General features: G+C 65.4%; 51 protein-coding genes and 1 tRNA gene (2 of these 52 only partly in view). 18 read left to right on the top strand and 34 right to left on the bottom strand.

The features are described from left to right. From LFT49_RS10725 to LFT49_RS10645, 17 genes are all read right to left on the bottom strand, one after another. Window positions 1–1,505 carry the 5' portion of an amidohydrolase gene (locus LFT49_RS10725; RefSeq protein ID WP_237428188.1) on the bottom strand. Its footprint begins 145 nt before the window's first position, so only the first 1,505 of its 1,650 coding nucleotides appear in the window; the start codon lies at window positions 1,503–1,505; its stop codon lies beyond the left edge, outside the window. A gap of 60 nt (window positions 1,506–1,565) precedes the next feature. Then, window positions 1,566–4,493, bottom strand: coding sequence for a DEAD/DEAH box helicase (locus LFT49_RS10720; RefSeq protein ID WP_237428187.1), 2,928 nt, complete (start codon window positions 4,491–4,493; stop codon window positions 1,566–1,568). A 20-nt stretch (window positions 4,494–4,513) separates the two neighbouring features. Beyond that, window positions 4,514–5,308: a twin-arginine translocase subunit TatC gene (gene tatC / locus LFT49_RS10715; RefSeq protein WP_236819487.1), complete on the bottom strand. Its 795-nt coding sequence runs from the start codon at window positions 5,306–5,308 to the stop codon at window positions 4,514–4,516. Between the two features lie 48 nt (window positions 5,309–5,356). Beyond that, window positions 5,357–5,632, bottom strand: coding sequence for a Sec-independent protein translocase subunit TatA (tatA, locus tag LFT49_RS10710; RefSeq protein WP_142133819.1), 276 nt, complete (start codon window positions 5,630–5,632; stop codon window positions 5,357–5,359). A gap of 32 nt (window positions 5,633–5,664) precedes the next feature. Continuing rightward, on the bottom strand, window positions 5,665–6,012 hold the full coding sequence (locus LFT49_RS10705) for a hypothetical protein (protein ID WP_237428186.1): 348 nt from the start codon (window positions 6,010–6,012) through the stop codon (window positions 5,665–5,667). A gap of 10 nt (window positions 6,013–6,022) precedes the next feature. Then, window positions 6,023–8,008 carry a helix-turn-helix transcriptional regulator gene (locus LFT49_RS10700; protein ID WP_237428185.1) on the bottom strand — a complete coding sequence of 662 codons (1,986 nt, stop codon included), beginning with the start codon at window positions 8,006–8,008 and terminating at the stop codon, window positions 6,023–6,025. 102 nt (window positions 8,009–8,110) lie between these two features. Further along, window positions 8,111–8,506 carry an FKBP-type peptidyl-prolyl cis-trans isomerase gene (locus tag LFT49_RS10695; protein WP_066275847.1) on the bottom strand — a complete coding sequence of 132 codons (396 nt, stop codon included), beginning with the start codon at window positions 8,504–8,506 and terminating at the stop codon, window positions 8,111–8,113. Between the two features lie 63 nt (window positions 8,507–8,569). After that, on the bottom strand, window positions 8,570–9,544 hold the full coding sequence (locus tag LFT49_RS10690; RefSeq protein ID WP_237428184.1) for an FKBP-type peptidyl-prolyl cis-trans isomerase: 975 nt from the start codon (window positions 9,542–9,544) through the stop codon (window positions 8,570–8,572). A 128-nt stretch (window positions 9,545–9,672) separates the two neighbouring features. Continuing rightward, window positions 9,673–11,037 carry a Pup--protein ligase gene (pafA, locus tag LFT49_RS10685; protein WP_236819478.1) on the bottom strand — a complete coding sequence of 455 codons (1,365 nt, stop codon included), beginning with the start codon at window positions 11,035–11,037 and terminating at the stop codon, window positions 9,673–9,675. A 9-nt stretch (window positions 11,038–11,046) separates the two neighbouring features. Continuing rightward, complete coding sequence (prcA, locus tag LFT49_RS10680; RefSeq protein ID WP_236798384.1) at window positions 11,047–11,757, bottom strand: proteasome subunit alpha; 711 nt, start codon at window positions 11,755–11,757, stop codon at window positions 11,047–11,049. Window position 11,758: 1 nt separating this feature from the next. After that, window positions 11,759–12,580 (bottom strand): proteasome subunit beta, encoded by an 822-nt coding sequence (gene prcB / locus LFT49_RS10675; RefSeq protein WP_237428183.1) that lies wholly within the window; start codon window positions 12,578–12,580, stop codon window positions 11,759–11,761. An 80-nt stretch (window positions 12,581–12,660) separates the two neighbouring features. Further along, on the bottom strand, window positions 12,661–12,864 hold the full coding sequence (locus tag LFT49_RS10670) for a ubiquitin-like protein Pup (RefSeq protein ID WP_015937113.1): 204 nt from the start codon (window positions 12,862–12,864) through the stop codon (window positions 12,661–12,663). A gap of 84 nt (window positions 12,865–12,948) precedes the next feature. Continuing rightward, on the bottom strand, window positions 12,949–14,622 hold the full coding sequence (gene dop / locus LFT49_RS10665; RefSeq protein WP_237428182.1) for a depupylase/deamidase Dop: 1,674 nt from the start codon (window positions 14,620–14,622) through the stop codon (window positions 12,949–12,951). After that, window positions 14,619–16,370 (bottom strand): proteasome ATPase, encoded by a 1,752-nt coding sequence (gene arc, locus LFT49_RS10660; protein WP_142133828.1) that lies wholly within the window; start codon window positions 16,368–16,370, stop codon window positions 14,619–14,621. The genes dop and arc overlap by 4 nt, the downstream gene beginning before the upstream one ends. A gap of 82 nt (window positions 16,371–16,452) precedes the next feature. Beyond that, window positions 16,453–17,517, bottom strand: coding sequence for a tRNA (adenine-N1)-methyltransferase (locus tag LFT49_RS10655; RefSeq protein ID WP_236798379.1), 1,065 nt, complete (start codon window positions 17,515–17,517; stop codon window positions 16,453–16,455). 97 nt (window positions 17,518–17,614) lie between these two features. Next, on the bottom strand, window positions 17,615–18,805 hold the full coding sequence (locus LFT49_RS10650) for a site-2 protease family protein (RefSeq protein WP_236802860.1): 1,191 nt from the start codon (window positions 18,803–18,805) through the stop codon (window positions 17,615–17,617). Further along, window positions 18,792–19,514, bottom strand: coding sequence for an HAD family hydrolase (locus LFT49_RS10645; protein ID WP_236798378.1), 723 nt, complete (start codon window positions 19,512–19,514; stop codon window positions 18,792–18,794). The genes LFT49_RS10650 and LFT49_RS10645 overlap by 14 nt, the downstream gene beginning before the upstream one ends. A gap of 151 nt (window positions 19,515–19,665) precedes the next feature. Between LFT49_RS10645 and LFT49_RS10640 the strand changes: the two genes are divergently transcribed. Continuing rightward, on the top strand, window positions 19,666–20,571 hold the full coding sequence (locus tag LFT49_RS10640) for a PAC2 family protein (RefSeq protein ID WP_236798377.1): 906 nt from the start codon (window positions 19,666–19,668) through the stop codon (window positions 20,569–20,571). 74 nt (window positions 20,572–20,645) lie between these two features. Here the strand turns inward: LFT49_RS10640 and mshC are convergent, their stop codons facing one another. Together mshC and LFT49_RS10630 are read right to left on the bottom strand one after the other, a co-directional pair. Continuing rightward, window positions 20,646–21,923, bottom strand: coding sequence for a cysteine--1-D-myo-inosityl 2-amino-2-deoxy-alpha-D-glucopyranoside ligase (gene mshC, locus LFT49_RS10635; RefSeq protein ID WP_237428181.1), 1,278 nt, complete (start codon window positions 21,921–21,923; stop codon window positions 20,646–20,648). A gap of 16 nt (window positions 21,924–21,939) precedes the next feature. Then, entirely contained in the window at window positions 21,940–22,773 is an 834-nt protein-coding gene (locus tag LFT49_RS10630) for an undecaprenyl-diphosphate phosphatase (RefSeq protein WP_236802753.1), read from the bottom strand. 51 nt (window positions 22,774–22,824) lie between these two features. Here LFT49_RS10630 and LFT49_RS10625 point away from each other — a divergent pair, with 51 nt between their 5' ends. Further along, complete coding sequence (locus tag LFT49_RS10625) at window positions 22,825–23,760, top strand: aldo/keto reductase (RefSeq protein WP_236819471.1); 936 nt, start codon at window positions 22,825–22,827, stop codon at window positions 23,758–23,760. Window positions 23,761–23,782: 22 nt separating this feature from the next. On the opposite strand, the gene LFT49_RS10620 is transcribed toward LFT49_RS10625, so the two are convergent. Then, a complete protein-coding gene (locus LFT49_RS10620; RefSeq protein WP_141941360.1) occupies window positions 23,783–24,049 on the bottom strand; it encodes a hypothetical protein in 267 nt (88 codons plus the stop codon). A gap of 40 nt (window positions 24,050–24,089) precedes the next feature. On the opposite strand from LFT49_RS10620, the gene LFT49_RS10615 reads away from it, so the two are divergent. Next, entirely contained in the window at window positions 24,090–24,323 is a 234-nt protein-coding gene (locus tag LFT49_RS10615) for a DUF5703 family protein (protein WP_018771130.1), read from the top strand. 40 nt (window positions 24,324–24,363) lie between these two features. On the opposite strand, the gene LFT49_RS10610 is transcribed toward LFT49_RS10615, so the two are convergent. Continuing rightward, complete coding sequence (locus tag LFT49_RS10610; RefSeq protein ID WP_237428180.1) at window positions 24,364–25,524, bottom strand: acyl-CoA dehydrogenase family protein; 1,161 nt, start codon at window positions 25,522–25,524, stop codon at window positions 24,364–24,366. Window positions 25,525–25,536: 12 nt separating this feature from the next. Then, entirely contained in the window at window positions 25,537–26,841 is a 1,305-nt protein-coding gene (locus tag LFT49_RS10605; protein WP_236802747.1) for a M20/M25/M40 family metallo-hydrolase, read from the bottom strand. A gap of 172 nt (window positions 26,842–27,013) precedes the next feature. Between LFT49_RS10605 and LFT49_RS10600 the strand changes: the two genes are divergently transcribed. Then, window positions 27,014–27,096, top strand: a tRNA-Leu gene (locus LFT49_RS10600). Between the two features lie 1,996 nt (window positions 27,097–29,092). Here LFT49_RS10600 and LFT49_RS10595 read toward each other — a convergent pair. Next, window positions 29,093–31,003 (bottom strand): S8 family serine peptidase, encoded by a 1,911-nt coding sequence (locus LFT49_RS10595; protein WP_237428179.1) that lies wholly within the window; start codon window positions 31,001–31,003, stop codon window positions 29,093–29,095. Between the two features lie 122 nt (window positions 31,004–31,125). Beyond that, a complete protein-coding gene (locus LFT49_RS10590) occupies window positions 31,126–31,587 on the bottom strand; it encodes a GatB/YqeY domain-containing protein (RefSeq protein ID WP_236819465.1) in 462 nt (153 codons plus the stop codon). Between the two features lie 193 nt (window positions 31,588–31,780). Between LFT49_RS10590 and LFT49_RS10585 the strand changes: the two genes are divergently transcribed. The 4 genes from LFT49_RS10585 to LFT49_RS10570 all read left to right on the top strand — a co-directional run bounded on the left by LFT49_RS10585 (window position 31,781) and on the right by LFT49_RS10570 (window position 35,712). After that, a complete protein-coding gene (locus LFT49_RS10585; RefSeq protein WP_237430506.1) occupies window positions 31,781–33,376 on the top strand; it encodes a phospholipase D family protein in 1,596 nt (531 codons plus the stop codon). Between the two features lie 95 nt (window positions 33,377–33,471). Then, window positions 33,472–33,645: a CsbD family protein gene (locus tag LFT49_RS10580; protein WP_142133841.1), complete on the top strand. Its 174-nt coding sequence runs from the start codon at window positions 33,472–33,474 to the stop codon at window positions 33,643–33,645. Between the two features lie 148 nt (window positions 33,646–33,793). Then, a complete protein-coding gene (locus LFT49_RS10575; RefSeq protein ID WP_237428178.1) occupies window positions 33,794–34,630 on the top strand; it encodes a formate/nitrite transporter family protein in 837 nt (278 codons plus the stop codon). Window positions 34,631–34,686: 56 nt separating this feature from the next. After that, window positions 34,687–35,712, top strand: a complete 1,026-nt coding sequence (locus LFT49_RS10570) for an NADPH:quinone reductase (RefSeq protein ID WP_237428177.1) — start codon at window positions 34,687–34,689, stop codon at window positions 35,710–35,712. A gap of 15 nt (window positions 35,713–35,727) precedes the next feature. On the opposite strand, the gene LFT49_RS10565 is transcribed toward LFT49_RS10570, so the two are convergent. The 4 genes from LFT49_RS10565 to LFT49_RS10550 form a co-directional block, all read right to left on the bottom strand. After that, window positions 35,728–35,919 carry a three-helix bundle dimerization domain-containing protein gene (locus LFT49_RS10565; protein ID WP_236802735.1) on the bottom strand — a complete coding sequence of 64 codons (192 nt, stop codon included), beginning with the start codon at window positions 35,917–35,919 and terminating at the stop codon, window positions 35,728–35,730. A 198-nt stretch (window positions 35,920–36,117) separates the two neighbouring features. Next, on the bottom strand, window positions 36,118–36,348 hold the full coding sequence (locus LFT49_RS10560; protein ID WP_237428176.1) for a hypothetical protein: 231 nt from the start codon (window positions 36,346–36,348) through the stop codon (window positions 36,118–36,120). A 74-nt stretch (window positions 36,349–36,422) separates the two neighbouring features. After that, a complete protein-coding gene (locus LFT49_RS10555) occupies window positions 36,423–37,394 on the bottom strand; it encodes a glycosyltransferase family 9 protein (protein WP_237428175.1) in 972 nt (323 codons plus the stop codon). Continuing rightward, window positions 37,391–38,533 carry a glycosyltransferase family 9 protein gene (locus LFT49_RS10550; RefSeq protein ID WP_237428174.1) on the bottom strand — a complete coding sequence of 381 codons (1,143 nt, stop codon included), beginning with the start codon at window positions 38,531–38,533 and terminating at the stop codon, window positions 37,391–37,393. The genes LFT49_RS10555 and LFT49_RS10550 overlap by 4 nt, the downstream gene beginning before the upstream one ends. A 206-nt stretch (window positions 38,534–38,739) precedes the next feature. On the opposite strand from LFT49_RS10550, the gene LFT49_RS10545 reads away from it, so the two are divergent. From LFT49_RS10545 to LFT49_RS10525, 5 genes are all read left to right on the top strand, one after another. Then, entirely contained in the window at window positions 38,740–39,042 is a 303-nt protein-coding gene (locus tag LFT49_RS10545; protein WP_018761323.1) for a DUF4193 domain-containing protein, read from the top strand. A gap of 183 nt (window positions 39,043–39,225) precedes the next feature. Then, the gene (locus LFT49_RS10540) at window positions 39,226–39,966 is read left to right on the top strand and encodes a M50 family metallopeptidase (RefSeq protein ID WP_237428173.1); all 741 of its coding nucleotides are present in this window, start codon (window positions 39,226–39,228) and stop codon (window positions 39,964–39,966) included. Between the two features lie 29 nt (window positions 39,967–39,995). Beyond that, entirely contained in the window at window positions 39,996–41,078 is a 1,083-nt protein-coding gene (locus LFT49_RS10535; RefSeq protein WP_236802725.1) for a glutathione S-transferase family protein, read from the top strand. Window positions 41,079–41,128: 50 nt separating this feature from the next. Beyond that, window positions 41,129–42,238: a serine hydrolase domain-containing protein gene (locus LFT49_RS10530; protein WP_237428172.1), complete on the top strand. Its 1,110-nt coding sequence runs from the start codon at window positions 41,129–41,131 to the stop codon at window positions 42,236–42,238. A gap of 93 nt (window positions 42,239–42,331) precedes the next feature. Further along, window positions 42,332–43,384 (top strand): FUSC family protein, encoded by a 1,053-nt coding sequence (locus LFT49_RS10525; RefSeq protein WP_237430505.1) that lies wholly within the window; start codon window positions 42,332–42,334, stop codon window positions 43,382–43,384. Window positions 43,385–43,406: 22 nt separating this feature from the next. Here LFT49_RS10525 and LFT49_RS10520 read toward each other — a convergent pair whose 3' ends face one another. Genes LFT49_RS10520 through LFT49_RS10510 form a run of 3 tightly spaced genes read right to left on the bottom strand, consistent with a single transcriptional unit; the run spans window position 43,407 to window position 47,019 of the window. Then, on the bottom strand, window positions 43,407–44,318 hold the full coding sequence (locus LFT49_RS10520; protein ID WP_237428171.1) for a MaoC family dehydratase: 912 nt from the start codon (window positions 44,316–44,318) through the stop codon (window positions 43,407–43,409). After that, window positions 44,315–45,655, bottom strand: coding sequence for a 3-oxoacyl-ACP reductase (locus tag LFT49_RS10515; RefSeq protein ID WP_237428170.1), 1,341 nt, complete (start codon window positions 45,653–45,655; stop codon window positions 44,315–44,317). The genes LFT49_RS10520 and LFT49_RS10515 overlap by 4 nt, the downstream gene beginning before the upstream one ends. Before the next feature lie 8 nt (window positions 45,656–45,663). Next, entirely contained in the window at window positions 45,664–47,019 is a 1,356-nt protein-coding gene (locus tag LFT49_RS10510) for an acetyl-CoA C-acetyltransferase (RefSeq protein WP_236802717.1), read from the bottom strand. A gap of 19 nt (window positions 47,020–47,038) precedes the next feature. On the opposite strand from LFT49_RS10510, the gene LFT49_RS10505 reads away from it, so the two are divergent. Together LFT49_RS10505 and LFT49_RS10500 are read left to right on the top strand one after the other, a co-directional pair. Beyond that, window positions 47,039–47,809, top strand: coding sequence for a TetR/AcrR family transcriptional regulator (locus LFT49_RS10505; protein ID WP_442863706.1), 771 nt, complete (start codon window positions 47,039–47,041; stop codon window positions 47,807–47,809). A gap of 1 nt (window position 47,810) precedes the next feature. Then, the gene (locus LFT49_RS10500) at window positions 47,811–49,925 is read left to right on the top strand and encodes an acyl-CoA dehydrogenase family protein (protein WP_237428168.1); all 2,115 of its coding nucleotides are present in this window, start codon (window positions 47,811–47,813) and stop codon (window positions 49,923–49,925) included. Window positions 49,926–50,028: 103 nt separating this feature from the next. On the opposite strand, the gene glgA is transcribed toward LFT49_RS10500, so the two are convergent. Next, window positions 50,029–51,234: a glycogen synthase gene (gene glgA, locus LFT49_RS10495; protein WP_236802712.1), complete on the bottom strand. Its 1,206-nt coding sequence runs from the start codon at window positions 51,232–51,234 to the stop codon at window positions 50,029–50,031. Between the two features lie 102 nt (window positions 51,235–51,336). Here glgA and glgC point away from each other — a divergent pair, with 102 nt between their 5' ends. From glgC to LFT49_RS10480, 3 genes are all read left to right on the top strand, one after another. Next, window positions 51,337–52,746 carry a glucose-1-phosphate adenylyltransferase gene (gene glgC, locus LFT49_RS10490; RefSeq protein WP_237428167.1) on the top strand — a complete coding sequence of 470 codons (1,410 nt, stop codon included), beginning with the start codon at window positions 51,337–51,339 and terminating at the stop codon, window positions 52,744–52,746. Window positions 52,747–52,842: 96 nt separating this feature from the next. Next, the gene (locus LFT49_RS10485) at window positions 52,843–54,294 is read left to right on the top strand and encodes an SDR family NAD(P)-dependent oxidoreductase (RefSeq protein ID WP_237428166.1); all 1,452 of its coding nucleotides are present in this window, start codon (window positions 52,843–52,845) and stop codon (window positions 54,292–54,294) included. A 19-nt stretch (window positions 54,295–54,313) separates the two neighbouring features. Then, window positions 54,314–54,784 (top strand): pyridoxamine 5'-phosphate oxidase family protein, encoded by a 471-nt coding sequence (locus LFT49_RS10480; RefSeq protein WP_236821963.1) that lies wholly within the window; start codon window positions 54,314–54,316, stop codon window positions 54,782–54,784. Window positions 54,785–54,854: 70 nt separating this feature from the next. On the opposite strand, the gene LFT49_RS10475 is transcribed toward LFT49_RS10480, so the two are convergent. Both LFT49_RS10475 and LFT49_RS10470 read right to left on the bottom strand, forming a co-directional pair. Continuing rightward, window positions 54,855–55,706 (bottom strand): transglutaminase family protein, encoded by an 852-nt coding sequence (locus LFT49_RS10475; protein ID WP_236802706.1) that lies wholly within the window; start codon window positions 55,704–55,706, stop codon window positions 54,855–54,857. Then, a protein-coding gene (locus LFT49_RS10470; protein WP_142133862.1) for an alpha-E domain-containing protein crosses the window boundary here: on the bottom strand, window positions 55,703–56,513 show its 3' portion. It continues 116 nt past the right edge of the window; the window shows 811 of its 927 coding nt (coding positions 117–927); its start codon lies off the right edge, out of view; its stop codon occupies window positions 55,703–55,705. The genes LFT49_RS10475 and LFT49_RS10470 overlap by 4 nt, the downstream gene beginning before the upstream one ends.

The raw sequence follows: 56,513 nt of genomic DNA, 5'->3' as shown, positions 1-56,513 counted from the left end.
GCCACCTGGACCATCAGTTCCTCCACCTCCCAGACGGCAAAACTGGCAGGAGCTCCGGGAACCAGCTGCCCAGCCATGGGGTTTGCGTGCCGGGCAGCCCTCCAGCCGGCGCGGGTATGACCCAGGAACGCTGCCCGTGCGGAAATTCGCTCTGCGCTGTTGTGATGTTCCACGCAAGCGCGCACGCTGACCCACGGACGGAGGGGGGTGACGGGACTGTCACTGCCAAAGCAAACGGGGACCCCTGCGGAGTAGAAGGCGGCGAACGGATTCATGGACCGGCTGCGCTCCCCCACCCGCCTCTCGTAAAGTCCGCCTGGGCCGCCCCAGGCTGCATCGAAGGCCGGCTGGGCGCTGACCGTCACGGAGTAGTGGGCCAGCTTGGCCACGGCAGCCGCATCAGCCATCTCCACATGCTCAAACCGGTGGCTAGCTGCACGCACCCGCTGCTCCCCCACTTCCCTGGCCGCCAGGTCCAGCGCTTCCAGGGCAGCGTCAAGCCCGGCATCCCCGATCACGTGGAACCCGCCCTGGATCCCGGCGAGGGAACACGCGGCAAGGTGGGCTGCCGCCTGGTCCACGCTGAGGTACAGCGCGCCGCGCTCCTGGGCAGCATCGCTGTAGCCCGCCCGCAGCGCGGCAGTGCGGGAACCCAGTGAACCGTCAATGTTGAGGTCGCCGGCAAGGCCGCGGATGCGTCCTTCGAACTGCCCAACGAGAACGCGGGCCTGCTCCTCGGACGAAACCAGCTCGCCCCAATACGGCAATACTTCGGGAAACTGCGCGCCGCCGTCCGCACCACCGTTCCAAGCGGCAGCAAGCTTGAGATCATCGGCGCCGCCAATATGCGGCGCCCCCATCTCTGCCACGGCAACGTAACCGTTGGCCGCCGCCTCCATCAGGGCACGCTCCTGGTGCCGCTTCAATGACTCCTGTGGCAGCTGGCGCGTTGCCAGTCGTGCCGCTTCGTGTGCCACCCGCGTTACCCGGGCTCCGCCGTCGTACCCGTCCTTGCCGCGCAGGTCCGCTGACCGTGCCAGCGACGTCGAAACCAACGCCGAATGCACGTCCACCCGCGAGAGGTACACCGGACGACCGTCCGCTGCGCGGTCCAGTTCCTCGGCGCTGGGCAGGGTGGAGTCCGCCCAGGTGGTCTCGTCCCAACCGTGGCCGAGCACGGGCCCGTCACCGCCGGCGGCGGCAACTGCGTCCAGCAGAGCGCGGGCAGAGGCTACGGACCCCAGCTGCAGTGACTCCAGGGCAATGCCGGTTTCGGTCAGGTGCATGTGGGAATCGACGAATCCGGGGGCCACCAGGGCGCCGCGGAGGTCGATGACCTCCATGGAACTGTCGGCAATGGATGATGCCGCCTGCTCTGAACCGACCCAGGCAACGGTGTCGCCGTCCACCAGCATGGCCGTAGCGAAGGGGTCCGCCGCGGTGTAGACGGACCCGTTCCGGTACAGCACCGGGGTGGGACGGGACGTGGCTTCAGGGTTGGGCATGGCGGAAAGGACTCCTGGGTATGGGCAGGCCGGCAGCGGCCGGCAGGGGTGAAAGCGGGACTAGAGAACGGACGAGTACGCCACGACGCCGCGGCGGATGAGGTTGATGGCTTCGGCGCAAAGCCGTGCCAGCCGCGGATCAAGGCCGGGAATTTTTGCCAGCTGGTCCAGGAGGTCCACCACCTGTTTGACCCAGCGGACAAAGTCGCCGGCCGCAAGGTCCGTGCCGCTCAGGACATCCTGCAGGTGGCGGCCGCGGGCCCACTTGTAGAGAGGCCAGACCAGGCCCAGTTCAGGCTCGCCCGTCAGCGGAAGCTTGTTCTCCTCTTCCACGTCTTCAAGGACGGACCATTCCCTGACCACGATGTCCACAGAGGTTTCCAGGGAGACACTGGGCATGCGCGGCCGCAGGCCCCGGTCTTCGCGTTTGGCCTGGTAGACCAACACGCTGGCCAGGGCAGCAACTTCTGCGGCGTCCAGGTCATCGAACGCGCCCAGCCGCAGCGACTGTGAGATCAGCAGGTCCTTCTCGCCGTAGATTCGGCGCAGCCGCTGGCCGTCCGCGCTGATGTTCAAGCGGCCATCGCCGGCGTCCTCCAGATATCCATAGGCGGACAGGACGTCGCACACCCGGTCAAAGGTTTTAGCGATGGTGTTGGTGCGGCCCTGGATCTGGCGGACCAGGCCGTCCGTTTCGCGCCGTAGCTTCCACCAGCGCTCCGACCACCGCGCGTGGTCTTCCCGTTCGCTGCATCCATGGCAGGGGTGTGCCTTCAAGGCCCGGCGCAGGGCCGCGATGCGCTTCTCCTGGTTGGGAAAGGCGGCGCCACGGCCGAAATCGTGGTTGCGGTTCTGGCCGGGAGCGGGCGGCCGGTTTTCCCGCAGCGCGTTCCGGACGGAGGACGCAAGATCGCGCCGTGACTTGGGCACCTTTGCATTGAAGGACTTCGGGATCCGGATGCGGGTCACCGGGGCGATGGGACCTTCCAGGTCGTCCGTACCGATCCGTCGCAGCTGGTTGTCCAGTGTGAGCACGGCAGGCCGCGGTTCGCGGCTTCCGTGGTCGGAGCTGAGTACGACGGCGGGCCCAGGGGCGCGTCCGCCGGGAACATTGACCACGTCCCCCGGCAGGAGACGGGCAAGGGAGTCGCCACTGAGTGACTTCTGGACCCGTGACTTGGTTCGGGAGGTGGCACTCTCGGCGTCGGATAGTTCCCTGCGCAGCCGGGCATACTCCGTGAAGTCGCCCAGGTGGCAGGTCATGGACTTGGCGTAGCCTGCTAGGGATTCCTCGCGGCTGCGTACCTGCCTGGCCAGGCCCACCACGGAGCGGTCGGCCTGGAACTGGGCAAAGGAGGATTCCAGGATTTCACGGGCACGGGACCGGCCAAACTGTGCCAGGAGATTGATGCTCATGTTGTAGGTGGGCCGGAAACTGGAGTTCAGCGGATAGGTGCGCCGGGACGCCAGGCCCGCCACTGCCGTCGGGTCCGTTCCTGGCTGCCAGAGCACCACCGCGTGGCCCTCAATGTCGATCCCGCGGCGGCCCGCCCGTCCGGTCAGCTGGGTGTATTCACCTGCCGTGATGTCCACGTGGGCTTCGCCGTTGAACTTGTCCAGCTTTTCCAGCACCACGGAACGGGCGGGCATGTTGACGCCCAGGGCAAGGGTTTCCGTGGCGAAGACAGCCTTCACCAGCCCGTCGGCGAAGAGCTTCTCCACTACCTCCTTGAAGGTGGGCAGCATGCCTGCGTGGTGGGCGGCAAAACCGCGGACCAGGCCGTCCCGCCAGGTCCAGAAGCCCAGGACGTCGAGGTCGTCCGGCGGGATGTCCTGCCCGGCCTCATCGACCCGCTGGGCGATGATCCGCTGCTCCCTTTCGGTGGTGAGCCACAGTCCGGAACCGACACACTGCGCCACTGCTGCCTCGCAGCCGGCGCGGGAAAAGATGAAGGTGATGGCGGGCAGCAGGTCCATCCGGTCCAGGCTCGCGATGACCTGCGGGCGGCTGGCCGGACGCACTCCCCTGGGCTCTCCGCCCCGGCCCAAGCGGTCGTTTCCGCGCCGGCCGCGCTGCCCGCGGCCCCCGGGCCCGGGGCGGCTTCGGAAACTCTGCTGGGTTTCGCTCTGCGCCACTGTCAGCAGGTCCGGGTTGACGTCGAAGCCGCGCCCCGTGGCGTTGTCCGGAGATTTTCCGGGCTTGGCCGCTTGCCGGTCCTCATCCTCCTCAACGGGCGGGGCGATCTCGTCAAAGGTGGTTTCCCCGGCGAACAGGTCCATGATTTGCCGGCCCACCATGACGTGCTGCCACAGCGGTACCGGCCGGTGTTCGGAAACGATGATGTCGGTGTCACCGCGGACGGTGTCCAGCCAGGCGCCGAATTCCTCGGCATTCGAGACCGTGGCACTGAGCGAAGCGACCTGCACCTCGGTGGGCAGGTGGATGATGACTTCCTCCCAGACTGCACCGCGGAACCGGTCGGCAAGGTAGTGGACTTCATCCATGACCACGTAGCCAAGGTCGTCCAGCGTCGCCGACTCAGCGTAGAGCATGTTCCGCAGGACTTCTGTGGTCATGACCACCACCTGGGCATCACCGTTGATGCTGGTGTCACCGGTCAGGAGGCCCACGTTGTCGGCGCCGTACTTTTCGGTGAGTTCGCTGAACTTCTGGTTGCTGAGGGCCTTGATGGGCGTGGTGTAGAACGCCTTCAGCCCGCGCTGCAAGGCGAGGTAGATGGCGAACTCCCCCACGATGGTCTTGCCGGCACCGGTGGGGGCAGCCACCAGGACTCCCCTGCCCTCCTGCAGGGAACGGCACGCCTGCTTTTGGAAGTCATCCAGCTCAAAATCCAGGGTCCCGCTGAAGGCTCCCAGGGGTGTGGCGGCGTAGGCCCTGCGTTCGGCGCTTGCGCGGTAGCGCTCGGCGGGAGACAGTTCTTCAGGATCGACGGGGCCGGTGGAGAAGGGTCCGGTGGTGGAGGACATACCCCAAGCCTAACGGCACCCTAGAGCTTCTTGAGTTCGCTGCTTGGGGTGGCGATATCTGCGGTGGCTTCGGTCTCCTCGACCTGCCGGGCCTGGCGGCGGTCGCGTCGCTTGTCATTCATGATGCAGATGCCGATTGCTGCGAAGAACAGCGCCAGCAGCGGGACGGCGAGCATGAACATCGATATCGCATCCGCACCCGGCGCGGCGATCGCAGCCAGGACAAAGACCAGGAACACCGTGATGCGCCACGCTTTGAGGATGGTGTGGCCGGACACGATGCCCGCCATGTTGACGCCGACCAGCACCACGGGCACCAGGAAGGCCAGGCCCAGCATCAGCACCATGCGGGTGACGAATTCGATGTAGGTCCTGGCATCGATGACGCTGGAGGAACCTTCAGGGGTGAACTGGGTCAGCGCGTGGACCACCTGGGGAACCACGAGCCAGCCTACCCAGATTCCGGCGAGGAACAGCGGGATGGCCGCGGCCATGTAGCCCAGGGTGTAGCGCCGCTCCTTGGATGTCAGCCCGGGCGTGATGAACGCCCAGAGCTGGTAAATCCAGATGGGGCTGGAGATGACAGCCCCAATAAGGAGCGACATCTGCAGCTTGAAGTCAAAGGGCGACGCGATGGTTCCGAAGTTGATGGCAGCAAGGCCGCCGGTCTCATTCGAAATACGGTTTACCGGCTCCGCGAGGGCCTTCAGCAGCGGATCGTAAAGTATCCAGCCCCCAATGCCGCCAATGACGACGCCGATTGCCGACTTAATCAGCCGGTTCTTCAGCTCCTTGAGGTGTTCCCAAAGGGACATCCGCCCCTCGGGATTGGCTTTACGGGCCCGCGACAGTGCCACGGGAGGTCAGGCGCGGGTCGACGGCGGAACGTCAGTGCCGTCAGTCGGCTCACCGGGCTTCGCCTTGGGGTGGTTCACGATGGTGCCTTCCACCGGACCTGAGGCATCGGTGGTGGAGTCGGCTTTGCCGTCGTTCTTCATTTCCTTGACCTCGGACTTGATGATCCGCATGGACTGGCCCAGGCTTCGGGCCATGGCCGGAAGCTTGGGGGCGGCGAAGAGAAGCAAAGCAACAATGATGATGATTACGATTGGCCAGGGGCCATCAAAGAGTCTTCCCACGGGAAATCCTTTCCTCTAACTACATCCTACTTCTATGTGAAGTCGAGATCGCCGAGCGCCTGCGGCTGGCCCCGGTCCTTTTTGCGCTGCACTCGCCTGCGCCGGCGTTCTTCGCGCCGTGCCAGTTTGGATGCCTCGTAATCATGTCGCATGACAGCGGGTGAGGCAAAAACGGCAGAGCCCGGCACGGTGCGTGACGGATCACCGGTTTCGTCCGGGACCTCAAGGGGGCCCATATGCCCCAACTTGCCGCCTGCGGCGCTGAGGTCCTTCATGATGGCCATGAACTGCCGGAACAGACGGATGCCCAGCAGGACATAGAAAAGCAGGGCTACGGCGACGAGCGCCACCCATATAAGAATCCAGGACCACCAAGGCATGGTGAAGAGTCTATCCGGCGTAAGTGTGCAGGGCTGCCGCCAGCCAGTCCCGCGCCGCGTCGGCTACCTCAGCGGGTGCCAGGATGCGGACCGCGCCACCATGTTGGGCCACGAACATCGGCAGCCAAGCCGTGCTTCCAAACCGGATCTCTGCCACCAGGCCGCCGTCGGGAAGCTCGGCTGTCCGCTCCGCGTAATAGTCCTCGGCCAGCCCCCTCCCCTGCCGGGTGAGCTGGACCGTGACGATTGTGTCGTCGTCGTTCGGGGTGAACAGCTTGGCCGGGACGCCGCTCTCCCGTTCTCCCGCCTTGCTGGCGGGCGCCCCGTTGGGGTGCACATCCTCTACCCGGTCCAGGCGGAAGTTCCGCAGCCCGTCCACCAGGTGGCACCAGGCTTCGAGGTACCAGGTGTTGTCAAGGGAGTACAGCCGGAGCGGGTCAACGTCGCGTTCCGTCACGGCGTCCCGTTGCGGTGACAAGTACGTGAGGTGGAGCTGGGAACGGGACTCGATGGCGTGGCGGACTATGGCGTGCGTTTCGGCGTCCTCGGGAGCAACCTGCGGTCCGGCGATGGAGGCAGCGCGGAGTCCTTCCTCCCCTGCGGCTGCCAGAAGCTTCAGGGTGACCGATTCCAGGGCCCCGCCACCGGGCAGGTCCGGCAGGCCATTGAGTGTCTCCAGCCCGGTCAGCAGGGCGCAGGCCTCCTCCACGGTAAACCGGACGGGCTTTTTCAGGTCGAGGTCCTGGGTGATGAAGACGTGGTCGTCTTCCCACTGGATGTCCAGCAGGTCGTCCGGATAGCCCTCGGGCAATCCGGAGCAAATGAGGATCCGGAGATCCGCCTCGAGCTCTTCGCGGGTGACGCCGAAGTGGCGGGCGACGTCCTGGATGTGGAGGCCTTGGTTGTGGACCAGGAACGGCACCAGTTGCAGCATCCGCTTGAGCTGGTCCTCCGAGGTCCCTTTCCGGGCAGTCCGTGCACGGGTATCGGTGAAGGAGTAGGCGGGGACAGGTGCGGCACTGAAGTCTGCCGCGGCCTGCAGCCGACGGCGTACGGCCTCGACGAGCACGGCGGGTTCCACTGCCAGGGCGTCCGGCCCGTAGGACGCCAGCTCCTCGGCCAGGACTTCCGGGTCGCGGTACTCCAGGACCAGCTGGTCATAGCCCTCACGGGGCCGGCCGGACGCCTGCGGTGCAGCCTCCTGGACCGCCCGGCGGCGAAGGGCCAGCAGGTGCCCTTTCCGGACATGCACGACGGCGGTGCGGAGCGGCAGTTCAGGCAGGCGTTCCAGCTCCGCGCGGATGTTGAAGTCGGCGGGCGGTTCGTACTGCTCTCGTGGGAGGGTGGTCACGGCGCTGGTGAGGCGGGAAAGCCGGAACTGCCGCGCGGCCTTCCGGGCCCGGTCGTAACCCATGAGGTACCACTGGCCAAAGCGGCTGCCCAGGCCCCATGGCTCAACGATCCGTTCCTCCTCCTTGCCGGTACTGCCTGCCAGGTAGGTGAAGGCCACCGGATGCTTGGCGTGCATGGCTGCCACGATGTCATCGAACGCCTGGCCCGCCGGTTTGATCCGCGGCTGGACCCCCGCGGGCAGCTCCACCTCTGCCAGCTGCCCGGATGCCTGCAGCTTCCGCAGTGCACTTTGGGCTGCCGTCCCCAGCGCGGCACGCTCCCAGAGCTGGGAGGCCAGGAGGAGGACGGTCCACTCCTCGGGCCCAAGCTCGACATCAGGGAGCCGGTTGGATTCCTTGCCGATCCGGTACCGCGTGGTAGCGGGATCGTCCTCGCTCCAACCCAGGTCCGTCAGTGTCTCAACATCAAAGCCCATCGCGCGCAGGTCATTCTTGTCCCGCTCAAACATGCGCCCGAATGCGACGTCATTGCCGGAGGTGTCGTGGTAAACCTTGTCGCGCAGCTCGCTGCGGTGGAGCCCGTAGCGGGTGTTGAGGAGCGCGATCAGCAGGTTGAGGAGTCGTTCAGTGCGGGTTAGGGACACGTTCGTTACGTTACTAAACTCCCCCGGGGAAAGCAGAAAGCGCGGCTGGATGGAGGGTTGTCCTCCGTCCAGCCGCGCCCCTGGCGGCATCCCTGGGTTGGGTCAGCGGACCCCGACGAGGTCCACGACGAAGATCAGGGCTTCGTTGGGTGCGATGGCCCCACCGGCGCCACGGGAGCCGTAAGCCAGCTCTGACGGGATCTCCAGGCGACGGCGGCCGCCCACCTTCATGCCCAGCAGGCCCTGGTCCCAACCCTGGATGACCTGGCCGACGCCGACGCGGAAGTCCAGCGGTGCACCGCGCCCCCATGAGGCGTCGAATTCCTCGCCCGTGGACCAGGCAACGCCGACGTAGTGGGTGGAGACGGTATCCCCTGCCTTGGCTTCGCGGCCGTCACCCTCGATGAGGTCGGTGATGACGAGTTCCGTGGGAACATCACCTTCCGGGAAGTCGATCTCGGGCTTCTGGCGGTCGAATTCCCGCTGTCCAAACGACATGCTTGCTCCTATGCGTGAGTGCTGATCGTTGCCGCGAAGAACGCGGCGTTCCTGTAAGTCTTGCTACTTGACCCCGAGGATGTCCACTACGAACACCAGGTCACCCTTCGCCTGGCCCTGGCCGGCGTCACCGTAGGCCAGATCCTTGGGGATGACCAGCAGGACGCGGGAGCCTACGGTTTTACCGGTAAGGCCCTGGGTCCAGCCCTTGATGACGCCTGAGAGCGGGAAGGTGGCCGGCTGTCCGCGGTCGAAACTGGAATCGAACTTGGTGCCGTCGCTGAGGTTGACGCCGACGTAGTTCACGGTCAGTGTGTCGGTTTCCTTGACCGTGGCGCCGGTTCCCTTGATCAGGTCCTGCGACACAAGGGAAGTGGGGGCCGGTGCTCCGGCTACATTGATTTCCGGTACGCCGTCCTTTTCGGTCACCGTGGGCAGCCCGGCCTGGGGCGACACCGTTTCACCCTGGGGCTTGTCCAGGACAGGAGTGGGGTCTGAGGCGGAAAGAACCTTGATGATCAGCAGCTGAGTGGGATCGGAAGCTGCGCTGGGGCTTGCGCCGGGACTGGCGCTGTCGGACGGGCCGGCACTTGCCGACGGTGCACTCTGCTTGCCGGGGACGGCCAGGGCAAGGCTTGACCCCACCTTCGCGCCGACGAAAGCGTTATAGATGACGGCGCTGTTGGTCTTGAGCTCATCGTTCAGCTCCAGGTTTTCAGGCTCGTTGGGGAATGTATCCTCCAGCTGGGACCCATCCGTGCCGTTCAAGGCCAGGACGGAGATTTTGGCGATCTGGTTGGCCTTCACGGTGGCGCCGCTGCCTTCGGAAACGACTTTGATGGTGGGCTGGGTGACGGTCAGAGGCTTGTCGAACTCAACCCCCGGGGCCTTCTTGTCTCCGTTGTCGGTCAGCTTGATGGAGTCGAACTTTGCAGTCTCCCCGGCGGACTGGCTGCTTGGTTCGGGCTGGGAGGCTGTACCTCCGCAGGCGGTCAGGAGCAGCAGGCCGGGGAGGAGGATTGCTAGTAGTCGGCGCACGTAGGATAACTTTCGTCGGGGCAGGGTGGATACGACAATCCGCATGGCGGCGGACAGTGCCGTGGAGGTCCCGTTAAAAGGACCCTATCCAGAATAGACCCTGAAGCTGGGCGTCCGCCCGGAGCCGATCAACCCATGGAGTCGAGCAGCGTATCCACGCGCTCATCGACGCTGCGGAAGGGATCCTTGCACAGGATTGTCTGGTGGGCGCGGTCGTTCAGCTTCAGGTGCACCCAGTCAACCGTGTAGTCGCGCCCGAGTTCCTGTGCCCGGCGGACAAAGTCCCCCCGGAGCTTGGCCCGGGTGGTTTGCGGGGGTGCGTCCACGGCACTCTTAATCACCGTATCGTCAACGATCCGGCGCACCGCGCCACGGGACTGGAGCAGGTAGAAGAGTCCACGGCTGCGGGAGATGTCATGGTACGTCAGGTCGAGTTGGGCGATCCGGGGAGCCTCCAAACCAAGCCCGTGCCGTTCGCGGTAATTGTCCATTAGCTTCTTCTTGATGGCCCAGTCGATTTCCGTATCGATGCCCCTGGTATCACCCGATTCGATGGCGTTCAGCGTGCGTTCCCACAGATCCAGGATCACCGGAACGTGCTGGTTGTGGGCGCCGTGCTCCTTCACGAAGGCCGTGACCTTGGTCAGGTATTCCTGCTGGATCTCAAGGGCTGTGAGCTGGCGGCCGTTGGCCAGGCGGACCAGGGCGCGGCCGCTGAGGTCGTGGGAGATTTCCCGGATGCTGCGGATGGGGTTTTCCATCCGCATGTCGCGCATGATCACGCCCGCCTCGATCATCCGAAGAACCAGGTCCACGGTGCCGATCTTCATCAGTGCCGTCGCCTCGGACATGTTGGAGTCACCGACGATGACGTGCAGCCGCCGGTAGAACTCGGCATCTGCGTGCGGCTCGTCCCTGGTGTTGATAATGGGGCGGGACCGGGTGGTGGCGGAGGAGACGCCCTCCCAGATGTGGTCGGCGCGCTGGGAAAAGGCGTAGGTGGCCCCGTGGGGAGTCTTCAGGATCTTGCCGGCCCCGGCGATGAGCTGGCGGGTGACGAGGAACGGAATCAGGATCTCGGCCAGACGGGAAAACTCGCCGCGCCGCGGAATGAGGTAGTTCTCGTGGCTGCCGTAGGAGTTGCCGGCGGAGTCCGTGTTGTTCTTGAACAGGTACACGGTGCCATTGAACCCTTCAGCAGCCAGACGCGCCTGGGCCTCGTCCACCAGGTCGTCAAGGATCAGTTCACCGGCACGGTCATGGGCGATCAGCTGGGCAAGGTCGTCGCATTCTGCCGTGGCGTACTCGGGATGGGACCCCACATCGAGGTACAGCCGGGAACCGTTGGTAAGGAACACGTTCGACGAACGCCCCCAGCTGACCACCTTGCGGAAGAGGTACCGGGCCACCTCCTCGGGAGCAAGAGGCCTGGAGTCCGGGCTCGAGTAAGAGATCCCGAACTCGGTTTCGATGCCGAAGATTCTCTTGTCCATGTGGTCCTCCTAGGCCAGCAGTGCTGTGATGTCCGCGTCATTAAGCCTGCGGAAGGCGCGCCGGGTGCCGCGGGTGCTGTCGGAAAGCCTGTCCAGCACGGCCACCTCGAGGGCGCTGGGCGGCAGTGGCGCTCCCGGCTGCTCCCCCTCCTGGACAGGCGTCAGCCCCTTCAGTGCCAGCCGCACTGCGTCAGCGAAGCCCATCGAGGCCTGCCAGCCTGCATCAATTGCCGACGACACCTTCTCGGCCTGGCCGCCCATCACGACGAAGCTGTGCTCGTCGGCAATGGACCCATCAAACGTCAGCCGGTACAGGTGGTCTTCGGCCTGCGTAGGGCCCACCTCCGCGACGGCAAGTTCCACCTCGAAAGGCTTCTGTTCAGCGGTGAAGACGGCGCCCAGGCTTTGCGCATACACGCTCGCCAGGCCACGGGCGGTTACATCCTCGCGGTCGTACGAGTATCCCCGGACGTCGGCGTAGCGCACGCCGGCCTGCCTGAGGCTTTCGAATTCGTTGTATTTGCCCACCGCGGCGAACGCGATCTTGTCATAGATCTCGCCGATCTTGTGGAGGGACGGCGAGGGATTCTCGGCGACTAGTGCAATGCCGTCGGCGCAGCTGATGACCACAACGGAGCGGCCCCGGGCGATGCCTTTCCGCGCAAAATCCGCGCGGTCCTTCATCAGCTGTTCGGGCGAGACATAGAACTGCTGGGTCATCTCAGGCCTCCCGTCCGGCGATGGTGCGTGATTCAATCACGCCGCGGGAGGCAGCCGCAAGTTCAGGCTCCGGCACCCGGCGGGCGCCCGTCCTGTCCACCGTGTAGACCACGGGCCACAGCTGCCGGACTGTATCGGGTCCGCCCGTGGCGGAGTCGTCGTCGGCGGCGTCATACAGGGACTCCACGGCAACGGAAAGTGCCTCGGCTGCGGTGAGGTTGGGGCGCCAGAGCTTTTTCAGGGCGCCGCGGGCGAAGACGGAACCGGACCCGACGGTGTGGTGTTCGTGTTCCTCATACCTGCCGCCGGTGACGTCGTAGGAAAACAGCCGGCCGACACCGGCGGTGGTGTCGAAACCTGCGAAGAGGGGCACTACCGCCAATCCCTGCAGGGCGAGCGGAAGGTTGCCCCTGATCATGGCCCCCAGCCGGTTGGCCTTGCCCTCAAGGCTCAGCTGGGTTCCTTCAATTTTTTCGTAGTGTTCGAGTTCAACCTGGAAGAGCCGGGTCAGGTCAATCGCGATGCCCGCCGTTCCGGCGATGCCCAGGACCGAGAAGTGGTCTGCGGGAAAAACCTTCTCGATGTGCCTGCTGGCGATGACGTTTCCCATGGTGGCCCGCCTGTCCCCGGCCATCAGGACACCGCCGCCGTAGCTCATGGCAACGATGGTGGTGGCGTGTGGGACCTGCACCGGGACAGCCGCGGACGCACCACCTTGGAGGGACCGGCTAAAGGGCAATAGCTCGGGCCGGTCCCGTAGAAGGTGCTCCGTAAAGGACGAGGTGGCGTTTGCGGCTACCTGGTCGGCGGTTGATTCCTGCACTCATCACTCCTTGAACGTGGTACTTCAACGTTGGTACAGATCCCGGCCTTCCGCGGCTTCCGCCACCTTCCGGGTCCGGGTTACTGGCCGCCCTTTTGGACGAACGCCCGGACAAACTCCTCGGCGTTGGATTCCAGGACACCGTCGATCTCGTCGAGCAGGTCGTCAACGCCTTCGGTTGAGGCCGAGGCCTGCGCCTCAGGCGGTGCCGGGGGCGCCTCGGGGATGTCTTCGTCGACCTGGCTGTCGCGTGATTGGGGCTGTTGCTGCTCCTGGCCTGCCATTGGTTTCCCTCCTTCTTCCTTCGGTGGATCCGGCGGATCCTCCGATATGCCCATCCTGCCACGGGACGGACGTTCCGGCGCGGTTTAGCCCGCAGGAGGAGTGCTGCTGTGTCCCAGCAGCTCCCCGAGGAATGGGCCCGCTTCCCGATAGCGCTCGAATAACGCTCCAGTCAGGGCTTTGGTTCCCCTCAGGGGCTCACGGGTGGGCACCCGCTGAAGCCTTCCATAACCGGGCACGTCGAAGATGACAGAGTCCCAGCTTGCCCCCACTACGTCCTTGCCGAAGCTGCTGATGCACTTCCCCCGGAAGTAGGCCCGGGTGTCGGCCGGCGGCTCCGCTACTGCCGCGGCGATGGTGGCATCATCCACCAGCCGCTGCATCCGGTTCCTGGACAGCAGGCGGTAGTAAAGGCCTTTCTCGGGCCTGATGTCCGCCCATTGGAGATCCACCAGACCCAGCCGCGCGTCGCTCCATTCCAGTCCGTCGCGCTGGCGGTAGCCGTCCAGCAGGGAGAGTTTGGCCAGCCACTCAACAGAGGTGGCGGCAGCGGCCCTGTCGCTGTCAAGCTGGGTAAGAACGGACGCCCACCGCTCCAGGACCTCGTGGGTATGTCCGTCACCGTCCACGGCGTCACCCACACCGGTGTCCTGCGCGAGTTTGGCCGCAGCCTCGTGGTACATCCACTGGAGGTCCAGGGCCGTGACGCGCCTTCCGTCGAGTAGGCGCAGCTTTGCGGTCAGCGAAGTGTCGTGGCTGACGGTCTTGAGGGCTGCGACGGGTTCATAGACCTCGATTTTGGGCGCAAGCCCCGCTTCAATGAGGCTGAGGACCATCGCCGTGGTGCCGAACTTGAGGTAATTGGACACCTGGCTGAGGTTGGCGTCCCCGACGATCACGTGCAGGCGCCGGTACTTGTCCGCTGTGGAGTGGGGCTCGTCCCTGGTATTGATGATGGGCCTGCGGATGGTGGTTTCGAGCCCCACTTCGGCTTCGAAAAAGTCCGCCCGCTGGCTGATTTGGAAGCCGGGAATCGAGCTGTCCTGGCCGAGTCCCAGCCGGCCGGCCCCACAGACCACCTGCCGGCTCACGAAGAACGGTGTCAGCCCCCGCACGATGTCCCCGAACGGTACCGACCTTGGCATGAGGTAGTTCTCGTGCGAACCGTAGGACACGGACTTGTTGTCAGTGTTGTTCTTGTACAGATTGACCGGCGGCAGGGCCGGGTCCGCGGCCAGCCTGCGGACGGCAGTCAATCCCACCAGGTCACCTGCGGCGTCCCAGGCCACGGCGTCGCGCGGGTTGGTGACTTCGGGGCTGGAGTACTCAGGGTGCGCGTGGTCGACGTACAGCCGGGCCCCGTTGCCCAGGACCATGTTCATCAGCAGGGTGCCGGATTCGTCCTGGCCGTCCAGTTCAAGTTCCTCGCGGCCGTAGGCCAGGGCCACCGCCTCCGCGTCGAGCACCGGGGGCTGGTCGGTCAGCTGGGTGGGATGTGCGGCGCCCCTGTCCACTGTCCAGCCGCGGGCATCGTGCAGCGGCTCTTCGTCGGTGTAGTCCCAGCGCGTTTCCGCTCCGCCCGCAGCGCGTTGCCGGGTCACCTGGGCGTAGGCCTGCACCACCCTGGCACTCATCATGGTGGCGTTGGCGGATGGCGCGGATGGGGCATGGATGCCGTATTCGGTTTCCGCTCCCATGACGCGCATGGCCCCGCCGGCGGGGAGGCCTTCCCCGCCGGCGGAGCCGTGTGCACCCGTCATAGATACTGTCCTGTGGTCGGCATGGTCTCGATGGACTTGCCCGGCTCCTGGCCGGCTTTCCCTTGGACGATGGTGCGGATATAGGTGATCCGTTCGCCCTTCTTCCCGGAAATCCGGGCCCAGTCATCCGGATTGGTGGTGTTGGGCATGTCTTCGTGTTCACGGAACTCATCCACCACGGCGCGCAGCAGGTGCTCGATCCGGAGGCCCTTCTGGTGCGTGGTCAGCAGGTCCTTGATGGCGTACTTCTTGGCCCGGTCCACCACGTTCTGGACCACGGCCCCGGAGTTGAAGTCCTTGAAGTACAACATTTCGGTGTCACCATTGGCGTAGGTGACCTCCAGGAACTCGTTGGACTTGTCCGTGGAGTACATCGCCTCCACCGTTCGCTGGACCATGGCATCAACGGTGGCCTGGATGTCCCCGTTGTGTTCGGCCAGGTCGGATTCGTGGAACGGCAGGTCCGTGGTGATGTATTTGTTGAAAATGTCTGCAGCAGCTTCTGCGTCGGGCCGCTGGATCTTGACCTTGACGTCCAGACGTCCGGGCCGCAGGATTGCGGGGTCGATCATGTCCTCGCGATTGGACGCGCCAATGACGATGACATTGTCGAGGCGCTCCACGCCGTCGATCTCGCTGAGGAGCTGCGGCACGATGGTGGTCTCGACGTCGGACGAGATGCCGGTGCCGCGGGTGCGGAACAGTGAGTCCATCTCGTCAAAGAACACCACGACGGGGCTGCCGTCCGAGGCCTTCTCCCGGGCGCGGGAGAAGATGAGGCGGATGTGCCGCTCTGTTTCACCCACGTACTTGTCCAGGAGCTCAGGCCCCTTGATGTTGAGGAAATAGCTCTTCAAGTCAACGTTTCCGGAACGCTCCGCTGCGCGGGCGGCGAGCGAGTTGGCAACGGCCTTGGCGATCAGGGTCTTGCCGCAGCCCGGAGGACCGTAGAGGAGGATGCCCTTGGGAGCCTTCAGGCCATGTTCCCGGTAGAGGTCCGGGTGCAGGAACGGCAGTTCGACGGCGTCGCGGATCTGTTCGATCTGCGGGCCGAGGCCGCCGATGTCTTCGTAGGTGATGTCCGGAACTTCCTCAAGGACCAGGTTCTCCACCTCGGAGCGGGGTACTTTCTCCAAGGCGTAGCCGGTCCGGGAATCGACGGACAGGGCGTCGCCAACCCGGAGTTTCTCGGAGAGGAGGGCACCGGAAAGCCGGACGACGCGTTCCTCGTCCGCACGGCCCACCACCAGGGCCCGGTCGCGTCCCAGCATTTCCTTCAGCGTGGCAAGTTCACCGGCGCGTTCGTAGCCCAGTCCCGCCACGATCAGGAGTGCCTCGTTCAGGAGCACTTCCTGCCCTACCGCGAGCTGGTTGATGTTCACCAGCGGGCTGATGCCCACCCGCATTTTCCGCCCGGCGTTGAAGATGTCCACCGACTCTTCAGTGGCGGCCTGGCCGCTGTTGCCCGGAGCAGGCTGCCGCTTCGGATTTATTTGGAGGATGGTGCCGAAGCTGTATGGCGGCTGCCCTTCCTGGTCCAGGGCGTTTTTCAACCGCAGGATCTCTGCCTTGGCAGTCTCAAGCATGCTGACCAGCTTGGAGTTGTTCTGCGTGGCTGCTGCCAGCTGGCGGTCGATATGCCTGAGCTTGTCCCGAAGTATGTTGACCTGGCGGTCAGCAACCGAGAGGTCGTTGGCGGCAGACTGCTCTGCCGGAGTACGTCCGGAGTCCGTGTTTGGTGTCTCCATGATGTATCAGCCCCTTCCTGCGCTTCTCTTAAGACATTAGTCCCAGATTGCCGGGTAGGGATGGAGACTCCCGAAATGTGGACTAGTTCGTGACCTCTGGCCCGTCCACCACGTTGGTCCCCGCGATGGCGTCACGGGCGGCGCGCCGGAGCTTCTTGTCCGATACAGCGCGCTCCCCCACGGCCCCCGGAGTCCAGGCGTTGACGTCCTCTTCGTTGAAGTCGGTCTTGGACGGGCGGCGCTTGACTGAAATGCCGGTGACGCCGTCGGCGAGCCGCCGCGTGACCAGCAGGAATCCGGTGTGGGCCACCATTCGGTGGTCGGGACGGACGGCGAGACCTTCCAGGTGCCAGCCTCGGACCATCGACTCCCACGCGTCGGGTTCGGTGAACCGGCCGTCCGCCCGGATGGCTTCCGCGGTGCGGGAGAGCTGGGTGACGGTGGCAACGTAGTTGATCCACACGCCGCCGGGCGCGAGGACGGTGGCAACGGCGTCGAGGCATTCCCAAGGCGCGAGCATGTCCAGGACAACGCGGTCCACGGAGCCGGGTTCCTCGGCTTTGACCACTTCCTCCTGGAAATCACCCAGGGAGATCTGCCAGGCGGGGTGCGGGCCGCCAAAGATCGTCTCCACGTTTCCGCGGGCGATGTCCGCGAATTCCTGGCGCCGTTCGAAGGAGTGCAGGTAGCCGTTATCGCCCACGGCGCGGAGCAGGGAGATGGAGAGGGCGCCGGAGCCGACGCCGGCTTCCACTACACGTGCGCCCGGGAAGATGTCCGCCATGGTGACGATCTGGCCGGCGTCCTTGGGATAGACGACGGCGGCGCCGCGCGGCATGGAGAGGACGAAGTCGGAGAGCAGGGGGCGGAGGGTCTGGTACTGCTGGCCGACATTGTTGACCACCACGGAGCCGTCGACCTTGCCAATGATTTCGTCATGGTTGAGGAACCCGCGGTGGGTGTGGAATGCGCCGCCGCGTTCCAGGGTGATGGTGTTCATGCGGCCCCGCTCATCGGTGAGCTGGACACGTTCGCCTTCACGGAAGGGGCCGCGGCGACGGGCAGCTCCCACCGGCTGCGAGCCGCTGGCGGCAGCACCGGCTTGGGCTGCTCCGTTGGCGTCGTTGACGGCAGTTTCGCTGCTCATGATATTTCCTCGCTCCTGTAAACCTGTTGTGCCGCAACCGGCGGTCCGTTGGGACGTTGTGGCTCTATCGGCGGCAATGCACGACCGGCAGGTAACTCTACCGGTTCTGGCCCTGCGGGTGCCTATCGTTGCGCGGGCGCTTGCCGGTAATGGCCGCGAGGACTGCCTCCTGGGTCATTAGCCCAGTGACCATGCCGTTGTGGTCCACCACTGCATAGTGGCGTCCCTCAAGCTGCGAAAGGAACTGGATCAGCTCCTGCCCTTTGGACCATTCAGGGACGTAGGCGCCTGCAGCCAATGGAAATGAAACGGCGGTGATGGGGGTGGTATCGGCGGCAGCAGCCGGCACTGATGCCACCGCGCCGGGGTCAACTACGCCCTGGGGCCGGCCATCCGGTCCGCAGACCACGACAGACTTTGTTCCTGCTGCCCCCAGGCGGATGGCATCCCGTACGGTGCCGGTGGCAGGCATTCCGGTGGCGGGCGTCGACAATGCCGCGGCACTGACCAGCGGGAGCCGGCCGCGCAGCGTGCCTTGCTGGATGGACGCTGACGCTCCCATCCAGAGGAACCCGCCCACCAGGATAGTGATCATGAGGAGGCTGAAGTCCGGACTATCTCCGGCGAGGTACGGGCGAAGGAGGAACCAGTACGCAATGGCCAGGACGATGATGCGCCCGCCCCACCCGGCTGCAACAGTTCCTTTCGCCTGGCTGCCGGTGGCCTTCCAGACGATGGACTCGACCAGCCTGCCGCCGTCCAGTGGCAGGCCCGGCAGGACGTTGAAGACGCCAATCAGGAAGTTCGCCCACATGAAGATGTTCGTCAGAATTTCCGCGACGCTTCCAAGGCTGTCGGTGCCGAGCAGCAGCCAGGCCCCGCCCGCCAGGACGAAGTTGGCAGCCGGGCCCGCCAGCGCCACGAGCACGGACCGGCCCGGAGACGATGTGAAGCTTTCGAACTGGGTGTGGCCGCCCCAAAGGTTAAGCACGATCTTTTGCGTAGGCCAGCCGTAGATTTTTGCTGTCAGGGCATGGGCGAGTTCGTGGACGAGCACTGAGATCAGGAGCAGGACGGCGTACGCGAACGCCACGATATAGGCACTCGTGCCCAGCGTCGGGTTGTTCCTGGCCAACACAGGCCCGTAGACGATCACGGTGAAGGCCGCGATCACGAACCACGAGTAGGCAAGGACAACGGGGACGCCGGCGATCCGCCCCAGCGGGATGCCTTCGCGGCGTGCCGGGTTGGTGCCTTGGCCGGGGCCGCCCGGGTCAGCCACGTGCATCACCCGTTGAAGCCGCGGGTGCGTCCGCCCGCTGAAGCAGGGCTTCCAGCTCAGCCAGCCCCCGGCCGGCGAGGGTGTCCCAGAGTGCGTAGCTGTCGTGGTCCGGCAGCGGCACAATGTGGGGCACGGCCACAGTGGCGACTCCGGAGGCCACGGCCGCGGCCACGCCGGGCACGGAGTCCTCAAGGGCTACGCAGTGGTGGATTCCAAGATCGGGATCGCTCTCCTGCAGCCGTTCCACGGCCGTCAGATATGCCTCCGGGTGCGGCTTGCCCTGGCTCACGATATCGCCGGTGACCAGCACTTCGAAGTACGGCCGGGGAAGGCTGGCCACCACCTCGCGGGCCAACGGTCCCTCCGACATGGTGACCAGGGCGCAGCGAACGCCGGCCAGGTGCAGTTCTTCAAGGAGTTCACGGGCGCCGGGGCGCCACGGCACCTGCTGCCGCACGCTGTTGATGACCTGTCCGGTGAGGGTGTCGATGATTTCGCGGATTTCGAGCTCGACGCCGGCCTGTTGGAGCAGGCCCGCGGAAAAGGTCAGTGACTGGCCAACCAGCTGCATTGCCTGGTCATGGCTCCACGTTCCACCGTGTGCCTCCACCAGTGCATGTTCCGCCGCGATCCAGTATGGCTCGGTGTCCACGATGGTGCCGTCCATGTCCCACAGGACGGCTTTGAGCGGTGAACCGGAGGCAGGAAATCGCATGACGCCAGTCTACGGGGGATGGCTGGGCGGCGGCTGTGGGCTACGCCCTTGGCGAATATGACGCAGGGCCGGTGCTGTTTGCACTGGTTCCCGGGGATTTGCGGCGCTTCAATCCATGCGCGACCCTGCACCTTGGACGTAGGGTGAAGAAATGAATAGCTTCGAGGGAGACACCGCCGAACAGGGTGCCGGACCCGAGCGGGAACGGTTCCTGCAGCCAGTGGCTGACGGACAGCGCGTAACGGTGATGCTTGCCGCCTTTGAAGGGTGGAACGACGCCGGAGAAGCGGCCAGCGATTCGCTGCGTTACCTGAACAAGTTGTGGGGCGGCAAGAAGGTGGCATCCATCGATGCCGATGAGTATTACGACTTCCAGTTCACGCGCCCCACCGTCCGCAGGAACGCGGCCGGGGAACGCAAGATCAAGTGGCCTTCAACCCGCATCTACAAAGCCACCGCGCCCAACTCCAACGTGGACGTCATCTTCGTCCAGGGCACGGAACCGTCCTATAAGTGGCGCGCCTACACTGCAGAACTGCTGGCCCATGCGGAGGCGCTGAATGTGGACTACGTGGTGCTGGTTGGAGCGCTGCTGGCGGACGTCCCGCACAGCCGTCCTATCCCAGTGAGCACGTCCTCCGACGACGCACCGCTCAGGGAGCGGATGAACCTGGAGGCCTCCCAGTACGAAGGCCCCGTGGGCATCGTGGGCGTCCTGTCCGAGGTGGCGCTCCTGGCTGGTATCCCTGCCGTGTCGTTGTGGGCTGCCGTGCCGCACTACGTGGCCCAGGCTCCCTCCCCCAAGGCGCAGCTCGCCCTCCTGCACCGCATCGAGGAGCTGCTGCAGGTGCCCCTGGATACCCATGAGCTGGCGGAGGAAGCTGACGCCTGGGAACGCGGCGTGGACGAACTGGCTACCGAGGATCCCGAAATTGCTGCCTACGTCCGGCAGCTGGAGGAAGCCAAGGACACCGCAGACCTCCCGGAGGCCAGCGGCGAATCCATCGCCAGGGAATTCGAACGGTACCTGAAGCGGCGGGGCCAGGACCGGCCCTGAGTATTAACAGGTGAGGGGCGTGGGCGGAAGAATTCCGCCCACGCCCCTCACTTGTGTTCCTGCAAACTGGAGTACTACAGCCGGATGCCCAGCAGGGCGTCCACCGCATCTTTCACCAGGATGCTGTCAGCAGGGCTGGCGGCAGCACCGCCGTCGTTCGCGGACCGTGCCCAGCGCGAGATGGCGGCAACCGCCGCCGGGGCATTGAGGTCTCCCGCCAGCGCTTCACGTATTTCGGCGAGGAGCGCCTTTCCTGATCCTTCGGGGGCGTGGTCCAGTGCAGTCCGCCACGCCGCCAGGTCAGCCTTGGCGGCCGCGAAGCCTTCGTCCGTCCATGACCAGTCGGAGCGGTAATGGTGCGCCAGGATGGCCAGGCGAATTGCAGCCGGGTCCTCACCGGCAGCGCGGAGCTTGGAGACCAGCACCAGGTTGCCCTTGGACTTGCTCATCTTTTCGCCGTCGAGCCCCACCATGCCTGCATGGGCGTAATGCCGGGCAAGGGGCACCCACGCGAGGGAGTACGCGTGGCCGGCGCCCATCTCGTGATGCGGGAAGATCAGGTCCGAGCCACCGCCCTGCACCGTGAAGGGCGACGGCAGGTACTTCTGGGCGATGACGGTGCATTCGATGTGCCAGCCGGGCCTTCCGGCGCCCAGGCTTCCACCCGGCCAACTGGGTTCGCCCGGCCGTTCCACCCGCCAGAGCAGCGGGTCAAGCGCCTGCCGCTTCCCGGCCCTTCCGGGATCGCCGCCGCGCTCGGCAAAAAGCTCCAGCATGGCGCTCTCGCCAAGGTGGGAAATGCATCCCAGTACCCAGCCGTCAGGTGCCGTCGACTGCTTTCCGGCGGCTTCGACGTCGTAATAGACATCGCCGTCAGGTTCCCCGTTGGTGCCTGCCACCTGGTAGGCCAGTCCCATGCTGACCAGCCGCTCCACCTCGGGGACGATCAGGCCGATGGATTCCACGGCGCCAACGTAGTGGTCGGGTGCCAGGACGTTCAGCGCCTCCATGTCGGTCTGGAAGAGCTCCACCTGCTCTGCGGCGAGGTCACGCCAGTCGACGCCGGTGGCGGTAGCACGTTCAAGCAGGGGATCGTCCACATCAGTCACGTTCTGCACATAGGAAACCTCGCTGCCGGCGTCGCGCCAGGCGCGGTTGAGCAGGTCAAAGGCAACGTAGCTGGCTGCATGTCCCATGTGGGTCGCGTCGTAGGGGGTGATGCCGCAGACGTACATGGAGGGCCTGGCCTCCTGCTCAAGTGCCACTTCGCGGCCTGCCGCAGTGTCGAACAAACGAATCGCGGGCATGTTTCCGGGCAGGGCAGGAACGGGGCGGGAAGTCCAGGATTTCACAAGCCCAAGCCTAGCCCTAGGCGCTGATGACGCCGAAACCGAGCAGGAGGTAGAGCGCCAGGCCCAGGAAGATGCGGTACCAGACGAAGAGGCGGTAGCTGCGCGTCGAGACGAACTTCAGGAACCAGCCGATGATGACATATCCCACTACCAGGGCGATCACAGTGGCAAGGGCGGTCTCCGGAAGGCCAAATGGCCCGGAAAGGCCTTCCTTGGTGACCACCTTGTACAGCTGGTACAGCCCGCTGCCGAACACGGCGGGGATGGCCAGCAGGAACGAATACCGTGCCGCGGCTTCCCGCGTGTACCCCATGAGCAGGCCTGCAGTGATGGTGCCGCCGGAGCGGGAGACGCCGGGGATCAATGCCAGGGCCTGGGCAAGGCCGTAGAAAATGCCGTGCTTATAGGTCAGGTGCGTCAGGTCCCGCTTCTGGGCACCGGTGGCGTCGGCCACGGCAAGGATCAGGCCGAAGACGATCAGCATGGTGGCCACAATCCACATGCTGCGGAGCACGGACTCGATCTGGTCCTGGAAGAGCAGGCCGAGCACGATGATGGGCAGGCTGCCCAGGATCACCAGCCAGCCCATCCTGGCATCAGGATCCTGCCGCGGCACTTTGCCGGTCAGGGATCCGGCCCATGCCTTGACGATGCGGACAATGTCGCGCCAGAAAAAGATCAGCACGGCGGTCTCCGTGCCGAGCTGGGTGATGGCGGTGAAGGCGGCCCCGGGGTCTTCCGCGTTGGGGAGGAATTCACCCACAATCCGCAGGTGCGCGCTCGATGAAATCGGTAGAAATTCGGTCAGTCCCTGCACAAGGCCCAGCAGGGCCGCTTCAAACCAGTTCACGCTAAGACCCTACGGCATGGCACCTGTGCTTCTGCCCGTAAGCTTGCTGCTATGCAGCAGCGTTACGTCGGCAACAGTGGTTTGCGAGTTTCAGCCCTCTCCCTGGGCACCCGGTCCTGGGGCGGGGAAACTGACGAGCAGGACGCTTCAGAGTTGCTGCGGACCTTCCTCGACGCAGGCGGCCGGCACGTGGACACTTCGGCGTCGTATGCGGGCGGCGCCTCAGAGGCAGTCCTCGGTTCCCTGTTGGGTGATGTGGTGTCCCGCACGGAGGTTTCCATTTCCACCAAAGCAGGAATGACGACGCCGGATGGCCGGCGCGCGGTGGACACGTCACGGAACGCGATGCTCACCGGGCTGGACGCCAGCCTGGCCAGGCTGGGCACCGACTACGTGGACCTCTGGTTTGCCGAGGCGTGGGACGGCAACGTTCCCCTCGACGAGACGCTGGGGGCACTTGACTTCGCGGTCCGCTCCGGGCGGGCCAGGTATGCAGGGATCTCCAACTTCAAGGGCTGGCAAGCGGCGAAGGCGGCCGCTGTCAGCAGCGTCCCGCTGGTGGCGGTCCAGGCCGAGTATTCGTTCCTTAACCGGTCGGCTGAGGCGGAGCTGATGCCGGCTGCGGAGGACGCAGGGCTTGGGCTCATGGCGTGGGGGCCGCTGGGCCGTGGGGTGCTCACCGGGAAGTACCGGGGTACCATCCCGGCCGGTTCCCGTGGCGCGTCCGTCAGCGAAGCCGCCTACGTGGAGCCGTATCTGGCGGAGAAGCCGTCACGGATCGTCGATGCGGTGTGCATGGCCGCCAACGGGCTGGGCCGGACTCCCCAGGATGTGGCGCTTTCGTGGCTGCTCTCGCAGCAGGGAGTTGCCACGGCCATCGTCGGCGCCCGCACACCGGTGCAGTTGAAGGAAATCCTCGACGCCCAGCTCGCGCCGCTGCCGCCGCAGATTGCACGGGCCCTGGAGGACGTTTCGGCAGCTTCCTAGGCTGCCGGGTTTTCCGGGGCCGCTATTCCTCGACGATCTCCAGGTCTTCGTCGTCGTCCACGTCGGCTTCCTCGTCTTCTTCATCCTCGTCGTCGAAGACCTGAAGCGGGGTCACTTCGTTATACGCCTCGTAAAGCGCGTCCTCGTAAACTTCGAAGGCATCGGCAACTGCGAAAAATGCTGCTTCGACTGAGGGGTCGCCGTCCCCGCGCCGGTTGGATGCTGCTATAAGGTGTTCTTCCAAAGCGGTGGTCAGGGACGAAAGCGCGACACGCGGATCGATGCTCATGACTTCACGTTAGCGGGAAAAGGACGAAAATGGAGAGCAAATGAAGGAACAATTTCTCACCAGCTCGGTCCAGCGGGAACGGGATTATTTGCGGCAGTACGAGTACCTCGTACTGACCGTCAGTCCTGATGATTCCCTGCCCGAAGCGCGGCGCCGGCTGGTTGAACACTCCGAATACGGCAAGTGGGAACTGGAACGCAGCAAGCTTTATGTGGGCGGCGGCCGGCGCTTTTGGCTCCGCCGCCGGGTGATGCAGGTCCAGCGGACCGTCTAGTGCGTACGCGGTCCGGTGGACCGTCTATCCGGTGGACCCTCTAATCTTCCAGCGGTCCCAGCCAGGCGTTCGCCACAGTGTTGTGGGCTGACTCGTCGTCGGAGGGGTGGAACATCCCGGCCAGCACATCGCGGTAGAGCCGTTCGAGCTCTGAGCCCCTGAAGTAGCTTGATCCCCCGCTGACGCGGATGGCCAGGTCCACCACGCGGCGCGCCGTCTCCGTCGCGTTCACTTTCAGGCCCACCAGTTTGGGGAACCATTGGGCCCCGTGGTCGGCAAGGGCGTCGACGTCCGCCGTCACGGACCGAAGCTGCGGGTACAGGTTGTCCATGGCCATGGCGGCGTCCGCCACCTTCCAGCGGATGTCGGGGTCCTGGGCGTAGCTGCGCCCCCCGCTCCTGAAGGAGGTCCGCCGCTTCACGGTCTCCACGCCCACGGCCAGGGCACGTTCGCCCAGCCCCGTGTAGACAGCCGCCAGGAGGCTCTCGAAACAGGCGAAGATTGCGAAGATCAGCGGGTCGGCGTTGGGGCCTACGGGAAGTTTCCGAAAGATCCGGTCCGCAGGAACGGCCACACCTTCCAGGACAGTGGTGGCGGACTGGCTGGCCCGCATGCCCAGGGTGTCCCAGTCGTCCCGGATCCGGTAGCCCGGGGTCTGGCGGGTGATGAAGCCGTGCACGAGCTCGCCGGCGCCGCTCCGGGCATCCGGGTCCTTCCCGAAGATGCCCAGGCGGGTCCAGGCCGGCGAGAGGCTGGTGAAGATCTTTGTCCCGGTGAACGAGTAGCCGCCGTCCTGTTCCGGCGTGGCAGTGGTCCGGGAGTCGAACAGTACGGAGTCGTTGCCGGCTTCCGAGTTCCCGAAAGCAAAGACCTCGCCCTGGGCGGCTTCCTCGAGGACGAAGGCCAGCGAGTGGTCGCCCCGCGCAGCCAGAACGTGGGCGACGCCGGTCCAGACCAGGTGCATATTGACAGCCAGTGCGGTGGCAGGGGCAGCCGTTGCCAGCCTGCGCTGGCACTGCGCCGCCGCTTCGAGCCCAAGCCCTGCGCCGCCGTCGGACGCCGGCACGAAAAGCTTCAGGTACCCGGCCGCTGCCAACTCCTGGAGGTCCTCATGGAAGAAGGCGTTGTCACGATCATATGCGGCAGCGCGGCCGCGGATGCGCTCAAGGAGCTCATCCGGCAACAGTTCCTCAGGAGTCACGGCCTGGTCCCTTTAGTAGTTGGTGAGCAGGGTGTTCAGTACGCGGGCGCCGAACTTGAGGGAGTCCGCCGGGACGCGTTCGTCAACGCCGTGGAACATGCCGGTGAAGTCCAGATCGTCCGGAAGCATCAGGGGTGCGAACCCGTAGCCGGTGATCCCGAGGCGGCTCAGCGACTTGTTGTCCGTTCCGCCGGAGAGCGTGTACGGCAGCACCTTGGCACCCGGGTCCTCCTTGTGAAGGGCGTCGATCATCGAGTCCACCAGGTTTCCGGCGAACGGGACCTCGAGCGAGACATCGTTGTGGACGTAGCTGACGTCCACGCCGTTGCCGGCCAGTTCACGGACGATCTCGAGGACCTGCTGTTCCTGTCCCGGCAGTGTGCGGCAGTCGACCAGGGCTTCGGCAGACTCCGGGATGACGTTGTGCTTGTACCCGCCCTTGAGGAGGGTTGGGTTGGTGGTGTTCTGCAAGGTGGCGCCGACGAACCTGGCCACCGTACCAAGCTGGTTGAGCAGGAGGTCAGGATTGTCGGCGTCGAACTCCACACCGGTGAGTTCCGTTACACCGTCAAGGAACTGGCGCGTGGTGGGGGTGAGCTCGATCGGCCACTTGTATTCGCCGATCCGCGTGACCGCAGCGGCCAGGCGGGTGACTGCGTTGTCCGTGTTGATTTGGGAACCGTGGCCGGCCCTTCCATGGGCCACGAGGCGGAGCCAGGAGATGCCCTTCTCCGCCGTCTGGAGGAGATAGGTGCGCTGGCCGCCGATGGTCGCCGAGAAGCCGCCGACCTCGGAAATGGCTTCAGTGGCGCCTTCGAAAAGTTCGGGGCGGTTGTCCACGGCATAGCGGGCGCCGTACACGCCCCCGGCTTCCTCGTCCGCGAAGAAAGCGAAGATGATATCCCGCTTGGGCTTCCTGCCTTCCCTGGCGAAGCTCCGCAGGACCGAAAGAATCATGGCGTCCATGTCCTTCATGTCGACGGCGCCGCGGCCCCAGATCAATCCGTCCTTCAGTTCTGCGCCGAACGGGTCCACCGACCACTGATCACGGAGGGCAGGAACGACATCAAGATGGCCGTGGACCACCAGGGCGCTGGCGGACGGGTCCTCACCTGCCATTCTGGTGACAACGTTGGCGCGGCCCGGTGCGGACTCGAAGATCTCTGCGCTTAGGCCCACTTCTTCAATGAGCCCAGCGGCATACTCGGCCGCCGGCCGCTCCCCCGGCCCCGACCCGTCTCCGTAGTTGGAGGTATCGATCCGGATGAGTTCCTGGCAGATCCGGACAACTTCATCCTCGGGCAGGACATCAGGCATATGGGGCTCCTTGGTAGGGAATGACTGGGGCGGCACGGGCTTGAATCGCTGTCCTCAGCCTACCTACTTGGCCCGATTCGTTGTTCTCCGAAAAGTCGTGTTAGAGTTTTTCTCGCTGCTTCGGAGAGGCGCGAAACGCTGAAAGGCGGGACGGCTTCCCGAAATACCACCTGCGCGGGTGGCGGAATGGCAGACGCGCTAGCTTGAGGTGCTAGTCCTCGAAAGGGGGTGGGGGTTCAAGTCCCCCTCCGCGCACAAAGAAAACCCCGGGAAACCGGGGTTTTTTTGTGTCTCCAACCACGCGAGACGCGTTTTCAACCACGGTGGTGCCGGTACCCAGTACAACTGGGGTTTGGAATCCAGCTCCCCGGGCTGTTTCTTGCGGTGCAGTCGAGTGGGAAGGCATGTCGGCCGGGGGGTCAAATAGGGTGTGCCTGGGGAAACGGGGCGCACATTGTCCTGTGTCCCTATGACCTCGTCCGCATCCCCTAATGGCCTTGCTTCACCTCGGTGACAAGCGGAAACTATGACCCATAGGGTTACGCAGTCAGCCGATCCGGACCACTGCGGAAAGCAGGGACTCGTGTCCTCGCATGCTGACCATTCCCAAACATTTGAGCTCCCGCAGGTACCCAGCCCGTCAGGACAGGACCAGTGGGCCTCCTGGCCAAAGCGGGCCTTTGCGCCATGAGCACGCTTCAGGCGGTGGCCCTGATCTTCGTTGGCGCCTTCGCCTGGATCGGCCTGACCGTAGTTGTTCTTCTGAATTTGAGGCGCCGCAGGAAGGGGTCCTCCAGGGTGGCTGCGGCACCGCCGGTTCCAGTCCCGATCAGCTATCGCCCCCATCGGCCCTGGCGCCGCGCCCGGCCCGTCACCAGCCAAGCCCCTGCCCCGCGACGACACAGGTTGAGACTCAGACGAATCCGCGGCTGATGTCGTTTATCCGACCGTGAGGCAGCCCGCCAAGAAGCAGGGTGGCCACCAATCTAATAAGCAATCACCTATTCAAGGTGACCTTTCTTTGGAGCAGGAATGGATACCGGGACGATCCTCGGGTTCACTTTCGGTTACCTTGCCGCCATCGCAGGGATCTTCATTCTGTACAGCCCGATCATCATCTTGTGCATCGGCGTACTCATCGCGGGTGGCCTCCTGCAATTGCTGCTTTTGCCCTTCGCGGCCCTGATCAGAAGGCTGCGGCGCCGGCCACCGCCGGAAACGGACCCGTCATGGCTTCTGGACCGCAGCAGGCAGGGCGAAGTAAACGTCCGACGTGCAGATGGTCGGCGTGCAGATGGGACGGGCCCTGCTGGCCCAGTCCCCCAATGACGGCGCCACTACCCGGCCCACTGCTTCAGGCCGCCCCTCCCCTGCTGCCGCATTTGTTGAGTCAGCAGGATCCCGGCCTGCTTCCGGGCGATACTCATCTGTCGGTGCGACGAAATGATGCCGCCGCGGAATTATGACCGCCGGGCTGGTCCTGCATTGACGACGTCCAGCAACTCCGAGGCAGCAACCTCAGTGGTTTCACCGCCGTCCCCAAACACATGCCGCAGCAACAATCTTCTGACAGTACGTTACGGCCGCTGGCATAAAGGCGGACTTCGGCACGGAGTTGCGCCCGGATTTACGGGAGTCACCGTCCTAAGCTTTCGCCATGCACCCCTTAGCGGCAATCGCCTTGGTGTTCCTGACGGGGCTTGCCTGGACAGTTACGGTTCTAAGCATGTTGGTGTCCCTTGCGAAAGCCAGAGGGCGGGCGATGCCCGAGCCCGCGAGCAGCCCACAGCACATGCAGACACCCGTTGCCGATGCCGAAGCAGCAGGAAGGTAAACCTGCCATAGCTCGCCGTGCCGGTCTTTCCCCAGAACGTCTCGCCGCCCGCAGGAGTGTCCGGTGGTAACACGTCCTGCATCAGCCGACAATTTCCCGCCTGGATCCTGGCCGCAGGGCTGACGGATTCTGTCGCCCGGCTACCGCGGCTGCAAGGGACATGGCTAAGGACGGCGTCGTGGTCGTTCTACAGATTGCGCACCCAGGCCGCCAACCTCGTGTCCGCGCCGTAGTCAGGGCCCCTGCGATAAGCAGGGCCGCCAGGGGAACCGCGACGCTGACACCTACGCTGGCGGTCGCTGGCACAGGTGTTTCTGCCAGGCCGGCGCAGGGATGTCGGGGCTCCGGCAGTTTACGCCGAAACAGCAAAGGGAACCCCAGTCCCGGACATCCCGGGCGCTTGCTCCTGCTGCCCCTTTACGCCCAGATGATGTAGTAGCCGCCCGGACTCCAATGGATGATGCCGCCCTGGTAGTTCTGGGCGACACTCCCATCATTGCCAGTCGGATATTCATCGCTTGTGGGGTATCCCAGGCGTCCCGATTCAAACCCCGTTGAGGCCCAGATGGACCGGATCGCACCGACGGAGATGTGGGCGCCCGTGGCTGGAGACCAGATGATCGCTCCGCCCTGATAGTTCTGGTAAACGCCCCCATCCCGAAGACCGGTGACCTCGTCAGTCACCGGGTATCCCAGCCGGCCGTTCTCAAAACCCGTGGCTGCCCAAAGCCCGCGGATAGCGCCGGTGGAGACGTGTGCCCCGGATGCAGGCGAGTAAACGATGCACCCGTGTTCAAAACACTGATATCCGCCGCTGTCCTTCAGGCCGTAGACCTCGCCTGTGGTGGCCGCTCCGAGGGCGCCATTCAGGGATGCCGCCTTGGCGGCGATCGGAGTTTGCGGGGCTGGAAAGATGACGGCAGTGGAGGCATCGATAAGGCCTGCTCCGCATCCGCCCGGGCAGGTTCCCAGGAGGGGACGTGCGGTCGCCTTGAGCTTGGCTTCGATTTGGGATGGCGCCAGGGAGGGATCGGCCGCCTTCATCAAGGCACCAACGGCCGACGCCATGGGCGTGGCCATTGACGTGCCCATCATGTATCCATAGGTCTCGGCGCCCGGGCTGGTGGTACCGGCATTCAACGTGGAGAGGATCCCCCCATCCGTGTCGCCTCCCGGGGCCATGACATCCACCGTGGGGCCGAAATTCGAGTACGACGCCTTGGACCCGGCCTTGCTGCTGGCGCCGATGGCAATCACGTTGTTGCAGTTCGCCGGCGCGACGTTCGACGCGGGCTGGTTCTCATTGCCCGCAGCGACAAAAACAGTGGAACCGCGGCTCACGGCGCCGTCGATGGCTGCCTGCATGGCGGCAGGGCACGCGGCAGTTCCCCCGACGCTCAGGTTGATGGTCTTCGCCGGATTAGCGTTGGCGGGTACGCCACTGACCGTCCCCCCTGAGGCCCAGGTAATGCTGTCGGAAACATCAGAGAGGTAACCACCGCAGGCACCGAGTGCGCGGACCGGCTCGATTTTCACTCCGGGAGCAGCGCCGCTGACTCCCTCGGCATTGTTGGCGACGGCGGCGATAAGCCCGGCCACGTGGGTTCCGTGCCAGGAAGAGTTGGCGGACGAGCCGGAACCGCAAGCACCTGCGGTCCGGAAATCCCCCGGATCGGAGGGGTCGGCGTCCCTTCCGTCGCCGTCACCTGAAGAGGCTGGATCGGTAATCATGTCGTAACCGGCGGTGACATTGCCCTTGAGGTCGCTGTGTTGGGTGATGCCGGTGTCGATAACGGCGACGACCTGTCCCGTACCCGTGGTTTTATCCCACACTGAGGGGACGCGGATGCCGGAATTGGGATCGGACAAACCCCACTGCTGGGAGTAGTAGGGGTCGTTTGGTATGGACGACGGATACAGGAGGATGTCGGGCTCCACCGAGGCGACGTCAGCGCCCGCGGCAAGGCTCTCCAACATACGCTGGGACTCTGCAGCACTCAGCCGGCGGCTTGCCTTCACTACCTTGGCGTCGCCGGCCGTGGTCTTGACCTCCCTGACCTCGATGGAGGTATCGCCTGCAGCCTTCGCATACGTCTTGCCCCGCCATGCAACGCTGCCCGCTGCCGAGGGCTTGAACTTTACGATGAACTGGTCAGTGGGCCGCGGGGAAGCCGCGGAACCGACTGGAGTGGGAGGACCAGGGGGCACTGCCGGGCTGTTCGCGGCGATGGCAGTTGTTGCGGTGCCAGAGGCAAGAATGACGGTGACCGCCAGCAGCCGCCTGGTCCTGGTACCGATGGTTTTTGTCCGACCAGTGTTCGTGCGCATATCCGCTCCTCTGGGGCCTCCCGGTTCCACCAGCGAGCCTACTAAGACCATGCCGCGTGCGGGACCCCCGCAGCGTCCCCCAATCCACGTGGGCTAAACCCCGCAATGCTCCCGGATACTGGTCAGGCCAACCGGCCCCTAACCATCTCGCTGACGGCCTTACCGTCGAAGCGTCCCCCGATCCTGGGAGTGACGGATTTCATGATGGTCCCCATGGAGCGCATGCTCAGCTCGGCGCCGTCTGACTTCAGGCCGGCAATAACCTCATCGACGATGGCTTCGGCTTCCTCACGGGTCAGGGCCTTGGGCAGGTAGGTCTCGATGACCTCGGCCTCGGCGATCTCCGCGTCCGCCCGGTCGGAGTGGCCGGCGGCGGAATACGTGGCAGCGGTGTCCCGGCGCTTGGCAGCCTCCTTTTGCAGGAGTGCGGTGACCTGGAGGTCATCGAGCTCAATGGGGGTTTTTCCGGACTTCTCCCGCGTTTCGATCTCGCCCAGGACGTTGCGGACCGTGGTCAGGGCCACTCTGTTACCGGCTTTCATATGAGCGACGACGTCGCCCTTCAGTTTTTCCTTCAGTGACATGGTGTTGTGGCCTCATTCTTTGTTCGGATGGGAACTGCCATGGCCAAGCCTATTCCGCCGCTCCTGCGCGCGGCGCGGCTACTGGATGTGGGGCCGCTCCTTTCACGGTCACCGATTGCGCAGGTACGTAGGCTAGTTTGGGAACCCAGTCGCCCGGTCCCCCGGGCCCCGAAAGGAGCACCGAGTGGAAAGCATGGTTGGCAAGTGGTTTCTGAATTGGGTTGAGCGCGGCAACCCCGCCTCTGACATCCAGGCGGGTGGTGCGGGAACTCCGGCGTGGTCGGAAGGCAACCTGGTCCGCCCCTTGGTTCATGGAGCAGCCTACTTCGCCAGGCTGCGGGATGAGCTGCGCGGCCTCCAGGCGGGTGACAGGGTTTGGTTCACCGACTGGCGCGGCGATGCCGACGAGCAGATTGCGCCAGACGGAACCACCATCGGCGGGTTGCTCGCCGGGCTGGCCAGATCGGGGGTGGAAGTGCGCGGCCTCGTCTGGAGATCCCACGGCGAGCGCATATCTGCGCCCATCAGCGGCCGCTCCAACGAACATCTCAGCCGGCAGATCAACGACGCCGGCGGGGAGGCCCTGTTGGATCAGCGGGTGCGCCTGTTCGGCTCACATCACCAGAAGCTGATGGTCATCCGCTATCGCGACGACCCCTCCCGCGATGTCGCCTTTGTAGGGGGAATCGACCTTTCGCACAGCCGCCGGGACGACGCCGGCCACGCCGGGGACCCGCAGGCCGTGAAGATGGATTCGCATTACGGCCCGAGGCCCCCATGGCATGACGCCGCCCTCGAACTGCGGGGCCCGGTAGTGGCAGATGTGCTGGCCGTGTTTGCCGAACGGTGGAACGATCCCCACCCGCTTGACCGCCATACGCCGTACCGGATGCTGTTGCAGCGCCTGGCCCGCATGCCCCGGCACCCCAAACCACTCCCGGAGGCCGCTCCTCCCCCGCCTCCGGCCGGTCCGCATGCCGTTCAGCTGCTCCGCACCTACGGCCTGAAGCACCCGCCCTTCCCGTTCGCACCGGACGGCGAGCGCAGCATCGCGCGGGGTTATGCAAAAGCGTTCGGCCAGGCCCGTTCCCTCATCTACATCGAGGACCAGTATCTGTGGTCCAGCGAAGTGGCACACGGAATAGCAGCCGCACTGGAGCGCAACCAGGAACTGAACGTGATCATCGTGGTGCCCAGGTACCCGGACTCCGACGGGTTCCTCGGTGGTCCGCCCAGGCGCTTGGGGCAATTGCGCGCCATCAGCATGCTCCGCAGGGCCGCGCCGGACCGGGTGGGGGTGTTTGACCTGGAGAACAGCGAGGGGACTCCCGTCTACGTGCACGCCAAGATCTGCATTATCGACGACACCTGGTTCACCTGCGGATCCGACAATTTCAACCGCCGGTCCTGGACCACTGACAGCGAGCTCACCTGCGCCGTGATCGACACCTCCGCCGAAGGCTCACAGGACGGGGGAACACGTACCCCAAGGTCCCGCCCGCTCGCCAGGGAGCTGCGGCAGCAGCTGTGGGCCGAACACCTCGGCCTGGACGAAGACGACACCCAGCTCCAGATGGATGGGGCGCTGCAGTTATGGAACCGCACGGCCGATGCCCTGGACCGCTGGCACAGTACGGGCCGCCGTACGAAACGGCCCGCGGGACAGGTACGCCGCCATGTCCCGGAACCTGTCCCGCCCCTCCATCGCCTTTGGGCCGATCCGGTCTACCGGTTCATTGTCGACCCGGACGGCCGTCCCCGTGGGCTCCGCGGCACCACCCGCTTTTAGCCCCCGACGCCCGTGGACTTGAAAAATAGATCATAAGCATGCTTATGATGTTTCCAGCCGAATGCGAACGGCTGTCAACCACAGGAGGTAACACCATGGGACTGGGCGACAAGATCGAGAACGCTGCCGAAAAGGCCGGCGGTAAGGGCAAGGAAGCGGCGGGTAACGCTACCGGCGACGAGAGCCTGCGGGCCGAAGGCCAGGCGGACCAGGCAAAGGGCGGCCTGAAGCAGGCCGGCGAAAAGGTCAAGGACGCTTTCAAGGACTAAGAAACGGTCTTTTGGAAGGGGCGCACCCAGCGAACGGGGTGCGCCTTTTTCATGCCCTCCCCCTTTGGCCAGCACACGGATGGGTGGGACCGGCTCCGGCGGGTACTTACCCAGTAGCATTCCAGGCGACCCGGCAGCGGAGAGGCACATGAGCGAAGAACGACGGCGGGAGCTCGGGGAGTCTGACGCCCCAGTTGAGCATGACCTTCAGGAGTCGTTCGAACGGACGGTGGGCCAGGGGGCCGAGCGGCTGCATCGAACCATGCGGAACATCCTTGTGACAGGCGTGTTCGGCGGTTTTGAGGTGGGACTGGGCATCATGGCGTACCTGGCAGTGCTCCATGAAACGGGAAACCATCTGATAGCGGGCCTGGCGTTCAGCATGGGGCTCATCGCCCTCCTGCTGGCCCACAGTGAGCTGTTCACGGAGAACTTCCTGATGCCTGTCGCGGCTGTCGCTGCCAAGGAAGCGAGCTACACCCAACTGGCAAAGCTGTGGGGAGGAACGCTCATTTCCAACCTGCTGGGCGGATGGATCTTTGTGTGGATCGTCATGGTGGCATTCCCCGAATGGTCAACGGTGGTCAGCGAGAGCGCCCACCATTTCGTTGACGCCCCGTTCTCCCTGCAGTCCATTGCCCTGGCCGTCCTGGGCGGCAGCACCATCACCCTCATGAGCAGGATGCAGCAAGGCACGGACAACGATGTGGCCCGCATTGTGGCCACCGCTATCGGCGGGTTCCTCCTGGCTGCGCTGCCGCTCTTCCACTCAATCCTCGACTCCCTGCTGATCTTCGCCGCGATCCACTCGGGCGCGGACATCAGCTACGTGCAGTGGCTGGGCTGGTTCGGCTACACGCTGCTGTTCAACGTTCTCGGCGGCATCATCCTGGTAACCCTCCTGCGCCTGGTGCGGACAAAGGAACTTATTCAGAAGCGCCGCACGGAGGCACCCACTGACCCCGACGCCGCCCGCAACCCCTGACCGGCAGCGGTAGCTTGGAACCCGTAGGAATTATGCAACCGGACATGGGAGAAGACATGAAGGCAATCGTGTACGAAGCAACAGGTCCCTCATCTGTGCTCAAGCTGCAGGACAAACCGGTGAGTGATCCGGGTCCGGGCGAGGTCAGGGTCCGTCTGGTGGTGTCCGGAGTGAACCCCACCGACTGGAAGTCACGGTCGGGCAGTGGAAGCAACAAGCTGCCCGACCCCAAGGTTCCCAACCAGGACGGAGCCGGGGTTGTCGACGCACTGGGGTCCGGGGTGGCCGGTTTCAACGTGGGCGACCGTGTGTGGCTTTGGGATGTCGCATGGGCCGGTAACGAAGGTACGGCCCAGGAATACGTCGTGGTGCCTGCCCATAAGGTGGTGGCATTACCGGACGCCGAATCCTTCGATACGGGTGCCTCGCTGGGAATTCCAGCCCTGACAGCACACCGTGCCCTGACGTCGAACGAGGACGGCCCGGACCAGCTCTCCCCCGGAGCCCTGGCAGGCCGGAGTGTGTTGGTCACCGGAGGCGCAGGGGCTGTGGGGCATGCGGCCATCCAGTTGGCCCACTGGGCAGGGGCTTCGGTCATCACTACCGTCAGCGGAGACCGGAAGGCTGAGCTTGCCCGCCGTGCCGGCGCCGACACGGTTATCAACTACCGGTCCGAGGATGTGGTCCACGCCGTTAAGGCAGCAGCACCGGACGGCGTCGACATCATCGTGGACGTGAATGCGCCGGCGAACATCGAGACTGACCTGCAGGTCCTCAAACCCGGCGGCACGGTCTCCATTTATGCAGCCAACCCCGGGGAATCGCTCAATGTTCCCATCCGGGAAAGCATGACCAAGAACGTCCGCTACCAGTTCATCCTCACCTACACGGTCACGGATGAGCAGAAACAGCAGGCAGTGGCGGCAGTTGCCGGGGCCCTGGAAGCGGGTGCGCTGCGGGTGGGCGAAGACCATGGACTGCCCCTGACGCGCTTCACCCTTGAGCAGACGCCGGCGGCACATGATGCCGTGGAACAGGGAACAATCGGAAAGGTGCTCATCGACGTCGCACCTGCGCCTTAATCCCCGGCGCCGGTCTCAGCGCGAGAGGCGGTCCCGGGCGGCGTGTTCAACCAGGACAGGTATGAACGCGCGGACCCTGCCGGTGTCCAGCAGGCTGTGCTCCTGCTGGACCACGTCCTCGATGTGTTCCCTGGGCAGGGCGGGAAACTTCACCGCAAGCCTGTCCACCACGTCCCCCAGCGCCCGCAACTCTTCGCTTACTCCCATCGGGAAAGTGTCAGGGTTTCGGCGGATGCGGTCAAGACTTGACCTTCAACGCTGCGGCAGGCAGGGGCAGGGGCAAGCTGCGGCAGGCACACATTCAGCAGGCCAATGCAGCAAAGCCCACGACGGCGGGCGCCTGCCAGGGCGCGTCGCCCTCCCGCGGGTGCTCCACGCTGATGCACCCGCGGAAGACCGCCGTCGTCAGTGCGGGTGCAGCCTGCGGCTCCGGGGGCGCCGGCCCCGCCCTTGGGGGTGGGAACCGGCAGCCACCGGACGGTACTCAATCCGCCGCTTCTCCGCCCGGATGTCGCGCCATTCCTGCCGCCGCGCTTTCCGTTCCGGCCGGTCGATGGCGGACAGAATCGTCAGCGTCACGGTGACCCACAGGAACGCTGTCCCCAACACCAAGGCGATTTCCAGCTCAGTGCTCATGCACCAATTTTAGGCCGCAGGGGCCGGACTCCAACCCTGCGGACCCACATCAACGGCGTGCAAATCCACAGTGCCTAGAGAAGCCCCAGGCTCCTTACGGCAGCCATGACATCGGGGACCTGGACGGCCAGCAGGGCAGGATCGGGCTGGGCTGCAAACGTGTCCCCGCGCCGGAGTTCCGCGCGGGTCAGGACCACATGCGGCCCCGGAGGGGGCCCCCAGATTTTCGGCGGGGCCGGCCCGAACAGCACCACGGAGGGTGTCCCGTACGCGGATGCCAGGTGCGCCGCCCCGGTGTCGGCTGAGACAACCAGGCGTGCGGCGGCGATCGTGGCAGCGAACTCGCCAAGGCCCAGCACCCCGGCAAGAACGGTGGTGCCCGGGAGTCCTGCGAGGCGGCACACTTCCTCAGCCCTTACCCGTTCCGATGTCCCGCCGGTGAACACGACCTGGTGTCCCGCTTCTGCGAGCGCCGCTGCCACCGCCGCAAAGCGCTCTGCCGGCCACAACCTGCTGCCGTATGCAGCTCCCACATGCAGGACTGTGGCGCCTGGGACCGGGCTGGGCATATGCGGCGAATTCAGCTGCACATCCAGCGGATCCGCCTCGATGCCATGCCATTCCACCAGCCGTACCCAGCGTTCGCGCTCGTGCAGCTCCGGCCGCCAGGGCGGCCCGTCCCGGTGCGGGCTCCGGTGGCCCACGGTCTGCCGTGCCTTTAGCGCGTCGATCCGCCCCTGGCTCTCCGGACCGCTGCCGTGCAGGTTGACGGCCACATCCACCACGCCCGGTTCCATCGCCAGGGGTTCATCCAGGCCGTGCGTCGGCAGCAGCTCATAGCCGCCCACCAGACCCAGTGCTTCGGATAACCATCCCTGTGCCGCGTAGCGCAGCCGGTGCTCAGGGAAAGCCCGCCGGATGCCTTTGAGTGCCGGCACTGCGACCAGCAGGTCGCCCAGCTTCAAGGCGCGCAGGACCAGAAGTTCCGGTTTCCCATCGGCAGGAATCGTGTCGCCGGACTGCTGGGCGCTTTCGGCGCCGGTCATGCGTCCTGCTTGGCGAACGTCGTGGCGGTGAGGCTGAGGACGTCCTCATACACTTCAGGCACTCCGATTGTGGCCACCACTGAGTCGTCGTGGGCGCAGCGCGGGGCAGTCCAGCCGACCTGGGTGACGTCGATGCCGCAGGTGGGGCAGGTGGTGACCCAGGACGCGTGCACGCGGTGCAGGCTCCTGCCCAGGGCGCCGGCGTTGATCACGTTGCCGGCCCAGAAGATCCCCACCGTGGGTACGCCGAGCGCCTGCGCAAGATGCCGTGGGCCACTGTCGTTCGCCACGACAACATCAGCTTCCGCCAGCAGCGACACCAGTCCCGCCATATCGAGTGCCCCGGCCACGGAGCGGACGCCGGGTGATGCCGCCCGCTCGGCAATCCCCTCTGCCAACTCCTGCTCGCTGCTGTCCCCAACAATGATCACCCGTGACCCGTCAGCCGCGCAGGCGGCCGCGAGTTCGGCGAACTTCTCCGCCGGCCAACGACGGCGGGGGTCGGTGGCACCGGGATGGATCACCACCAGCGGCTGGCCGGCTTCGCTGTTGGCAGCTTCCGTGGCTGCTCCACCATCAGCCGGCGACAGCCGGGCCTCGAGGTCAACGGGGAAGGCACCTGCGAATCCTGCCACCTCCAGGGCCCGCAGTGGTTCGTTCTGGTAGTAGAGGTAGGGGATGGTGCGTTCCAGGCTGGCGGCGTCGGGTGTCCTGGTGCCCACCGTGTGGCGCGCCCCGAGGCGCAGCAGGAAAGGATTGGAATACCGCCCGCCGCCGTGGACCTGGACGGCGAGGTCGAAGTTCCGGCTGCGCATCTGCGCGAAGAAACGCTCCAGTTCTTCCGCATCTTCTTCCCCGGGCCGGACTCCCTCGGCGAAGGGCAGGACCACCACCTCATCAACGGGGCTCTTCAGTGCCGCCAGCAGCGCCTTGTGGATCGGCGTGCCCAGCAAGGTGATGGTTGCTTCGGGGTAGGCCGCCTTCAGCGCCGCCATGGCGGGGATCGCGAAAATCAAGTCTCCCAAACCGCCCCCGCGCAGGACCACGATCCTGGACACGGCGTCGAATTTCTCCAGCACGGGACCGACACCCACGCCGACTTGTCCCGCACCGCCGAACTCTGCGGTGAGTTGCTCCAAAATCTGCCCCTTCCGTCACGCAGAGGGAACAGCAACCGGCCGTCCCTCCACTGCCCATGCCGCCGCATTCCGGTTCCAAACCCGCGGCCGCTCCTTTGAACCTTTACCCAATCGGCACCGGATCTACGCTCCCTGTTGGGGAATACCGGCTCCATGCTGTACGTTTCATACCCGACAGCCCATCAAAGAAAAGAGAAGCACCCAAAGTGGCAACCGATTACGATGAACTGCGTTCCGACGTCAAGGAATCGCAGGACAACTCACTCGAGCAGCTCCAGTCAGCGAATGCTCCCGACGCCCGCAGCGTTGTGCAGGAGTTGGACGAAGCTGACGGGCTGGACGGCGCCGGGGTCCCGGGTGGCGAATTCGTCGCTGAGGAGCTCGTAGTCCAGGTTATCCCGCAGGCTGAGGACGAGTTCACCTGCTACTCCTGCTTCCTGGTCCGCCACCGGTCCCAGATCGCCCGGCAGAAGGACGGCCACAGCTACTGCACCGAGTGCGAAGGCTAGGGCGACACGCTTCCGCCAGTGGCCAAAATCACCACCCTTGCCCGAAAGGCACGCCGCACCAGGCGTGCCTTTCGGCTTTAAGCACTCACCGCCAAGCATTCACCCAGCCCAGCTTCGTAAGGTTGGGCACACAACGTACGACGCCGGCACGCACCACCCCGGCCCGGCAGCCAGGAGGCAACGGTGGACAGCCCCGCCAGCTTGTGGAGCGCGTTCAGCGCCGCCTTCACCCAAACAAACGTACCCACCGTCACGTGGGTTGAGCTGCTCCTGTCCCTGGCAGCCGCCGTCGCCCTGTCCATCCCGCGCCGCAGCTGGCGCTACTTCGGGCTCCTCGCCACCGCCACGCACGAACTGGGGCACGCGTTTGCCGCCGTGACCTCCGGGCAGCGGCTGGCAGGGATCCGGCTCCGGCTCGACCATTCGGGGACCACCACCACGTACAGCCGGAGCAGGCTGGCGGCCGCGTGGTCGTGTTTTTGGGGCTACCCGGTGCCTGCCATGGTTGGTGCAGCTTTCGTGTGGTGCGGGCTCAGTGGTTGGGGTCCCGCCGCCATGGCCGCCACTGCGCTGGTCCTGGCCACGTCGCTGGTCTTCCTGCGCAACCTGGCCGGATTCGCCATCACCGCATCAGCCATCGCCGGCACCGCCGCATTGGCGTTCCTGGCACCTGGGCCCGTCGTGGGCCACGTTACCGTCGTCCTCGGCATGGCGCTGCTGGTGGCTGGCGTCCGCGACCTGCTCAAGCTCACCAACGTCCACCTCCGCCGCCGGGACCGCCTGGGCAGCTCCGATGCCTACCTCCTGTACCGGGCCACCTCCGTTCCCTCGGGGATCTGGATCGCCTTGTTTTCGCTGATCGTCGCCGGGGCCTGGCTCGTGGCGTGGCAGCCTATCTCGGTGATCCTGCTGAAAGGTCCCTAGATTTCAGGGGCGGCGCATAGGCTGGTGGCATGAGCCAGGAAACGGAAAGCACCCGCACAGCGACCCACGCCACCAACGAGCACAGCACCCGCGGAGCCTATGTGACAGGCGGCGCGGAATTTACCCGCGACACCAACTACATTGAGGACCGCATCACCAGGGACGCCGCGCCCGGCAGCAACGGCGAGCCCGGCTGGCCCGTGGAGGCAGGGCGCTACCGCCTCATTGCCGCCAGGGCATGCCCATGGGCCAACCGCACCGTAATTGTCCGCAGGCTGCTGGGGCTGGAAGAGGCAATCTCGCTGGGCCAGCCCGGCCCCACCCATGATGCACGTTCCTGGACTTTCGACCTCGATCCCGGCGGCGTGGATCCGGTCCTGGGCATCGAGCGGCTCCAGGAGGCCTACTTCAAACGCTTCCCCGGCTACCCCCGCGGCATCACGGTCCCTGCCATCGTGGACGTGCGCAGCGGCGAAGTGGTGACCAACAACTTCCCCCAGATCACCCTGGACTTTTCGACGGAGTGGACGGAGTTCCACCGACCGGGTGCGCCGCAACTCTATCCCGAGCACCTCCGCGACGAGATCGACCAGGTGAACAAGCGGGTCTTTACCGAAGTCAACAACGGCGTCTACCGCTGCGGCTTCGCCGGCTCGCAGGAAGCCTATGACGCAGCATACGAACGCTTGTGGACCGCCATGGACTGGCTGGAGGACCGCCTCTCGCGGCAGCGCTACCTGGTTGGCGACACCATCACCGAGGCGGATGTGCGGCTGTTCACCACACTGGCAAGGTTCGATCCCGTGTACCACGGGCACTTCAAGTGCAACCGGCAGAAATTGAGCGAGATGCCCAACCTGTGGGGCTACGCCAGGGACCTGTTCCAGACGCCGGGCTTCGGTGACACCATCGACTTCGTGCAGATCAAGCGGCACTACTACATCGTCCATGAGGACATCAACCCCACCGGAATTGTTCCCGCCGGCCCCGCGTTGGGCGGATGGCTGGAAGAGCACGGCCGCGAATCCCTGGGCGGCCGGCCCTTCGGCGACGGTACCCCTCCGGGGCCGGTCCGGCCGGGTGAGGAAGTGGCACCGGGACACGGAGCCTAAGTCGGGCCAAACCCGGCGCGAGAAATCGCTTTCCTCCTACACTGAAAGGCATGCAGACTTCTCTTGGTTTTGTGGCGCCGGGGTACGAAAACGTGCTGGGCCTGTTCAAGTCCCTTCTCGCAGAGGACCCCCGTTACAGCGCGCAAGTCGCTGCCTACCAGCACGGGGTGCCGGTGGTGCACTTGGCCGGTGGGCCGGACATGGACGCCGAAACCCTGACCGGCGCATATTCCTGCTCGAAAGGCGTTGCCGCAATGGTCATCGCTCTGCTCGTGCAGGACGGCGTCCTTGAGCTGGACAAGACAGTGGCCCACTACTGGCCCGAGTTCGCAGTGCATGGAAAAGACCGGCTGCTGGTGCGGGAGGCGCTGTCGCACCAGGCCGGTCTTTTAGGCGTTGAGGGCGGCTTCGGGCTGGACGAGTTCACAACAGCCCGCGCCGCCGCCCGGCTGGCCGCTGCCGCCCCCGCATGGGAACCCGGCCGGCAGTTCGGCTACCACGCACTCGCCATTGGCATCCTGATGGAGGAACTGTGCCGCCGCACCACGGGTGAGGCACTGCAGGACCTTTATGACCGGAGGATCCGCAAACCGCAGGAGGTGGAGTTCTTCCTCGGCCTTCCGGAGGACCTGGAACCGCGGTACCGGGATGTCCTCTACGAAGATGTTGCGAACCAGCCGTGGGTGGACCCCCTCAGCCTCGAAGGCCTCAACAGCAATGCACCCGTCAGCACCATCATGGAGCTGCCGAACATCCGGTCCGTGCGGGCCGCCGGTATGTCCGCGGCGGGCGGTGTGGGATCAGCAGACGGCCTCGCCCGGCTGTACGCGGCGGCGACCACCGGCGTCGACGGCGATGAGCCGTTCCTCACAGGTGGGACTGTCGCGGCCATGACGCGGGAGCAGGTGTGGGGCCTGGACCGGTCCTCCGGACTGGACAATGCTTTCGCCGTCGTCTTCATGAAACCGCACCCCTCGCGGAACTTCGGAAGTTACCGTGCCTTCGGGCATGAGGGGGCCAATGCGGCCCTTGGATTTGCCGACCCCTCCTATGGCATGAGCTTCGGCTACATTCCCCGGCGGCAGGAAGAAGGGCGCACTCCGGGCCGGGCCCACCGCCTCGCCGCAGAGGTGCGGCGGTCAGCGGCCGGCTTGTCCTGAGGGTGCCCCGGGCCTACTGTGGTCCGGATGGGCAATACTCAGGCACGGCCGGATGCACGGTGGGCTCGGGGGACCCAACTACTCAAACAATCGGTGGCGGGACTCTCTGCCGCCTTCGCAGCACAGCGGCTTCAGCTGGCTGCCAAAGCGGCTCTCGCCGCGGGGCTGGCTTTCGCCATCGCTCCCCACATGCCGGGCGCGGCGTCGCACTACGCCTACTACGCGCCGCTGGGTGCACTGGTGGCGATGTACCACAATGTCGCCGGGTCGGTGAAGCAAGGGGCGCAGGCTTTGGCGGGGCTTGCGATGGGGATTGGCCTCGCTTTCGTCCTGGTGAGCATCAGCGAGCCCTCACCCCTGACAGTCGCCCTTTTCATGGGGGTGGGAGTGCTGTTGGGCGGGTTGCCGGGCATCGGCTCAGGCAGCGATTGGATTCCGACGGCGGCACTCCTGGTGCTGCTGGTGGGCGGCAGCAATGCCGATGACTTTTCCTACGGTTACCTGGTGCAGATGGCTGCCGGCGTGGCGGTGGGCATCGCGGTAAATTTTCTGATCTTCCCGCCGCTACACTTCAACGCGGCCGCCTCCAGCCTTGCAGACCTGCGGCTCGCACTGGGACGGCAACTGACCGACATGGGCGCGGCCCTGAAGGAAAAATGGCCGCCTGAGCATGAGGACTGGTCGCGCAGGTCGGACGAACTGGCCGAGGCGGCCAGGTCGGTGCGGCACCTGGTCAAGGAAGCCGACGCAAGCCGCCGGGCGAATCCGCGCCGGAAACTGCACCCGCGCGACATGGACCAGGATTACCGCGACCTGCAGGACCTGGAGCGCGTTACGTTCCACATCCAGGACATGACCGATGTGCTTTCCGATGTGATCTGGGAAGACGACGTACCGTACGCCATCCCGTTGCAGGACAACGAACCGCTGGCAGACGCCGTCACCGCAACCGGAGAGCTGCTGTCGGTCGATTCCTGCGGCGACACCGGGTCCCGGAAGGACGCGTATGCAACCGCCAAAGCGGCGGTGGAGGCCTGTATGGCCGCCACCGCCGGAAGGCCTGCGGCGCAGGGAACGGTCCCTGCCTCCGAGTCGGTCCTGCTCAGCCTTCACCGGATCCTGCGGGCGGTGCGGCCGAAGGACTAAGCCCGGAATCCGGCGCCACGAGCTACAGCGCTGAAACAGTGCCGGTGAAGTGGCGCCGCCCGGAGCGCGGACTCCACGCAACAAAGTTGGAGTGCTTCCACGCCCCTGAACCGCTTTGTTCGGTTTCGATCTCCAGAGCCACCCGGGACGGCAGGAAGACCGGCGCTTCGAAGTCCACGTCCCAGATGAAGGAATCGCCCCGGGCGGGTCCCACATCTGCAAGGGCCCGCGAGGCCAGGTACATGCCGTGCGCGATTGAACGGCGCAGCCCCAGCGCTTTGGCCGAGAGCACACTCAGGTGTATGGGGTTGAAGTCCCCCGATACGGCGGCATAGGCACGTCCGGCATCCACTCCCAGCTGCCACAGGGCTGTTGGGTCAGGTGCGGTGAAGTCTGCCTTTGCCGGGATGGCAGTGGGTTTGTCGATCCCGGGCAGGAACACGCCCTTGGCCAGGTAGGTGGACACCCCGCGCCAGTGCACCTCCCCAGAGCCGGCAGGCCGGACCTCCGCCACAACGTCCACCTGGGTGCCTGCACGGTGTCCGCGCAAATTTTCCACCTTGGCGGTCATGTCCAGAAGGTCGGTGAAGACCAATGGCGACCTCTGCTCCACGCTGTTGCGCAAATGGATCATTCCCAGCAGGGGCAGCGGAAAGTCGTCCCGGTTCATGACGCTCATGGCCAGGGGAAATGCGATGGCGTGGATGAAACCGGCCGGCAGGACGTCGCTGGCCGTCTCACCGATCAGATGCTGGTAGGCGGTGAGGTTTTCAACGTTGACAGCCACGCCCCTGACTTCATGGCTTTCAGCCGGAAGGACTGACGTGTCGTGGTTTCCCAGCAGCCTGCGGCGTGCTGCCATCGCGGCCGCATTGACGTAGAGCTTGGACAGGGAGGGCATTTCGGCCAGGATTACTGGTTGCTGGACTGTCATGCCCCCACCAGGTTCTGCCCGCACACCCGCAGCACCTCCCCGTTGATGCCGCCCGCGGCGTCGCTGGCCAGGAAAGCGATGGTTTCCGCAACGTCGGAGGGAAGGCCGCCCTGCTGGAGCGAATTGAGCCGCCGTGCCACCTCGCGCACGGCAAGGGGGATCCGGGCCGTCATCTCGGTTTCGATGAAACCGGGCGCCACCGCGTTGATGGTGCCGCCGAGGGACGCGAACAGCGGGGCGCTGGCCCGGACCATTCCCATCACTCCCCCCTTGGATGCGGCGTAGTTGGTCTGTCCCCTGTTACCGGCGATGCCGCTGGTGGAGGCAACTGACACGATACGCGGCGCAGGCCCCAAATGCCCGGATTGCAGCAGTGCCTCGTTGATCCGGAGCTGGGCCGCAATGTTGATGTTGATGACACTGTTCCACCGTGCCTGGTCCATGTTGGCCAGCAGCTTATCCCGGGTGATACCCGCGTTATGCACCACGATGTCCAGCCGGCCGTGCCGCTGGACGGCATGGCCGATAATCCGTTGTCCCGCGTCCTCGCCGGTGATGTCCAGCTGCAGGGCAGTGCCCCGCACCTCGTTGGCTACGGACGCCAGCTGGTCCCCGGCCGCCGGGATGTCCACCAAGATCAGTGTGGCTCCATCGCGGTGCAGGGTCCGGGCAATCTGGGCTCCGATGCCGCGGGCAGCGCCGGTGACGACGGCAACTTTTCCTTCCAGCGGCCGTTGGGGGTCAGCGGGAAGCCCGCCGTCCTCCGTTGAAACCTTCAGGAACTGGCCGTCCACGAACGCGGACCGGGCGGAAAGGAAGAACCTGATGGCACCGAGGGTGCTGGGACTGATGGATGTGGTGCCGTCTGCCAGGAGTACGCCGTTACCCGCTGCCCCTGCCCGCAGTTCCTTGGCAAGGGAACGCAGGAAGCCATCCACCCCCTGCCGTGCCGCAGCGGTTTCGGGTGAGGTCGCCTCCGCTGCGGGACGCGACAAGGTGATGATCCGGCCACCTGGCCGCAGGTCCCGGAGCGAGCCGGCCGCGGCCAGTACGGGCTTTTCCAGCTCTGCCGGGTGCTCCACCTCGTCGAGGACCAGGATGATGGCGCCGAGTTTTTCGGCCGGGACAGCGTGCCGCCTGACGTCAAGGTCCCAGGACAGCAGTTCCGCGGCCAGTTTGTCTGCCCCTGCAGTATCCCCCACGACGACGACGGGTCCCGTCACCAGCGGCTGGCCCGGCTCGTAGCGGCGCAGGACAGCGGGCTGCGGAAGGCCGAGCTTCTTTGCCAGGTTGCGGCCCAGGCCGCTGTTGACCAGTTGCGTGTATTTATCTGCCATGCCGCCCCCTACAGAGATTCCAGGATCGCGACGACGCCCTGGCCGCCGGCTGCGCAAACGGACACCAGGCCGCGGGCAGGACGGCCGGTGGAAGCCGCCTTGGCGTGCAGCATCTTGGCCAGGGTGGCGACGATGCGGCCGCCGGTTGCGGCGAACGGGTGGCCCGCCGCCAGCGAAGACCCGTTGACGTTGAGGCGTGATCGGTCAATGCTGCCGAACGCACCTTCCAGGCCCAGGCGGGTGCGGCCGAACTCCTCGTCCTCCCATGCAGCCAGTGTGCTGAGGACAGTGGCGGCAAAGGCTTCGTGAATCTCGAAGTAGTCAAAGTCAGCAAGCGTTAGGTTTTGCCGGGCCAGGAGCCGTGGCACAGCGAACACGGGCGCCATCAGCAACCCGTCCTTGCCGTGCACAAAATCCACCGCAGCAGCCTCGGCGTCAACCACGGCGGCCAGCTTGGGCAGGTCCCGGGCGTCTGCCCATTCGTCGGAAGCCAGCAACACCGTGGAGGCCCCGTCCGTCAGCGGCGTGGAGTTGCCTGCGGTCATGGTGGCATCTGCACCGAGGTTGCGGCCAAAGACCGGCTTCAGGGAAGCGAGCTTTTCCTTTGAGGTATCGGCGCGGAGGTTCGCGTCGCGCGTCAGCCCGCGGTACGGGGTCAGCAGGTCATCAAAGAAACCTGAATCGTAAGCGGCGGCCAGGTTGTGGTGGCTGTTCAAGGCCAGCTCGTCCTGGGCTTCGCGGGAGATTTTCCACTGTGCGGTGGTGAGGGCCTGGTGCTCGCCCATGGTCAGGCCGGTACGCGGCTCTCCCGTACCGGGGGCCAGCGGCGCCAAGTCCTTGGGTCGCAGCCGGCTCAGGATCTGCAGCCGCTGGGGAAGTGTCTTGGCGCGGTGCAGGTCCAGGATCACCTCGCGAAGACCTTCGCTGACAACCACCGGTGCGTCGGATGCCGAATCAACGCCGCCGGCGATGGCCGAGTCGATTTGACCCAGCTTGATCTTGTTCGACAGCCCCACAACCGTTTCAAGGCCTGTGGCACATGCCTGCTGGAGGTCGTAGACGGGAGTCTCGGCCGAGAGTGCCGTGCCGAGTACGGCTTCCCTGGTGAGGTTGAAATCTTTGGAATGCTTGAGCACCGCGCCCGCTGCCACCTGGCCGATCCGCTCGTCCTGAAGTCCGAAGCGTGCGATCAGGCCGTCCAAGGCAGCGGTCAGCATGTCCTGGTTGGAAGACTTTGCATAGGCGCCGCCGGCGCGGGCGAACGGAATCCTGTTTCCGCCGACGACCACCGCCCTGCGGGTTGGCGGGACGGCGGCTGAGGCTGATCCATCAGGCGCGGGGGTGGACTGTCCGTCTATGGACATGGAAGGCTCCTCGGGTCACATGCGGTTACCGATACCCAGCGTACCTGATACGCTGGGTATCGTGAACTTTCAGGACACAAACATCTCTCCTTCCATCAGGCTTCAACAACCCGCAAGCCCGGACGGGCGCTCCTCGCGCTGGCAAAGCCACCGCGAGGAACGGCGCACAGAACTGATCAAGCAGGCCCGCCGGGCAGTGCATGCACTGGGCAGCGACGCCTCGATGGAGGACATCGCAACTGCCGCCGGGACCTCCAAATCGGTCTTCTACCGCTACTTTGGGGACAAAGCCGGGCTGCAGCAGGCTGTGGGAGAAGTGGTCCTCAGCCAGATGCAGCACCGCATCCAGGAAGCTGCGCAAAGTGCCGTCACACCTCGGGAAGGGCTGCTGGCGATGGTATCGGCCTACCTGCAAATGGCGGACACCAGCCCCAACGTCTATGCGTTTGTCACAAGCTATGCGCCGGCTGACCAGCCCGGCCCCGCTCATCCTGCAGCCGCAGGCGGCCCGCTGGGGCACTTCTTCGACGCCATCGCGGACATGATCGCCAAACCGATGCGCTCGCACCTGGGCGACGTCGGAGAAGCCGTCATCGGCTACTGGCCCAAGGCGGCCATCGGACTGGTGCGGAATGCCGGCGAACAGTGGCTCAGCACCCCCGAGTCCCCTGCCAAGCCGACCCAGGAGACCATGGCGCGCCAGATCACGGCGTGGCTGTGCGTTGGCATAGCCCCTGAGCTCACCCCTGCTTCACCAACCACCAAGTTATCCGCCAAAGAAGGACTGTGACATGACTGATGTAGTGGAACGCCAAGCCGGCAAGGGCCTCCGCCCCGCGGCAACGCCTGCCGCCACTCCGGACAAAAGCTCCGAACCCGCCGTCGACGTCGAGGCATTGGGCAGGCAGCTCCTGGGAAAGTGGGCCGACGTCCGCCGCCAGGCGCGGGACCTGGCAGCCAGGCCGGAACTGCACAAAGTGGAGGGCCTGACCCACACGGACCACCGTGAACGCGTCTTCGGCCAGCTCAAATACCTCGTGGACAATGAGGCCGTGCACCGCGCCTTCCCGTCTGACCTGGGCGGCTCGGACGACCACGGCGGAAACATCGCAGGTTTTGAGGAACTGGTGGTGGCCGACCCCTCGCTCCAGATCAAGGCCGGCGTCCAGTGGGGACTCTTCGGTTCCGCGGTGATGCACTTGGGCACGGCTGAACACCACGCGAAGTGGCTGCCGGGAATCATGAGCCTCGAGATCCCCGGCTGCTTCGCCATGACCGAGACCGGCCACGGCTCAGATGTGGCCAGCATCGCCACCACCGCCAACTACGATCCCGACACCGAAGAATTCGTCATCCATACCCCCTTCCGGGCGGCCTGGAAGGACTACATCGGCAACGCCGCCACTGACGGGCTGGGCGCCGTGGTCTTCGCCCAGCTGGTCACCCGCAGCGTGAACCATGGAGTCCACGCCTTCTACGTGGACCTGCGGGACCCCCGGACCAAGAAGTTCCTGCCCGGCATTGGCGGCGAGGACGACGGCATCAAGGGTGGCCTCAACGGCATCGACAACGGCCGCCTGCACTTCACCAACGTCCGCATCCCCAGGACCAACCTCCTGAACCGGTATGGCAACGTTGACGTGGACGGAAACTACACCTCGCCCATCACCAGCCCCGGCCGGCGCTTCTTCACCATGCTGGGCACCCTGGTCCAGGGTCGGGTATCACTGGACGGTGCCGCCGTCGCCGCCTCCAAGGTGGCTTTGAAGGCGGCCATCCAGTACGCCACCGAGCGCCGCCAGTTCAATGCCTCCTCCCACACCGAGGAGGAAGTCCTGCTTGACTACCAGCGCCACCAGCGGCGGTTGTTCACCCGGCTGGCCACCACCTACGCGGCCGCCTTCGCCCATGAACAGCTGCTGGAGAAGTTCGATGACGTCTTCTCCGGTGCCCACGACACCGACGCGGACCGCCAGGATCTGGAAACGCTGGCTGCAGCGCTGAAGCCGCTGAGCACCTGGCACGCCCTGGACACCCTGCAGGAATGCCGGGAGGCCTGTGGCGGGGCCGGGTTCCTGATCGAAAACCGCTTCGCCTCGCTGCGTGCGGACCTGGACGTGTACGCCACGTTCGAGGGCGACAACACCGTTTTGCTTCAGCTGGTGGCCAAGCGCCTGCTGGCTGATTACGCCAAGGAATTCCGCAGCGTCGACTTCGGCGTCCTGGCCCGCTACGTGGTGAACCAGGCAGCCGGCGTCGCAGTCCACCGCACCGGCCTGCGCCAGGTGGCCCAGTTCATGGCGGACACCGGATCGGTCCAGAAGGCCGCGATCGCGTTGCGGGACGAGGAAAGCCAGCGTGCGCTCCTCACGGACCGGGTGCAGACCATGGTGGCTGAGGCAGGAGCTGCCCTCAAGGGCAGCAAGCGGCTGCCGCAGGACAAGGGCGCCGCCCTGTTCAACCGGCACCAGAACGAACTCATCGACGCCGCCCAGGCACATGCCGAACTGCTGCAGTGGGAGGCCTTCACGGAGGCCCTCCATCAGGTGTCGGACCCGGGAACCAGGAAAGTGTTGACCTGGCTGCGTGACCTGTTCGGCCTGTCGCTGATCGAAAAGAACCTGTCCTGGTACCTGATGAACGGCCGCCTTTCCATGCAGCGGGCCCGCACGGTGGGCGGCTACATCAACCGGCTGCTGGAGAAGATCCGTCCGCACGCGCTGGACCTGGTGGAGGCCTTTGGATACGGCGAGGACCACGTCCGTGCAGCCATTGCCACCGGTGCCGAAAAGACGCGCCAGGACGAAGCCCGGGCGCATTTCCGGAACCAGCGTGCCAGCGGCCAATCCCCGGTGGATGAGAAGGTGCTGATCGCCCGGACCGCTGCCGGAGGCCGGAAGGGCTGACCTGCCGGGAGCGCCCAAGGCACTCCAGGCAATGCCGGGAAATTACGACGGCGCCGCTCCCCTATCAAGGGGAGCGGCGCCGTCGTTATTTGTACTTGGACGATCAGCCGGCGGCCGGCAGTACCGAGCGGTACACCTCAAGGGTGGTCTCGGTGATGGACTCCCAGGAGAAGTGCTTTTCGGCGCGTTCCCGGCCGGCGCGTCCCATGGCGCGGGCGCGGTCGGGATCGGACACCACCTCGGTGAGGGCGGCAGCAAACTCCTTGACGAACTTCTCCGGATCCAGGGGCGTGCCCGTGCCGTCCGTCACCTGCTCCAGGTCGACCAGCAGTCCGGTGCGGCCATGCTCCACGACCTCGGGGATGCCGCCGGTGGCACTGGCCACCACCGCCGCCCCACAGGCCATGGCTTCAAGGTTGACGATGCCCAGCGGCTCGTAAATGGAGGGGCAGGCGAACGCGGTAGCGTGGCTGAGCACCTGGATGAGCTCGTGGCGCGGCAGCATCCGCTCGATCAGCACCACGCCCGTGCGCTGCTTCTGCAGGTCCTCGATCAGGGCCGCGGTCTCTGCTGCGAGTTCCGGGGTGTCGGCCGCGCCGAGGCACAGGACCAGCTGGACATCGGCCGGCAGCTTCGCCGCCGCCCTCAGGAGGTAGGGGACGCCCTTCTGGCGTGTGTTTCTTCCCACAAAGACGACGCTCGGCTTGGCCGGGTCGATGCCCAGGGCACGGACGGCGTCGTCGTTTTCGTCACGCTGCCACAGCTCCACGTCGATGCCGTTGTGCACCACCCGGACCTTCGCCGGGTCCACGTTGGGGTAACTGCGCAGGATGTCCTGGCGCATGCCTTCAGACACCGCGATGATCGCGGCCGCAGCTTCATAGGCTGTCTTCTCCACCCAGGAGGAGAGGGCATAGCCGCCACCGAGCTGCTCAGCCTTCCAGGGCCGCAGCGGCTCGAGGCTGTGGGCGCTGAGGACGTGCGGGATTCCGTGGAGCAGAGACGCCAGATGGCCTGCCATGTTGGCGTACCAGGTGTGCGAATGGACCAGGTCCGCGCCTTGGACGTCCGGCACAATGCGCAGGTCCACACCCAGGGTCTGGACCGCCGCGTTCGCCCCGCCGAGGTCTTCCGGGACCTGGTAGGACGTTACCGTCGCGCCATGATAGTCGGCGTCACGGGGAGCGCCAAAAGCACGAACCTGCAGGTCAACGTGCTTACTAAGCACCCTGCTCAATTCGGCTACATGCACCCCGGCGCCACCGTAGATCTCCGGCGGGAACTCTTTAGTCACAATGTCTATTCGCACAAGACCCAAGGTAGTCGTTCACGGATAACTGTTCTAGTGTGAAGGAGTCCGGGCATACCGGACTGTCTTGGGGAGTTACGAAGGCGTACAGGAGCGACCATCATGCCGTTAACCAAAAAAGTCCTGGCCATTGTCCTCGCAGGCGGCGAGGGAAACAGGCTTATGCCACTGACGGCAGACCGGGCCAAGCCCGCCGTGCCCTTCGCCGGCAGCTACCGCCTCATCGACTTCGCGCTGTCCAACCTGGTGAATTCCCGCTACCTGCAGATCGTGGTGCTGACCCAGTACAAGTCGCACAGCCTGGACCGGCACATTTCAGAGACCTGGCGGATGTCCACCCAGCTCGGCAACTACATCGCTTCTGTCCCGGCGCAGCAGCGCGTGGGCAAGAGCTGGTTCCTGGGCAGTGCCAACGCCATCTACCAGTCCCTGAACCTCATCCATGACGCCAACCCGGACATCGTGGTGGTGGTCGGCGCGGACCACGTGTACCGGATGGACTTCGCCCAGATGGTTGCCCAGCACGTCAACAGCGGTGCCAAGGCCACCGTGGCCGCAGTACGGCAGCCGCTGCACATGGCCAACCAGTTTGGCGTCATCGAAACGGACCAGAACGACCCCCAGAAGATCGCGGCGTTCGTGGAAAAGCCCGCCAGCACCCCCGGTCTTGCCGCGGACCCCTCCCAGTTCCTCGCCTCCATGGGCAACTACGTTTTTGATGCCGACGCCCTGGTGGCCGCGCTGCACGTGGACGCCGAGCGCCTGGACACCAAGCACGACATGGGCGGGGACATCATCCCCTACTTCGTCAAACGCGGCGAGGCAGGTGTCTACGACTTCACGCTCAACGACATCCCCGGCTCGACCGAACGCGACCGCACCTACTGGCGCGACGTAGGCACCATCGACTCCTTCTATGACGCCCACATCGACCTCATCTCCCCGCTGCCGGTCTTCAACCTCTACAACTCCGAGTGGCCCATCTACACCCGCCAGAGCATTTCGCCGCCGGCCAAGTTCGTCCGCGGCAAGAACAACACCGTGGGCACGGCGCTGGACTCCATCGTCGCCAACGGCGTGGTGATTTCCGGCGGCGTGGTGGAAGGCTCGGTGCTGTCCAACGACGTCTACGTGGCCACCAGCGGCCGCGTCATCGACTCGGTGCTGATGGACAAGGTGCAGGTGGGCGAAGGGGCAGTGATCAACCGCGCCATCCTGGACAAGAACGTCAAGGTCCCCGCGGGAGCCGCCATTGGACTCGACCCGGACCTTGACCGGGCCCGCGGCTTCAAGGTCACCGAATCCGGCATTACCGTCCTGTCCAAGGGCCAGGAGGTCCCGGAGCCGGGCGAGGAAGAACGGAAGCTCGCGGCGAAGCATGTCGGCGTCCTGCCCAGTGCGATCAGGGCCGCCGCGGAGCAGTACCCCGACATGCGCGAGGCCGCGGACAAGGTTGCCGGCACGCATGCTGCCGCAGCCGCGGAGGCCGCGCCGGCCGGCAGGGTTTCCTGACGCCCGAGTCGCCGCCGCTTTACCCGCAGTAAGCCAGCAGGCCGGGGCACCACCGATGGTGCCCCGGCCTGCGGCGTACGCTGTAAAATTTTCCCAATGAGCTCCCCCGATCTGACCCCTGAGGACATCCAGGCCTGCCTCAAGGTCCTGAACACCATCCACGCGTACGACGAGGAGCACCCGGACTACCTTGCAGTCCGCCGTGCGACGGGAAAGATGTTCAAGGCGGTCAAGCGCCACCGCAGGGTCACCAAGCGCGATTCGATCGCCGAGGCTGACCGCGCCGTTATCGCCCAGACCGCCACGGCCGCGCCGGACCGGATCGATGACGAGACCCGCGGCAACAAGCTGGCACCGTCCACCACCGGCAAGGTTGCAGGCCACCTCATCAGGTCCCGCCCCTGCTACATCTGCAAGCAGCACTACACCCAGGTGGACGCGTTCTACCACCAGCTGTGCCCCAAATGCGCCGCCTTCAGCCACAGCAAGCGCGACGCCCGGACGGACCTCACCGGGCGCCGGGCCCTGCTCACCGGCGGCCGCGCCAAGATCGGGATGTACATCGCCCTGCGCCTGCTGCGCGATGGAGCGCACACCACCATCACCACCCGGTTCCCCAAGGACGCAGCCCGGCGCTTCGCCGCCATGGAGGACAGCGGCGAGTGGCTGCACCGGCTCCGGATCGTGGGCATTGACCTGCGCGATCCTGCCCAGGTCATGGCCCTCACCGACTCGCTCAATGAAGCCGGCCCGCTGGACATCATCATCAACAACGCCGCCCAGACAGTGCGCCGTTCCGGCAATGCCTACAAGCCCCTGGTCGATGCCGAGGACGAACCCCTCCCCGCGGCACTGGAGCACGCCAACGGCGGCCCGGAGCTGCTGACCTTCGGTCACGCCCATGACAAACACCCGCTGGCGATCGCCGGCAGCGTCACGGAACATCCCGTCCTGGCCGGCGACGCCGTCACCTCCCTCGCGCTGTCCACCGGGTCCGCCTCGCTGGAACGGATCGCCTCGGGCACGGCCATCGACGCCGGCGGGCTGGTTCCCGACTTGGCCACCATCAACAGCTGGACCCAAGTAGTGGACGAGGTGGATCCGCTCGAAATGCTCGAGGTGCAGCTCTGCAACGTCACCGCGCCGTTCCTGTTGGTCAGCCGCCTCCGCGACGCCATGAGGCGCTCCACTGCCCGGCGGAAGTACATCGTGAACGTCTCCGCCATGGAGGGCCAGTTCTCCCGCGCATATAAGGGGCCGGGGCACCCCCACACGAACATGGCCAAGGCCGCCCTGAACATGATGACGCGCACCAGTGCCCAGGAAATGCTGGACACGGACGGAATCCTGATGACGGCCGTGGACACGGGCTGGATCACCGACGAACGTCCGCACTTCACCAAGGTCCGGCTGATGGAGGAAGGCTTCCACGCTCCCCTGGACCTGGTGGACGGCGCGGCCCGGGTCTACGATCCCATCGTCATGGGTGAAAAGGGCGAGGACCAGTACGGCGTTTTCCTGAAGGATTACAAGCCCAGCCCCTGGTGATGCGCGGTATGCTCACGGCATGAGCAACGAGTCATCCAGCCAAGTGCAGAACCTCGAACACCACGAATGCTGGGCCATGCTGCGGACGGTGTCCGTGGGCAGGCTGGCAGTGCTGGCGGACGGCCGTCCGGATATCTTCCCGGTGAACTACACCGTGGACGGCGGCACGCTGGTTTTCCGGACCGCCCAGGGAACCAAGCTGTCCGCAGCCACCGGAGGCGAGGCCGCCGTTGCCGTGGAGGCAGACGGGGTGGACCCGGACACGGGATTGGCCTGGAGCGTAGTGGTCAAGGGCACCGCCGCCCTGGTCAAAAGCACCGAAGAAGTGCTGGAGACGTCCCGCCTGTACCTTTTCCCGTGGCAAGCGGGGCGGAAAGACGCCTTTGTCCGCATCACGCCGGATTCGGTGACGGGGCGCCGCTTCAAGGTCACGGATCCGATGACCTGGTGGACGCAGATCAACGGCTCTGCCAAGGCGTCGCAGGAATAGGCCCAAAGCCGGTCAACAACAAATTACGACGACGGGTTCCCCGGCCAGGAAGGCCGGGGAACCCGCCGTGTCAAGCCAGTTGGGTGATTTCCACGCTTACTTTGAGGGCGGACCCGCCGCCCCCGGACAGGATGCCCTTCAGCGGGGGCACGTCCCGGTAATCGCGGCCCCGGGCCACGGTGACGTGGAAGTCTCCGGCGGGCTTGTGGTTGGTGGGGTCCCAGCTGCGCCAGTCCCCGTCCCACCATTCAAGCCAGGCGTGCGACTGCCCGGCAACGGTCTCCCCGATGCCGGCGCTGGAGCGCGGGTGCAGATAGCCGGAGACGTAGCGCGCGGGAATGCCGCAGCTGCGCAGGGCGCCGATGGCCAGGTGGGCAAGGTCCTGGCACACGCCCTTGCGCTGCCCCCAGGCCTCCTCGGCGTTGGTGGTGACGGCGGTGGAACCGGACATGTAGGTCATCTCCCCGCGCATCCAGGCGAAGACGGCCATGGCCGCCTCATGCGGGTTCTTCCCGGCCACGACATCCGGGATGATCCCCAGCACTTCGTCGCCCGGGCCGCTCAAGCGTGACTGCGGCAGCCAGTCACTGAAGGCATCAAGGGTTTCCGGGGACTTCAGGTCCTCCCAGCCCACGATGTCGGCTTCCGCCGGGATCTTCTCCGCCCGGTGCACCTCGACGGTGATGTTGGAAACCACCTCAAGGCTCTCGTGCGGCATCTGCATGTCGAAGGCGGTGACCCTGGTCCCCCAGTAGTCACGGTAGGTGCTGACCGCCGCCTGCGACGGAGCCACCTTCACCACGGATTCCAGGACCACCTGCTGCGAATCGGTCAGCGGGGTCATCCGGGCCTCGTTGTAGGACAGGGTCACCCGCTTGTTGTACTTGTAGGCCGTCCTGTGGACGATGCTCAACCGGGTCATGACACTTCTCCCACCCAGGCAAGTTCATCCGCCTGATTGAAGTACTTACGGGAAATGGCGTCCGAGGCCTGGGACACTGCCTTCTGCACCCGTTCCATGTGTTCGGGCAGCTCGGACATGAGATCGTCCGTGCGGTGGAATTCCAGGAAGGTCCGGGCCTGCCCCACGATGCGGCGGGCGTCGTTGATGAAGCCCACGCGCTGCGCGGACGGGTCCAGCTTGGCCAGGCACTCGTCGGCGTCCCGCAGCGCATAGACGATGGACCGCGGAAAGAGCCGGTCCAGGAGCAGGAATTCGGCGGCATGCTGGTCGCCGAAGGCCGCGCGGCGGGTACGGAGGAAGGATTCGTAGGCGCCGGCGCAGCGGAGCATGTTGACCCACGACATGCCCGCGGAGAGCACGTCGCGGGTGGAGAGCATGCGTGCCGTCATGTCCGCGCGTTCCAGGGAACGGCCCAGGACCAGGAAGAGCCAGCTTTCGTCATGGCTCACCGTAGTGTCGGCAAGGCCGCTGACCATGGCCGTACGCTCCAGGGTCCAGTTGCAGAACCGGTAGGTGCCCACCACGTCCTTTCGGTGCTGGCTCAGCCCGTAGTAGGTGGTGTTCAGGCTCTCCCACAGTGCAGAAGACACGGTCTCCCGGGCCCGGCGCGCGTTTTCGCGGGCAGCACCCAGGGACCCGGCGATGGAGGTGGCACTGGTCTTGTCATAGGCCAGGGCGTGGAGCAGTTCCGGCAGGCCGAAGTCCTCGCTCTGCGGCCTGGCGCCCATGACGGCCAGGAGTTCCTGCGCCACGCTCTTGCGTTCC

It is taken from the genome of Arthrobacter sp. FW306-06-A (assembly GCF_021870055.1).
Lineage (GTDB): Bacteria > Actinomycetota > Actinomycetes > Actinomycetales > Micrococcaceae > Arthrobacter.
Note: the sequence above shows the minus strand (reverse complement) of the source record. Positions and strands in the feature narration are given on the sequence as shown.

What these genes read in the sequence shown, in the direction of transcription:
- LFT49_RS10645 (WP_236798378.1), bottom strand. Translation starts at nt 19,514, where the DNA reads ATGCGATTTCCTGCCTCCGGTTCACCGCTCAAAGCCGTCCTGTGGGAC.
- LFT49_RS10505 (WP_442863706.1), top strand. Translation starts at nt 47,039, where the DNA reads ATGCGGTTACCGATACCCAGCGTACCTGATACGCTGGGTATCGTGAAC.
- LFT49_RS10510 (WP_236802717.1), bottom strand. Translation starts at nt 47,019, where the DNA reads ATGTCCATAGACGGACAGTCCACCCCCGCGCCTGATGGATCAGCCTCA.
- LFT49_RS10580 (WP_142133841.1), top strand. Translation starts at nt 33,472, where the DNA reads ATGGGACTGGGCGACAAGATCGAGAACGCTGCCGAAAAGGCCGGCGGT.
- LFT49_RS10595 (WP_237428179.1), bottom strand. Translation starts at nt 31,003, where the DNA reads ATGCGCACGAACACTGGTCGGACAAAAACCATCGGTACCAGGACCAGG.
- LFT49_RS10530 (WP_237428172.1), top strand. Translation starts at nt 41,129, where the DNA reads ATGCAGACTTCTCTTGGTTTTGTGGCGCCGGGGTACGAAAACGTGCTG.
- LFT49_RS10590 (WP_236819465.1), bottom strand. Translation starts at nt 31,587, where the DNA reads ATGTCACTGAAGGAAAAACTGAAGGGCGACGTCGTCGCTCATATGAAA.
- LFT49_RS10570 (WP_237428177.1), top strand. Translation starts at nt 34,687, where the DNA reads ATGAAGGCAATCGTGTACGAAGCAACAGGTCCCTCATCTGTGCTCAAG.
- LFT49_RS10565 (WP_236802735.1), bottom strand. Translation starts at nt 35,919, where the DNA reads ATGGGAGTAAGCGAAGAGTTGCGGGCGCTGGGGGACGTGGTGGACAGG.
- glgC (WP_237428167.1), top strand. Translation starts at nt 51,337, where the DNA reads ATGCCGTTAACCAAAAAAGTCCTGGCCATTGTCCTCGCAGGCGGCGAG.
- LFT49_RS10625 (WP_236819471.1), top strand. Translation starts at nt 22,825, where the DNA reads ATGCAGCAGCGTTACGTCGGCAACAGTGGTTTGCGAGTTTCAGCCCTC.
- LFT49_RS10480 (WP_236821963.1), top strand. Translation starts at nt 54,314, where the DNA reads ATGAGCAACGAGTCATCCAGCCAAGTGCAGAACCTCGAACACCACGAA.
- LFT49_RS10560 (WP_237428176.1), bottom strand. Translation starts at nt 36,348, where the DNA reads ATGAGCACTGAGCTGGAAATCGCCTTGGTGTTGGGGACAGCGTTCCTG.
- LFT49_RS10705 (WP_237428186.1), bottom strand. Translation starts at nt 6,012, where the DNA reads ATGCCTTGGTGGTCCTGGATTCTTATATGGGTGGCGCTCGTCGCCGTA.
- pafA (WP_236819478.1), bottom strand. Translation starts at nt 11,037, where the DNA reads ATGGACAAGAGAATCTTCGGCATCGAAACCGAGTTCGGGATCTCTTAC.
- prcA (WP_236798384.1), bottom strand. Translation starts at nt 11,757, where the DNA reads ATGACCCAGCAGTTCTATGTCTCGCCCGAACAGCTGATGAAGGACCGC.
- LFT49_RS10615 (WP_018771130.1), top strand. Translation starts at nt 24,090, where the DNA reads ATGAAGGAACAATTTCTCACCAGCTCGGTCCAGCGGGAACGGGATTAT.
- dop (WP_237428182.1), bottom strand. Translation starts at nt 14,622, where the DNA reads ATGACGGGTGCACACGGCTCCGCCGGCGGGGAAGGCCTCCCCGCCGGC.
- arc (WP_142133828.1), bottom strand. Translation starts at nt 16,370, where the DNA reads ATGGAGACACCAAACACGGACTCCGGACGTACTCCGGCAGAGCAGTCT.
- LFT49_RS10475 (WP_236802706.1), bottom strand. Translation starts at nt 55,706, where the DNA reads ATGACCCGGTTGAGCATCGTCCACAGGACGGCCTACAAGTACAACAAG.
- LFT49_RS10500 (WP_237428168.1), top strand. Translation starts at nt 47,811, where the DNA reads ATGACTGATGTAGTGGAACGCCAAGCCGGCAAGGGCCTCCGCCCCGCG.
- LFT49_RS10670 (WP_015937113.1), bottom strand. Translation starts at nt 12,864, where the DNA reads ATGGCAGGCCAGGAGCAGCAACAGCCCCAATCACGCGACAGCCAGGTC.
- LFT49_RS10585 (WP_237430506.1), top strand. Translation starts at nt 31,781, where the DNA reads ATGGTTGGCAAGTGGTTTCTGAATTGGGTTGAGCGCGGCAACCCCGCC.
- LFT49_RS10655 (WP_236798379.1), bottom strand. Translation starts at nt 17,517, where the DNA reads ATGAGCAGCGAAACTGCCGTCAACGACGCCAACGGAGCAGCCCAAGCC.
- LFT49_RS10640 (WP_236798377.1), top strand. Translation starts at nt 19,666, where the DNA reads ATGAATAGCTTCGAGGGAGACACCGCCGAACAGGGTGCCGGACCCGAG.
- LFT49_RS10535 (WP_236802725.1), top strand. Translation starts at nt 39,996, where the DNA reads ATGAGCCAGGAAACGGAAAGCACCCGCACAGCGACCCACGCCACCAAC.
- tatC (WP_236819487.1), bottom strand. Translation starts at nt 5,308, where the DNA reads ATGTCCCTTTGGGAACACCTCAAGGAGCTGAAGAACCGGCTGATTAAG.
- LFT49_RS10555 (WP_237428175.1), bottom strand. Translation starts at nt 37,394, where the DNA reads ATGACCGGCGCCGAAAGCGCCCAGCAGTCCGGCGACACGATTCCTGCC.
- LFT49_RS10520 (WP_237428171.1), bottom strand. Translation starts at nt 44,318, where the DNA reads ATGACAGTCCAGCAACCAGTAATCCTGGCCGAAATGCCCTCCCTGTCC.
- LFT49_RS10575 (WP_237428178.1), top strand. Translation starts at nt 33,794, where the DNA reads ATGAGCGAAGAACGACGGCGGGAGCTCGGGGAGTCTGACGCCCCAGTT.
- LFT49_RS10485 (WP_237428166.1), top strand. Translation starts at nt 52,843, where the DNA reads ATGAGCTCCCCCGATCTGACCCCTGAGGACATCCAGGCCTGCCTCAAG.
- LFT49_RS10620 (WP_141941360.1), bottom strand. Translation starts at nt 24,049, where the DNA reads ATGAGCATCGATCCGCGTGTCGCGCTTTCGTCCCTGACCACCGCTTTG.
- LFT49_RS10650 (WP_236802860.1), bottom strand. Translation starts at nt 18,805, where the DNA reads ATGCACGTGGCTGACCCGGGCGGCCCCGGCCAAGGCACCAACCCGGCA.
- LFT49_RS10695 (WP_066275847.1), bottom strand. Translation starts at nt 8,506, where the DNA reads ATGTCGTTTGGACAGCGGGAATTCGACCGCCAGAAGCCCGAGATCGAC.
- LFT49_RS10605 (WP_236802747.1), bottom strand. Translation starts at nt 26,841, where the DNA reads ATGCCTGATGTCCTGCCCGAGGATGAAGTTGTCCGGATCTGCCAGGAA.
- LFT49_RS10720 (WP_237428187.1), bottom strand. Translation starts at nt 4,493, where the DNA reads ATGTCCTCCACCACCGGACCCTTCTCCACCGGCCCCGTCGATCCTGAA.
- LFT49_RS10515 (WP_237428170.1), bottom strand. Translation starts at nt 45,655, where the DNA reads ATGGCAGATAAATACACGCAACTGGTCAACAGCGGCCTGGGCCGCAAC.